This window comes from Stenotrophomonas sp. YJH_SMC_10 (genome assembly GCF_059371555.1).
Window position 1 is genome coordinate 112,966 of the sequence record NZ_JCAFUS010000003.1, and the last position, 56,261, is coordinate 169,226.

Below are 56,261 nucleotides of genomic sequence, written 5' to 3' on the forward strand. Positions count from 1 at the left end.
CACCACGCGGTCGCCTGGCCTATAGTTGCGGCGGCGGTTCGCCGGTGTGGCGGGCCAACTTCAGCGCGGGGCTGTTGCATGTCTCATCCGATCATTCGTGTAGCCATTGCAGACGACCACCCGGTCATCCGCATGGGAATCGAGGCCGCAATCGATGCGGTTCCCACGCTGCAGTGCATTGGAACGGCGTCCGACTCCTCGGAGCTGGTGGCGCTGCTGGACAGTACCGCATGTGATGTCGTGGTGACCGACTACGCCATGCCGGGCGGCACGCACGGCGACGGGCTCGCCCTGCTGGATACACTCCGCGAACGCTACCCCGACCTGCGTGTGATCGTGATGACGGGCATGGACCAGCCGGTGGTCATCCAGTCACTTTATCAGCGCGGCATCACCCATATCCTCAGCAAGGCCGATGACACCAGCCATGTTCCGGCGGCCATCGCTGCGGCCTGGGCCAACCGGCGCTACCTCTCGCCGTCGATCGCGCAGATCTTGCCACACCATGCCGCAGCGTCAAGGAAGACAGCGCTCTCGCCACGGGAACGTGAAGTGCTGACGCTGTTCGTGTCGGGGCTTGGCATCAACGAAATCGCCGAGCGCCTGGACAGGCGCAAGCAGACCATCAGCACGCAGAAGCGGATCGGGATGGCCAAGCTGGGCATCGACAAGGAAGCCGATCTCTTCAAGTTCGCGACGGAACTCGGCCTGCGTTCAAACGGCCCCGACCCGGACTGATCGGCGTTCGCTCACGAGCCGTCCGGCAGGCCCTCCCGATAGCTGTCGATGAGCGCGGACAGGGACGCGAGCAGCGCCTGCAGTTCGGCTTCATCCACCTTGTCGTGCTCGCGCAGGTGGTGCTCCACGGCCCCGAAGCGCTCGCCGAGCGAACGTTCCCCCATCATCAACAGCACGCCCTTCAGGGAATGGACCTTGTCCAGCAGCGCGGCCTGCTGCCCTTCCCGCAGCGCGGCGGCAAGGACGTCAAGATCACGCGCGCCGCTTTCGACGAACAGGGCCCGAAGTTTCAGCGGCAGCCCCTGCCCCGCGGCCGGCGCGGGTGCCTTGTGGTTGCTGGCAGGAACGTAACGGTCCAACGCCGCTGACAGCCGTTCCAGATCCAGGGGCTTGAGCAACAGCCCATCGATGCCCGCCTGCCGGCAGCGCTCCCGCTCGCTGGCCAGCGCGGTTGCGGTGATCGCCAGGATCGGCACCTTTTCCCCGCGTGCACGCAGCGTCTGGGCCAGCTCGTAACCGTCCATCACCGGCATGTTGATGTCGGTCAGCACGACGTCCCAGCTGTCCGACGGCCACAGGCTCAGTGCGGCCTGGCCATCCTCGGCGGTGCCCACATGCCAGCCGAGCTCTTCCAGCTGCTGCTGGATCAGCTCGCGGTTCACCGGATTGTCCTCCACCAGCAGCACCCTTCCCCGTCCCGCCGGCGGCCGCGCCTGCGCGGCGACCGGCGATGGCGCGTCCGCTCCCATCGCATCCTGCAACAACGCGCGCAGCAGCGCCGGGCTGGAATAGCTGGTGACGTGCACGCCATCAGGACGGCGTTCGGGGGCCAGGGGGCCGCTCGGGTACGCGCGCACCAGTCGGGCGTGGAGGCTGCACAGCGCCTGCTCATCCTCCTCCGGCCATGCGCGGCGCTCGCCGAAAATCAGCAGCGTTGTCGTTGCGGCATCGGTGGGCAGCGCGGCCGGACGATCAAGGACGGTCAACCCTGCGCCCCAGCGCTGCAGGACCTGCCCGATTTCCTGCCGCCACTCCGGCGCTGCGGAAAGCAGCGTCACCGTGGTGCCCGACAGCGGCTGGTCACCGCCATGCGGCGCATCGACGGGGTGAACCGGCACCTCCAGGGTGAACACGGTGCCGACGCCCAGCGTACTTTCGGCCTGGATGCTGCCGCCCAGCAGATGCGCAAGTTGCCTGCACAGCGCCAACCCCAGCCCGCTGCCACCGTAGCGTCGGGACACGCTGGCATCGCCCTGCTCGAAGGGACGGAACAGATGCGCAAGCTGCTCGTCGGACATGCCGATGCCGGAGTCCACGACCCGCAGCCGCAGCACGCTCTGGTTCGGTTGCAGGCAGTTCCCGAGCCCGGCGTGCAGCGTGATGCGCCCGGACTCGGTGAACTTCACCGCGTTGCTCAGCAGGTTGTTGATGATCTGCCGGATGCGATGCGCATCTGCCCGGTAGGCATCCTCAAGCTCGGCGTCGATCATGTAGAACAGCTTCACGCCCTTCTTGTGCGCCTCGGGCGCATACAGCAGCGTGGCCTGCTCGATCAGTTCACGAACGTTGAAGTGCGCCGGGTCGATATCCAACTGCCCGGCCTCGATCTTCGAGAAGTCGAGCACATCACTGATGATCGCCATCAGGGAGTCCGCCGACAGCCGGATGCGCTGCAGGCGTTCCTGCTGCGCAGGCTGCAACGGTGAGCGTGCCAGTAGTTCCAGATGGCCGAGGATGCCGTTGAGCGGCGTGCGGATTTCGTGACTCATGGTGGCGACGAAGGCGCTCTTCGCCCGGTTGGCCGCCTCCGCAGCGGCGCGGGCATCCTCGGAATCGCGACGGGCGCGCTCCAGGGTCTGCTGCAGTTCCATCTGCGCCGTGACATCACGCAGCGCGCAGACCCACACGGTCTGGTCGCGATAGCGTGCGATGGCCAACGCCACCTGAAGCTGGATCGGCGCTGCACCCGCGTCGTGCAGCGTCCAGTTGAACTCCTTGCGCGCTCCGGGCAAGGCATGCGCCTGCTGTACCAGCGCGGCATAGAGCGCCGGGGTCGTCGAATCGCCCGCCAGCTGCGTCGCCAGTTCGCGTGCGACCTGGTTCTGCAGAAGGGGAGCACCATCATCGCAGCTGAGCAGTGCCAAGCCCACCGGCGCCGTGCCGATGATGGTCTGGCTGAGCGCTTCGCTTTCGTAGACGCGCGATGCCTCGGCCAGGGCCGGCGCCATGACCTTGCGCTCCACCCGCCAGAGCAGCAGCCAGAGTGCTGCGATGATCGACAGTGCCGTCAGCAGCCGCGCAACGATGGCCATCCCCTGGTCGCGCCACAGCGCGCTCCAGTCGTAAAGACGCGTGAAGCGCCAGTCCGTCCCTGACAACCCCCCGCTTACCGCAAACAGATGCTGGAACGACAGCCGTGTCACGTTGCGTGTGTCCTGCTGCGCCAGCAGCGGGCCAAGCGCATTGGCCTCCCGGCTGAGGGGGCCCTTTGCCAGCACGACTTCACCGGTGGGCCCGGTCAGCAGATAGCTGCCGGCGGCGGTCGCTTCCAGGCGCGAGCCGATGCTGCTGATCGGCTCGAAGGTGACCCGCCGGAAATAGGGCGTGGTGCCCTCGGCGAGGGTGAGAATACCCACCAGCGAGGGCCGGCCATCCAGCGGGTTCCGCCCGAACAGCGAGGCCAGGCGATGGCCCTTGGCGGCGCTTTCCATCGGACCGGGATCTGGAGATTGCAGCGGCGCGTGGCGCTCGATGCCCTTCAACAGCGCGAACGCCTGTGCCCGCGAATCTGCGCGCAGCCCCCGCAGCAGCTGCGCCTCGTCAACCACGCCGGGCAGTGCCATCAGCCGCGCCTGCGGGTCATAGCCATACACCATGGCCGGGCTGTTCCCCTGCATCGAACTGATCGCCGCAGTCGTGTACAGCGAGTACTGATAGATCATGCCCAGATAGGCTTCCAGCTCAGGCTGTGGCATCGGCCGCTCGGGATCGCCCAGCACCAGCCACGGCACCGATGCCGGACCTTCTGCCCGGACCACCGTTCGCATGCCCTGCGACAGGTAGTTGGCCACCATCGGCCGACCCAGGCGCCGCAGTTCTTCCCGCTGCCCGCTCCACATCACGTCGTTGGCGTTCACGCTTCCTGCATACGCACGGTCACGTTGCACCAGGAAATAATCGATCGCGCCGCGGGCCTCGAAGAACTTCTGGCGCTCGCGGTCATGGAATTCGCCTACGCCGGCAAAGATGCTCACCGCTGTGGTCAACAGCACCAGCAGCGTGATCAGCCCCCCTCCCCCCAGCAGCAGCCGGCGCTGTGAACGGTGGAGTGCCTGCAACGGGGCGGAAGGCAAGTCAGGCGAGGCCGGAGGCATGGCATTCCCGCGCACGGGCAAGGGGGTGGCCATGAATCTAGTGCATGCCCCTTTCCACCGCCAGTGTCGGCACGCCCCGCTGTGAGGAAACCAGCAGGGCCTGCAGCAGGCCATCACTGGAATAGCAGGACACGCGCCACGCATTTCCCCGCACCTGCGGCTTCAGCGGACCGTCGGCAGACACCAGGATCACCCGCCGCCGTCCCGCCCGCGACGCCACTTCCGTCCGCGCGGGACTTCTCTCGAATGCAACGAGCGGAACGTGCGCTTCCCAGTGTTCAGCGGGCCAAGCGTCGGCCTCGCTCACGATGATCACGGTGGCGCCCCAGCGTTCAAGCCGGCGCCGCAGCTCGTCCCGCCACCCGCTGGCCGAGGAACTCAGGAGCACCGAGCGGTCAGCCAAGGGCAGCGTCCCGGCAGCCGGAACCGCCTGGACCGGTATGCAGAAGGTGAAGACACTGCCGACGCCGGGCGTGCTGCTGGCATGGATGGTGCCCCCCATGCAGCTGCTCAGTTCACGGCACAGTGAAAGCCCCAGCCCAGACCCGCCGAAACGGGTGATGATGCTGGCGTCCGCCTGCACATAGGGCTGGAAGAGCCTTGCCATCTGCGTCTCCGTCATGCCGATGCCGGAGTCGATGACCTGCAGCTGCAGCTGGGAACCGTCCGTATCGGGCACCCAGTCAGCCCTCAGTTCGACACGACCGGACGGGGTGAACTTCACTGCATTGCTGACCAGGTTGCGCAGGACCTGCTCGATGCGTGCCTGTGGCCCGACCAGCCTGGCCGGCACTGCATCATCGACCATGACGTCCAGTACCAAGCCCTTTGCTTCGGCCAATGGCGAGAAGAGCAGCGCGACCCGCTCCAGCAGCGTCACCGGTTCGAAGGTCTCCGCAACCAGGTCCAGGTGCCCGGATTCCGCGCGGGAGAAATCCAGCACGTCGTTGATGATCTGCAGCAGCGAGTCCGCGGCCTGGGTAATCCGCCGAAGCCGTGCCTGCTGGTTGTCGTCCAGCGCAGAGCGGCCGAGCAACTCCAGGTGACCCAGGATGCCATGCAACGGCGTGCGGATCTCGTGGCTCATGGCCGCCAGGAAGCGGCTCTTTGCGCGGCTGGCGGCCTCGGCCGACTCGCGCGCCTGCTTCTGCTGCTGCTCCAGTTCGATCCGCGCACTCAGGTCGCGCACGGCGCACAGCAGTACCATGCGCCCTTGATAGCTGGCACTGGTCGCCCCCACCAGCAGCACGACAGGCGCCTGGCCGTGGGGATCCGCCACCGACACCTCGAACTCGGCGATGGTGGTATCAGGCAGCAACAGGATCGCCGAGGCCTGGTCGACCATCCGGGCGTAGAGCATGGCGCCGCGTCGCTCGGCGGCGGCGGCGAGCTGACGCATCATGTCGTTCTGCACCACCGGGTCACCGCTGTGGCGATCAAGCAGGCACAGGCCCACCGGTGACAGCTGGATCAACGCGCGGCTGAGCTGTTCGCCCTGGTAAACGCGCGCGGCGCGTGCCAGCGCGGGCCCGAAGGCGCGCCAATGCAGCCAGGCCAGCAGCGTCCAAAGACCCAGCAACAGGCCGAACGCCAACGACGCGGCGGCGATGTACAGGCGTTGCCCATCGGCAATGACATCGGCGATGCAGTACGTGCTGACCAGCGCCCAGTCGGCTTCCTCGATACGGACCACCTGGAAGAAACGCAGCCCTTGGCGGAAGGTGGCCAGCGTGCGCCCCTTGTGCTCCGCGTCCAGAAGATGCCGGGTCACCTCGCCCAGATCCAGCGCTTTGGGGCTGCCGGTGCCCGCCACCACGCGGCCGTCGCCGGTCAGCACGAACGACACGCCACCGTCGGCGATGCGCATTGCCCGGGACAGCGGTGCCGTTGATTCCAGCGTGACGAACGTACCGATCATCGTGGCACCGTCACGCGCCACCAGGGCACTGGCGATCGCCGGAGCCCCCGAAACCGGATGGCGCACCAGTTCCATCCGGGTGGCGTGCGTGCCATACGCCTCCGCGCCGTCGACGCCGGTGCGGGACAGCGCCGCGAGCCGACCGATGAGCTGCGCACGGTCCTTTTCTCCCGTGGCCGACAGCAGATGCTGTTCGCTCATACCCTCGCCGAGTACCAGAAGCTGGCCGCGCGGATCAAGAAAGAAGCTCGACTCCGATTCGCTGGACCGGCCGCCGGCGCCGCCCAGCCGGCGGATGATCGACAGCGAGTGCGCCAGCATGAGATAGCGATCCAGGCGATCAACGGGCCAGGCATCGGTGCCGGCACCCAGCACCGTCTGCGGCACGCTCTCGGTGCCGGCGGTCATGACGGCCCGCTGTCCGGCACGGAGATAGTTGGCACGGTCCACTTCCAACGTCCGCGCATCATTGTCCGGGCGATGCCGCCAGGCGTACTCGGCCATGCTCAACAACCGAAGGTGGGCCGCATCCGACGCCGCCAGGTGGGCCTCGACGATGGCACGGCTGCGCTGCAGCGCTTCCGACCGCCGCGCCGCAAAGCCATCTGCGTGGAACAGCGCCAGCGCGATCAGCCCGGCAACGATGGCGATGCTGAGCAGGCAGCCGCCGCCCAGCAGCACGCCGCGCTGGTACTTGCGGAGCGCAGCGAGGTCGCAATCGTCGGTAGCATCAGGCGAGGCGTCCTGGCGCAGGTGTGCGGAGCGGAAGAAACGGAACATTGTCGCTGTGGATGCGCCCGCCAAGGAACATGCGGGCCATCCCGGAGGAAGTGAAAGGGAGCGGCCACCCTATCGGCCCCTGGCAGACAGCCACATAGGACGCGGCTGACTTTCTGCCGCGCTGTGGCGCAACGCGGCCGCACGGCTGGCGTGGGTACGTGGACGTTCGCGTCACGCGTCGGATCCCTGGCGGAATGGGCGTCGTCCGATGGGCTGCTGCAACACGCTGGTTGACGATAGGTGTTCGACCCTCTTTGTTCCCAGGCATCTCCATGGCAGATCTTTCCCGACACACCCTCATCTACACCGAGTACGGCCACTGGAATGTCATGCGCGGCCGTCAGCTGCTTGGCGGCCGTACCTGCCTCGCAGAGGCGCTGGCCCTTCTGGACTACTTCCACCGGCTGCAACGGGCCGAAGCGCTGCATTCACCCGCGCAGCCGGGAGCGGATCGATGAGTGCCGTGCCAACGCTGCTGGTGAGTGTCCTGGCATCCGCCCACCATGGCTGGAGCCGGTGGCGCAACCGCATGCTTGCCGCCGTCGACCACGATGCCGTCATCGCCAACGTGAGTGACGGTGGCGGGCTCAGCCCGCGCTTCACGTTCATGGCAGTGATGTCCTGCGGTATTGCCATCCTGGGGCTGCTTCAGTCCTCCGGGGCCGTCGTGATCGGTGCGATGCTGATCTCGCCGCTGATGGGCCCCATCGTGCAGCTGGGTTTTTCGCTGTGCGTGGTCGATTTCCGGATGATGGGCCGTGCACTGCTTGCGCTGCTTGTGGGCATAGCGCTGGCGCTGCTGACCGCTATCTGCATCGTATGGCTGTCGCCGCTACGCGAGGCGACCAGTGAGATCCTTGCACGCACGCAACCCACCCTGTTCGACCTGCTGGTGGCGCTGCTGTCAGGGCTGGCCGGCGGCTACGCAGTGATTACCCGGAAGGGAGAGGCCATTGTGGGCGTTGCAATTGCGACCGCCCTGATGCCGCCGTTGGCAGTGGTCGCGTTTGGGCTGGCGACGGGCGACATGCGCGTGGCTGGGGGCGCGATGTTCCTTTTCATGACCAACCTGCTGGCGATTGCCCTGAGCGTGACACTGATTGCCAAGTGGTACGGGTTCGGGATGGAGAACTCACCTCGCCACACCGCCTGGCAAGCGGGGGTGATCGCCACCACGTTCATTCTGCTGGCGCTGCCGCTGGGACTGGCCCTGCGCGAGATCGGGCAGCAGACCTGGGCCGCAAACCAGGCCCGCGCCGTGGTTACCCGGTACCTGGGCGATCGCCGTGCGTCGATTGAACACATGTCCGTGGTGCGTGCCGAGCATCGCTATGTCATCGACGTGGTGGCGCTGGTCCCGGCCTATATCAACAATGCCCAGGGCAATCTGGCAGGTCGGCTGTCCGCGCGGCTGGCGGCCCCGGTATCCCTGCGCGTCAGGCAGACCCTGGAGGCCAACGAGGACGGACTGCGCAACCGGGCCGATATCGATGGCCTGCGGCTCAACGTTGCCAGCCTGTCTGCCGAGACCCGGGCGCTGCGTGTCGAGATGGATGAGATCGTGGCGGAACGCTCACGCGTGCTGCGTGAGGAAAGCGCTGCAGAGGAGCAGGGCGATGGATCGCACAGCGCGGACAGCCTCCGCTAGCGAGGCGCCGCTGCGCGCAGCAGCCCGGTCCTGCGCCTGAAACGCGAGGGGACGGCCCCGGGTGCCGTCCCCCACCCGCGTGATCAGTTGTACGTCATGGTTACCGTGATCGGTCGGCTGACCGTACCGGCCGATACCGTTGCGCGGCTCTGCACGAAGCGTGCGCGGAATGCGTGCGTCGCCGCAGCCGTGGCCATCTGGGCCGTTCCGCCAGGGGCGACGCGGGCCCCGCTGCTGGTGTACTGCAGCTCGACGCCGATGCCAGGCACACCCTGGAACAGCTGGGCATTGCTGGTGTCGGCGGTGCCATCGAAACGCAGGGCAACCCGGGTCACCAGCGGGTCACACTGGCTGACCACAACATTCACCGGCTGGAACGGCGAGGTATACGCGCCGGTGAACAGTGTTGCCTGATAGCTGCCCAGATTGACGTCGGCCACGGCGATGCGGCAGACGCCCGGCAGAATGGTGCCGGTGAGGTTGAACGTGGTGGTCGTCTGCGCGGCCGCGTGGCCTGCAGCGAGCAGCGAGGCCAGCGCCAGCAGGATGGGAGGCAGGCGGAGGGCGACAGTGCACATCGGCTGCAGCCTCAGTTGTAGGTGAGCGAAACGGTGATGGGACGCGTCACGCGGCCCGCGCCCACCGTTGCAGCGGACTGCCGGAAGCGCGCACGGTACGGATACACGCCGGCGGCGGTGGTGTACTGGGTACGGCCACCCGGTGCAATCGGCACGTTCACGGCACCGACCACGCGCACCAGTTCGATGCCTACGCCGGGAACCCCCTGGAACAGCGACGCGTTGCTGCTGTCGGCCGCACCGGTGAAGGTCATGGCGACCCGCAGCACCTGCGCGTCGCAGTCGCTGACGGTGCCACTGAAGTCCACATAGGCCGTGGCATAGCTGCCGGTGAACAATGACGCCTGATGGGACCCCAGATCCACATCGGGGAACGCGACCTTGCAGACGCCTGGCAGGATTTCACCGGACATGGTGAAGGCCTGGCTGTCCTGCGCGTGCACCGTGTCAGCGCAAAGCAGCAGGCTCAGGGAGAGAAGCGGACGGAACATGGGAGACCTCAGTTGTAGGTGACCTGGACAGTGATGGGGGTACGGATCGCACCGGCGGTGACATTGCCGGTGCGGACGAGTAATGCGCCGAGATCGAGCTGGCCTGCCGAACCGCCGCTGGTGGGCCAGTCAAACGCGGGTTGGTTGGGTGCATACAGCGTGCCGGTGGCACTCTGCAGTCGGATGGCCAATCCCCGCACACCGCCGGTGGCCGGGATGGCGAAGTAGCTGGCATTGCTGCTGTCGGCGGTGCCGACGAAGCGGACGTGCAGCGTTCGCAGGTCGTCGCTGCAGTTCTTGCGCTCCAGCACGAAGGCCACGGCGGGTGACTGCGTGCTGGTGGCGAAGTACGTTGCCTGGAACGTGCCCAGATCGACGTCCTGCACGCTCAGCTGGCAGGTCCCGGCCAGGAACCTGCCGGTGAAGCGGACGGTGAGGTCCGCCGCCGCCACCGGCAGGGCGGCCCCGCACAGCAGCGCCAGCAGCAGCCATCGTGCGTGCATGTCAGTAGTACTCCAGGGTAATGGTGGCGGCCCCGTTCGCCTGTCCCGATGACGCGGCAGCGGCGTAGCGGGTATAGCGCGCACGCAGCATCAGCGTGTAGGACGCGTTGTTGGTTTCGCTCAGCGCCAACCCGGAATCACGCATGCTGCCAAAGCCCACCGACTCGTCGGCCGCGGTCCCGATCTGGATGCCGATGCCGGTCGCCGTGGTACTCACGCCGTCGCTCTGCAGCGTCATCACCGAGCGCGCGCTATCCGCCACGGCCGTGACCGGATCCACGCGGAAGCGGAGGGTGTTGTCGACGCGCCCATTGGCCGTCTGTACCGTTCCCGTGGTGAGGTTGCCGCGGTAGCGGCCGTAGAACGCCGGGCAATTGCTGAGCGTTACCGGGATGTTGACCCATCGTGTCCCGCTGCCGACGGTGGGAATCTCCGTCACGCGGTGATCGCCAAGATTCACCGAAATGTCTGCAGCGGTGCAGGTGCGGGCAACAATGGACAGCGAGCCCTGCACCCAGCCGTTCCAGAGCTGGAGTGCGCTGTTGGCGCCGGTCATGCGGTATTCGAAGCGCGGCAGGTTCGCGCCAGTGATCGTGCCGGCCGTTATCGGTCCGGTCTTGATCAGGCTGACGTCGAAGGATTGAACAAGGTCGATCAGCGTGCCCGTGGTCACCTCCGCGGAAACCAGCATCGGAAACGGGTTGCCGCTGAACCAGACCGCCACGCCGACGCCGGGAAGATTCGTGTTGTATACGGTTCCGTAGCGCCCGTGTACGTAGCCCGAAGGCCCGTACGGAAGCGCGGTGTACTGGCGGATGCGATCGGCCCTGCCCGGTGTGCAGTAGATCTGGTTGGTGGGCCCGGCGTAATAGGTGGCCCGGTAGATTTCGGTGCCGACCGGCACATCCGGACCGACAGTGATGCTGCCACTGAGGTTGGCGATGTTGGTGAGTGTGGTGGTGCCGGCGTTGAAGCGGCAGTTCTGCGCAAGCGCAGGCGCTGCGGCCATCAACAGGACAAGCGCGATCAATCGCGCGACCAGAGGCATGCGAATCACGGTGCGTTCTCCTGGAAGGTGGTGGTAACCCGGCGCGCGGGCGGCGCGTCACCGTTGGCATGGACGACGGGGGATCGGCATTGCGCGCTGAGCACGGCGTACTGGCCGCTGACAGGGCCGTCGGGAATCTGCACGTCCACCACGCAATGGTGGTCGGCGCCCTCGCCCCATTGCACCTGCACCGGCCCGGACGACTGAAGGCCACTGAGCAGCAGGCGGCTGCCCTGCCCCACCACGCCGACCGTGGCGCCGCTGGCATCGGTGGCCTCCGCGCCGAACGGTAGCGGGCGCCCGTCTTCGGTCTGCGTGTCGACCATCAGCCCACGGCTGGCGCGCGTACTGAAATCGAGCTTCACCAGCGCGCCGGCACGCGGCGCCACCGCGCGTGCGGTTTCCTGCAGCTCCACGCTGTAGCCGGCCCCCTTGGGGTCGAGCGAAATCGTGTTCAGCTGGTACGGCGTCAGGTACGGGACCACCGCAAACCCACGCCTGTCCACGCGGGATCCGCCGCTGTTCTCCACCCGCATTCCCGCCGCGCCGGGCGCGTGCACCAGCGCGACCGTGTCGCCCAGCGGCGGCGACAGGGTCAGCCCACCCGCGTGGAGCACCAGCCCGCCCGACGCGCCAAGGCCCATCTGGGTATAGCCAGGCCCCCGGCTGAGATTGGCCGCCACCTGGCCGCGGCCGCCGCGATAGCCGCCGTTGACATCCAGGGCGTTGCCACCGCCGATACGCGCCAGTGACACGCCGTAATTGACTCGGTCGTCGCGGGCCCACAGCCCGCTGGCTGACAGCTGCGTGGAGGGATCGGCATTGTCGCTGCGGGTCTGGGTGGCATTGAGCTGTGGCGCACGGGGCGTGCGCCCCAAGGGCACCGACAGCATGAGCATCAGGCGATTGTCAGCCCGCCCCATCTGTGGACGCGGCGCCGCATCCGCGCCGGGAATGCGATCCTGCAGGAAGCCCGGCATGAAATCGATCGAATCGCGCGTGCGCTGGAAGTTCAGGCTGTAGCTCAGCGACTTCCACTGGTTGCTGTAGCCCACGCTCAGGTCAAGCTGGCGGCCAGCCGTGTTCCAGAAGTCGCGCCGCGTCCCGATGACGAACAGCTGGCCTCCGCGCTCCCCCAGGCGCTGGTTGACGCTCAGGTCCATGCGGTTGCGCTGGCGCGCCACCGCGTCGATGCCAAGATCACGTGCCTGTGCGTCACGCAGGCTGGCCCAGTCGCGCACGCTCACGTAGCCACGCGTTGCATAGCGGTAGGCCGCGATGGCAAACGAGGTGCCGGTGCTGGCGATGCTTCGATTGTAGGCCAGGCGAAAGCTGCTGCCGGACAGCTCAGGCAGGCCGCGTACACGGGCCTGTGACAACGACGCATCCATTGCCAGCGCACCGAATCGTGTATTGACCGCACTGCCGGCCAGCACCGAGTGGTAGTTGTCGCCCACCACCGCGCCGCCGTAGGCGCTGACCACATTGGACAGGCCGCGCTGGTACTGCAGCTGCAGGACGTCCGGCGCATCGAGCAGCGAGGCCTCGGCAACACGACCGGCCGCTACCGACCACCGTGACTGGCCCGGACGCAGCAGTTGCGGCACCGCCGAATACGGCAGCGTGAACCGCCGTGAGCGGCCGTCGGCTTCGACGACTTCCACGTCGAGATCGCCGGCATACCCGGTCGGGAACAGGTCGTTGATCTCGAACGGTCCAGGTGCAACGCTGGTTTCCAGCAGGACGTTGCCACGCTGGCGCACGATCACCCGGGCGTTGGTCTCGGCGATGCCACGCACTACCGGTGCGAAACCGCGCTGTGACTGCGGCAGCATGCGGTCGTCGCTGCCCAGGCGGGCGCCACGCAGGCGCACGCTCTCGAACAGGTCGCCCGCAGTGGACGTGTCGCCGACCATCAGCTGCGCCTTCCACGGCACGATGTCGTGCATCAGGTAGGCGGCCGCTGACCGGTAGCGCTGCGGCTGGCTGCCACCGCGCGTCATCGCGCCCTGGTGCACCAGCTGCCAGCCCGCCACGCGGCCCGAGGCGTTCAGGCCAAGGAACCCGGAGTAGGTCGGGGCAGCGCCATTGCTGTAGCGATAGACGTTGGCGTTGTAGCCCAGCGACAGCGCCGCCACGCCGGCATCCCACTCACTGGGGTCGACATGGCCGCGCGCTTCGCTGCGCAGGTACAGCTGCGGCACCTGCAGATCCAGGGTCTGGCTGCCTGCATCGAAGGACGCCGTGGCACCGGGCACGCGCTCGCCCAGGTCACCACAGAAGGGTTCGTCCGGCCAGGCCAGGGCCGGCTGCCGGGCTTGGTCGGCGTGCAGGCGCTCCGGCGCGATGCCGTAGCGCTTCAGCGCGGCCGGGTCCAGGCACAGCCGCGAGACGCCGTCCACCTCGCGGTAGACAATGTCCGCACGCGCTTGCCACTGGCCGTTCAGACGCACGTCCCCCCGGTAGGTACCGGGCGCAACGTAGTCTTCCTGCGAGAACCGCTGCAGGTCCAGGCGCGAGGACGCCCCCACCGGCAGGAACGCGGCGTCGAACTCGACATCGTCCGGGCTTTCGTTGCCGGCGCTCGCGACGGCCGGGGCAAACAGGATGGCGGCCACCACACCCGGCAGGCGGGCGCGCTGGAACCGGCGGGCGCCGGCAGCCGGCGCCCGGGAACGGGCGTTCATGATGGATTCTCCGGCGGTGCGGTGCGGTGGCGGTGCGCGGCTCAGGGCTGCAACACGGCCTCGGTGGGAACCAGCGCGCCGAAGTCATTGATGACCGTAACGGCAGCCTTCAGCTGGCCCGACGGGCGCGCGCGCAGATCCTTCAGCGGGAACTCGGCCTGTGAGAACGGCGCGACCATGCCGCCGCCCTGCCCGCCCTGTTCCTGGCCGCCGACATCGAGGCTGACGTTGGCAAAGTTGACGTGGAACGGGGTCGGATTGTCGGCACGCAGAACCAGGCCGTCCTTACCGGTGCGCAGGGTCCAGCGCAGCTTCTGGTAAGCCAGCACCGGCTCCCCTGCCAGGTTCGACGGCCGGTAGAACACCTTGATGCGGGTGCGGAAGGCGAACTGCAGGATGTTGGCGCTGGCAGTGCCATTCTTCGGGGGAATTTCCAGCATGTTCAGCCAGTACAGCGTTTCCCGGTCGGCCGGCAGGCCCGCGCCGGTGAACATGATGCGGGTGGTCTGCTGCTTCTTCGGGTCCAGGCGGAACACCGGTGGCGCGACCACGAAGGGGGCTTTGGCGGTATCCGGCGTGGACTGGTCATCGCCATCATCCAGCCAGACCTGGACCAGCGTCGCGCGCTCGCCTTCATTGATGAACTTGAGCGTGACTTCCTTGTCCTGCGCGGGATAGACCACGCGGGTACCGCCGATCACGACCGACGCATGGGCCGCCGGCGAAGCCAGCGCGACGAGCGACAGCAATGCAGCAGCGATGATGCGATGGAGGGCGTTCATGGGTCACCTCGGAACGGGAAAGGAAGGAGGCCGCCAGCGCCCGCCGGCGACCTCCCGCGATCAGTTGTAGACAACCTTGTAGTTGACGTACGACTGCACGAAGCCCGGGGCCGCAGCGCCACCGTTGGCGACGTACTGGCTGGCCATGTCGATCGTGGCGGTGTTGTTGGTGATGGTCACCGGATCGGTCTTGAACGACGGATCGCGCAGGTCGACCACGGCGTTCTTGTACTTCACCTGGATCTGGGTGTTGGCTGCCGGCGCGTTGGCTTCCTGGTTGCGCAGGTTGCCGTTGCTGGCGTCGACCTGGCCGGCAGCCGGGTCGAAGTACAGCTCGGCGACCTTGCCATCCAGGCACGTGCCCTGGCCGGGGCCACCGATGATCAGCTGGAACGGGTGTTCACCGGCAACGTCGCCGGCTGCTGCCAGCTGGTTGGCCTGCACCGCGCTCATCGGAACGGTGACGTTGGTGGTGCCGATGGCGCCGGCGCCACCGGAAATGGTGCAGGTCAGGTCGGTGACTTCGCCGGTGAACTCGATGGTGCCCGAGCCATAGGACTGGGCGCTGGCGGCCGAAGCGGCCAGCAGCAGGCTTGCAGCGGAAGCGATCGGAATGAGCTTCATGATGGTGGTGTTCTTCTTCACAGATGTGATCCGCACGCGGGCGGCAAGAAACCACCGCCGCCGAAGCGGCGGTGGCCGGGGACGGATCGGACACTTGGGGAGAAGGTCCTGTCCGGCCAGCCGGTGCACGGCTGGCGGAGAGAATCCTATGTAAGGCCCCCGGAGCGCTCTATCGGACCGGGCCTAGATTTGCCTGGCGTGCGCCTTCAGCGCCGCCCGGTGCGCGCGGCGTGCCTGGAACGGCCAACGACCGCCCCAGGCGCGCACGAAGAGACTCAGTCCGCCCCGCCCCGTGCGTTGCGCCGCAGCGATTGCGGGGGCTGGCCGAAGGCGCGCAGGAAGGCACGTCGCATGCGTTCGGTATCACCGAAGCCCGTTTCAGTCGCGACTTCATCCATCGTGTAACGGCTTTGCTCGATCAGCACACGCGCGGCCTCCACGCGCAGGCCCTCCACTGCCTTGGCGGGGGATTGCCCGGTTTCCTCGCGGAACGCGCGACTGAACTGGCGGGTGCTCAGATGCGCGGCCTGCGCCAGCTCTTCAACGGACAAGGTGGCGCGCAGGTTGCCGCGCGCGAAAGCCAGCGCGTTCTGGATGCGATCGGACCGCGCATCCAGTTCCAGCAGCACCGAATGCTGGGACTGCCCGCCTCCGCGCCGGTGGTAGATCACCAGCTTCCGGGCCACCGCCCTGCACAGATCCGCACCGAAGTCCTGCTCGATCATGCCAAGCGCCAGGTCCAGCCCCGCACTCATGCCGGCGGAGGTCCAGATCGGGCCATCGGTGATGAAGATGCGATCTTCCTGCACCTGCGCGGCGGGAAAGCGCTGCCTGAGCGTACGTGCGTGGAACCAGTGCGTGGTGGCGCGGCGCCCGTCCAGCAACCCCGCTTCGCCGAGAAGGAATGCGCCGGTGCACACCGACGCGGTCCGGCGCGTGCGGGCGGCCGCGTGGCGGATCGAATCAATCAGCGTGCCGCTGGACGGGGCTGGCTCCAGCAGGCCGGCCACGATCATGGTATCCAGCGGCTGCTGCGCAAGCGGCGCTGTCTGCATGGCCATGCCCAGCGAGCTGGGCACCAGCCCGCCCTGCTCGGACAGCATGTGCAGATCGTAAAGGCGCGCACCTTCGGTGGCATTGGCCAGTTCGAAGGCGGACGCCGCGGCGATCGCCATGGTCTGGAATCCGGCCGGCAGGACACATCCAACACTGAGCATGGCGGGTTTTCCGGCGTGACCTGAAACGAGGTATATACGACATTTACGCCCTGCACAAGCCAGCCTAGAGTCTGCCCTGACCCCGGCGACCCCCGCCGGTTTGGACCGACTCCTGTGAACGACCCTACCCATCACGGCACCGCCCTCATCACTGGCGCATCGTCCGGCATCGGGGCGATCTATGCCGATCGCCTGGCCCACGCCGGCCATGACCTGATCCTGGTCGCGCGACGCGGCGACCGCCTGCGCCAACTGGCCGAAGCGCTGGCCGGCAGTACCGGCCGCACGGTGGACATCGTCGCCGCGGACCTGACCACCTCCGACGGGCGTGCCGAGGTTGAAAAGGTCATTCAAGGCCGAGCGGACATCCAGGTGCTGGTCAACAATGCCGGCATCGGCGCTACGGCGCCCCTGCTGCAGTCGGACATCGGCGAAATGGAGCGCATGATCACGCTCAACGTGAACGCCGCGATGCGCCTGGCCTACGCCGCAGCGCCGGTGTTTGTGGCCCGTGGCCGGGGCACGATCATCAACATCGCCTCCATCGTCGCGCTGGCACCGGAGCTGCTCAACGGGGTCTACGCGGGAAGCAAGGCGTTCCTGCTGGCGTTCTCGCAGTCGCTCCACCATGAACTGGCCGACAAGGGCGTGCGTGTCCAGGTTGTCCTGCCGGGTGCCACCGCAACGGACTTCTGGCACCTTTCCGGCCTACCGGTGGAGCACCTGCCACAGGGCATCGTGATGAGCGCCGAAGCGATGGTGGACGCGTCGCTGGCCGGTCTGGCACAGGGTGAAGTCGTGACCATTCCCGCGCTTCCGGACATCGCTGAGTGGGACGCCTTCGAGCACGCACGCAAGGCGATGGCACCGGGCCTTTCGCGCGCGCAGCCGGCGCAGCGCTATCTGGGCGGGGCCTGATCGGCGAACGCGTTGCAGCCGCCCGGCGTGGCGCAGTGCGCTGGCCGGGCATGGCGTCGCTACAGCGCCAGTTCCCTGGCGAGGAACGGCGCTGTCCTGCTGCCCTTGGCGCGGGCCACCTGGCGTGGCGTACCCTTCGCCACGATGGCGCCGCCCGCGCCGCCTGCGCCCGGGCCGACGTCAATCACCCAGTCGGCCTGTGCCACGGAACGCATGTCGTGCTCGATCATCACCACGGTGTTTCCCGCGTCCACCAGCCGCTGCAACTGCACCAGCAGCCTGTCTGCGTCCAACGCATGCAGGCCGGTGGTGGGTTCGTCCAGCACATAGAGCGTGCGACCGCGTTGGCTGCGCTGCAGCTCGGTCGCCAGCTTGATGCGCTGCGCCTCGCCCCCTGAAAGCTCCGTGGCCGGCTGGCCGAGCCGGAGATAGCCCAGGCCGATCTCCTGCAGCAGCTGCAGCGGCCGGGCGATGGCGTCTTCACCGGCGAAAAATGCCTGTGCCTGGTCGACCGTCATCTGCAGGACCTCGGCGATGTTGCGGCCGTTCCAGAGCACCTTCAGCGTGGCCTCGTTGTAGCGGGCACCATGGCAGGCCGGGCACGGCGCATAGACGCTGGGCATGAACAGCAGTTCGACACTGACGAATCCCTCGCCTTCGCAGGTCTCGCACCGGCCCTTGGCCACGTTGAACGAGAAGCGGCCGGCGTCGAAGCGGCGACGTCGCGCGTCCGGGGTCGCGGCGAACAGCTTGCGCACGTGATCGAACAGGCCCGTGTAGGTGGCCAGGTTGGACCGGGGCGTGCGACCGATCGGTTTCTGGTCCACCTGCACCACGCGCTGGATGGCGTCCACATCGCCGGCCAGCTGGCCCCGGGTAGCCTCGATCACCGTGGGTCCCTCGGCCGGCGCGCTGTCGGCGCTGTCGTCCACCGGCTCGTGCCCCAGGTGCAGCAGCATCAGCTCAGGCAGGGCCTGCGCCATCAGGCTGGACTTGCCCGAGCCGGAAATGCCGGTCACCGCGGTCAGCACTCCCAGCGGCACCTGCGCGTCCACGCCCTGCAGGTTGTGGCGGTGGATGCCTTTGAGCTCCAGCCAGCTGCCGGCGCTACGTTGCCGGCTGGCAGGCGCAGGCACCTGGTCGAACAGGTACTGCGCGGTGCGCGATGCCTCGATGCCGCGCAGGCCGTCGGGCTTGCCACTGTAGAGAACCCGCCCGCCGTGCTCGCCCGCCTGCGGCCCCACGTCCACCAGCCACTGTGCACGCCGCATCAGTTCCAGATCGTGTTCAACGACGAACACCGAGTTGCCTCCATCGCGCAGGCGGTCCAGCGCGTCGTACAGCGCCTGGCTGTCGGCAGGATGCAGGCCGGCTGAGGGCTCATCGAGCACGTACAGCACGCCGAACAGCAGGGAACTGAGCTGCGTGGCCAGCCGCAGGCGCTGCAGCTCGCCGGCCGACAGCGTGGGCGTGGCGCGGTCCAGCGAGAGGTAGCCCAGGCCCAGGTCGCGCAGCTGCCGCACACGCGCCATGACGCCGCCGGCCAACCGCTGTGCCGCCAGGCGCTTTTCTTCGGACAGGGCCGAGGTCAACCGTACGTCGGGGGCGCCTTCGTGGGTCGCGTGGCCGCGTGCTGCCCGCTTCGCGCGATCGCGGGGCGTCGCACTCCTGCGCGTGCGTGCGCCGTGGCCGTGTGTACTGAAGTCACCCTGCGCAATGGGCTCGAGCAGCCCGGCCAGTTGATCCAGCGGCAGCCGCATGAACTCACCGATGTCCAGACCGGCAAAGGTGACCGAAAGCGCTTCGGGCTTCAGGCGCTTGCCCTGGCAGGCGGGGCACAGCTTGCCTTCCATGTAGCGCGATACACGCTTGCGCATCAGCGCGCTCTGGGTAGTGGCGAAGGTGTGCAGCACGTAGCGGCGGGCGCCGGTGTAGGTGCCCATGTAGCTGGGCTCCAGCTTGCGCTTGAGTGCAGCACGCGTCTCGGCAGGCGTGAAACCGGCATAGACGGGCACGGTCGGCGTGTCCTCGGTGAACAGGATCCACTCCCGGTCCTTCTTCGGCAGCTTCTTCCACGGCACGTCGATGTCGTAGCCCAGGGTAACCAGGATGTCGCGCAGGTTCTGGCCATGCCAGGCTGGCGGCCAGGAGGCGATGGCGCGCTCGCGGATGCTCAGCGACGGGTCCGGCACCATCAGCGCTTCGGTCACTTCGTAGACGTGGCCCAGCCCATGGCAGGTGCTGCAGGCCCCCTGCGGCGTATTGGGCGAGAAGTCCTCGGCGTACAGCATGGGCTGATGGGCCGGGTACGCGCCTGCACGCGAATACATCATGCGTACCAGGCTGGACAGCGTGGTCACGCTGCCCACCGATGAACGTGCGTTGCTGGCACCACGCTGCTGCTGCAGGGCCACCGCCGGCGGCAGGCCGTCGATGGCATCCACGTCGGGCACGCCCGCCTGGTCGATCAGGCGGCGCGCATACGGTGCGACGGATTCAAAGTAGCGACGCTGGGCCTCGGCGAAGATCGTGCCGAACGCCAACGATGACTTGCCGGACCCGGACACCCCGGAGAACACCACCAGGGCGTTGCGCGGAATGGAAACATCGACATGCTTCAGGTTGTGCTCGCGCGCGCCGCGGACCTCGATGCAGCCGCTGGCCGCGGCCGCACATGACGATTCGCCAAAGGGGGTGTGGGACATCTTCGTGATCCTGCTGGCAGTGAGCGGCACGCGCAACGGCGCACCGAGGCCCCATTGTCGCCGCGACGGGGTGAACGGAGCGAGGATCCTTCACTCCCGTTCTGCTCGGCAGCAGCGCGTCGCGGATCCCCGACCCCGCACTGCGCCTGATTGTTAACGCCTGTTGGCTGAAGGGTTGACACCACGTTGCCGCGTCGTTGATGGGGCCGCTCACGGCCCGGTTCCTATGCTTGGCGCGCCACTTCCACAGTGGCGCTCAACCTGGAGATGCATCATGCAACGCGATCAGAAAGACCTGCCCCACCCGGACCCGGAAGCACAGCGCACCGATCGGGTCAGCCCGCTTCAGGCCAAGCTGCATAACCACCGCAATCATGAAGAGGCGTTGCATGAGACGTTCCCCGCCAGTGACCCGATCTCGCCCTTCGTCGCAGCCCCGACGCCCGAAGAGCAGGCCACGCGCCTGGGCGAGCGGGTCAAACTGCCAGACCGCCGGACGGATGAGGAGGCCGGCGGAGGTGAGCAGTGATCCGGCGCGGCTTTGCACGCGTCGCGGCGGCAACGGCGCGCTTGTCCGGCAGTCTTGGGGCGTTCGTCGCGGCACTGGGGGTGATCATCGCCTGGGCCGCCAGCGGGCCGGCCTTCCACTTCAATGACACCTGGCAGCTGGTGGTCAACACGGGCACCACCATCGTGACGTTCCTGATGGTGTTCCTGATCCAGCACACGCAGAACGCTGACACCGCTGCACTGCACATCAAACTGGATGAGCTGATCCGGGTCAGCAAGGATGCCAACCAGGAGCTGCTGAACCTGGAATCGATGGAGCCGGCCCATCTTGAAGAGATACGCCAGCGCTACGAGGCACTGGCGAAGACCGCTGCAGACATCAAGTCCAAGAAGGAGCGCTGCATGCCCTGCGAAGCGGATGCAGCCGCCGAAGCCTGAGGCGACCGCTGCGGCGGCGTCGGCCTACAGCGATGCCGGTGTGAGGCCCTGCCTGGTCGCTAACGTGGCTGCACGGAGGATCAGGCAGTGAGCACGCACCTGGAAATCGACCTGATGATCGCGCAACTGGAGGAAATGCTGCCCACCTGGGCAGCGTTCTATCCCGAGCCGCAGTTCATCCTCATGCTCGCCGAGGCACTGGACTACATTGCAGCCAGCGCGGACCCGGATGCCCGCCTGTATTGCGTGATGCGCACCGGGCACCTCGATGCGTGCAGCGGCGAGATTCCCTGGGCAGCGCGCTATGGCGGGCGCTAGACCGCACCTCAGGCCGCGATGGCGTAGGGCTCGACCAACCTGGCCAGGACATCCATCGCCGTCTCAACCACCCCGTCGTCGTCGCCATGCTGCACAAATCCCAGCCAGTCTGCACAGGCCAGGCGCTTCAACTCCGCCGGTTGTGTCGGCAGCCAGCGCATCGGCCAGAATGGCAGACGCCGGTTACCGACCCTGCCGCGCTGCAACTCGATCAGCCCTGTATGGCTGGTAGCGCCAAGCACCCGCGAGTACGCCACGCGCAAGCCGTCCTCGGGCCCCTCCATGTACTGCAGGAAGCGGCTGCCATCGAACAGCAGGACCCCGGTGACGCCGGCGTTCCGGTTGAAGCGGGCGGCATCGTCGACCAGATCGTCCAGTTTGCCGCTGCGCAGGCCCAACGGGTCACCGGCCACGGCTGGGCCCGCTTCACTTACGTATGCGACTGCCCTGATAGGCATCGGCTGCTCCGGTAGCGAATCCCCCAGATTCCGTATTGCAAGCATAGGCCAACCACGCCGACGATAGGTTCCGGCCCTGTGTATTCTGCGAATCAGCTGGGTTCGGGCTGACAGACGGTACGCAGCACGGGCCTGGCCTACGGGTCTGCCTGGGCCCATCGGGCGAGATTCTGCTTCACTTCCGCGATGCCGGCCCAAGGATCCTTGCGTCGCCGCCTGAGCTTTGCGGGCACGTCCTTGATCGTGAACGCATCGGCGCGCTGGAGTTTCGACAGATCGCCCCAGGCGATCGGCAGCGCCACCGGCGCGCCCGGCCGGGCGCGCAACGAATAGGACGCGACCGCCGTTGCACCGCGCCCATTGCGCAGATAGTCGACGAAGATCCGCTTGTTGCGCAGGCTCTTGGTGGCGGTTGCCAGGAACCGCTGCGGTTCGGACTGTGCCAATGCATCGGCGAAACCCTTCGCAAAACGCTTGGTGAGGTCCCAATCGCACCCTGGGTTGAGCGGCACGACCACGTGCAGGCCCTTGCCGCCGGAGACGCGCAGGAACGATTCCAGCTCCAGCTGCGCCAGCAGTTCTCGGATGTCGGTTGCCGCTTTCTTGACTTCGGCAAAGGGCACATCCGGCCCGGGATCCAGATCGAACACGACCCGGTCGGCTCTGTCGGGCGCCTCGGCGTGGCTGCCCCAGGGGTGGAACTCCAACGCGTTGAACTGCACCAGTTCAAGCAGGCTGGCTGCGTCCCGCACCACCAGGTAATGGGCGTTGATGCCGCTTTCCTCCTTCAGCCTTACCGAATCGACCAGCGCCAGCCCGGCCGTATGGTGTTTCTGGAAGAAGCAGGGTTTTGCGGTGCCACTGGGGCATCGGATGATCGACAGCGGACGATCAATCACTTCGGGCAGCAGGTGCTCCATCACTGCCGCGTAGTAATCCCATACATCCTGCTTGGTGTAACCGTCGCCGGGAAACAGGATCTTGCCGGGAGAAGACAGCCCGGGTGGCGCGCGGTCGGCTGCCGGCGCCCTTTCCACCTGGCGCCTCCGCCGCGAGGGCGCATGCGACCGCCCTGCGGCCGGGACCGTTCCGGCGCGGTCGGAATCGGCGAGGTCGGCGACGTCCTTGTCCGTCCGCACCGCCTTCAGCGACGCCTGGCGCAACAGCTGCTGCCCACCGATCCCGCGGTAGAAGACCTCGACCACGAAACGCGGTTCGAACCAGGTCGCGGCGCGCAGGTCGGTGTCCTGCGTGGGCACATGCGCGGTCGGCCTGCGGCCGCCGCCGCCCTTGATGCGCTTGCTGATGTCGCCAATCAGTTCATCCGAGAACCCGGACCCGACGCGACCGGCGTAGAGCCAGCCATGCGTTGCGTCCGGCCGGGCCAGCAGCAGCGAACCAAAGCCGGTGCGGCTGCCTTTCGGTGCGGTGTAGCCCACCACCGCGAACTCGTCGCTGGCCAGCTGCTTCGTCTTGCGCCAGTCCTCGCTGCGGCCGCTGTGGTAGCTGCGATCGCCGCGCTTGGAAATGATGCCCTCGAAGTGCTGCTCACCGGCCAGGCGGTAGGCCTCCTCACCCTCTCCCTGCACATGCGAACTGAAGGCCAGGGGGCTGCTCTGCCCCTCAAGCAGCGATTGCAGCAAGGCCTTGCGTTCCAGCAGGGGCGCATCGGCGACGTCCACGCCATCAAGATGCAGCAGATCGAACAGCGCATACGTCAGGACGCCCTGCCTCTCGCCGGAAAGCGTCGCCTGGAGCAGGTTGAAGTCCTCCTTGGTGCCGGCGCCGGCGATCAGCTCGCCGTCCAGCGCCGCCGAGGTCAGGCCCAGGGCCGCGACTGCGTCACGTATCTCGGGAAGCTTGTCGGTCCATTCCAGCGCGTTCCGTGACCACAGCTGCACGTTGCCCTCGACGACAGTGGCAAGAATCCGGTATCCGTCCCATTTGATCTCGTGGACCCACTGCTCGCCCTGGGGCGGCGCCTCTCCCAGCCTGGCCAACTGCGGTTCGAACGGCCCGGATGGCGCCGCTGCCCTCCCTGCCCTGCTGAGCGCAAGGGCCTTCTTCGACCAGTTCTTTCGCCGGGTGCGTGTGGCAGGCACCGCCGTCAGCCGCTTCTTCGCGGCCTTGCCGGCCCCGGCGCGCTTCAGATCCTCCGGTGGCGGCGCAGCGACATCGGCCAGCAGGTCGTCTGCCTCAAGGTCGCTGGCGAAGGCATCGTCCTCCTTGAACAGCAGCCACTGCGGCTGGCGCGCGGGCTTTCCCGACCGAACCAGATGCCAGCCGCCTTTCAGCTTGGTACCGAACAGTTCGAAGCGAAGATGGCCCTTGGCCAGTTGGGCTTCCGGATCGCCCTGCGTGGCCCATACACCATGGTCAAACTGGGCGACATGGCCGCCGCCGTACTGGCCCTTGGGAATGTCACCCTCGAACGCCGCGTAGTCCACCGGGTGGTCTTCCACTTCCACCGCCATGCGCTTGACCTTCGGGTCGTAACTGGGGCCCTTCGGCACGGCCCAGCTCTTCAGCGCATCGCCAACCTGCAGGCGGAAGTCATAGTGCCTGCGGCTGGCATGATGCAGCTGCACCACGAAAATGGCGCGCTGGCCTTTCGGCAGCGTCTTGCCCGGCTCGGGCTCCTGGGTCTGGTCAAAACGACGCTTGCGGCGATACTCGACCAGCGACATGGCCAGCTCCGCGCTATTTGCCCAGGTGCTTGCGGACGGCAACCGCCGTGGGCCCGACCGCCGCGACGGCCGCGCGAAGCTCTTCGGCGGACACGCCCAGCGTCGTGGTCCAGTACCGCAGTTCGTAATCCTCATTGACGTTGATGCGGTCCCGGTCCGGGCTGCCGGCGTTGTTCTTGTCATCGCTCATTGGGAGTCTCCAGCGTGATCGGGGGTGGACTGACCGTACCGGCCATTCCATGCGCACGGAGCGATGCCACTGTGAAGCCATGGCGAAGGCCGCCGGCACGGCGCCGCACCCCTGCGCGAAAGACGCCGCTTCGTGAAGGCAGCGCGCAGGATCCGCGGGGGCGTTCACATGCCGCCTTCACTCCTTCCCCGCCTGCTCGCAACCGGGCAGACCCTACGCTGGCCACTCCACTCACTGCGGAGCCCAGCATGGCTATCAAGACGGCGGAAGACCTGTTCATCCACGAGCTCTCGGACATCTACAGCGCCGAGAAGCAGCTGACCAAGGCGCTTCCGCGCCTGGCCCGTGCGGCCGAGAATCCGGATCTGGCGGCAGCGTTCGAAACGCACCTGGAGGAGACCCAGGGGCAGATCGAACGCATCGACCAGGTGGTCGAGGTGCTCGGCATCCGCCTGAAGCGCATCAAGTGCGCGGCGATGGAAGGCCTGGTCGAGGAAGGCAAGGAGGTGATCGACAGCATCGACAAGGGGCCGGTGCGCGACGCTGCCCTGATCGGTGGCGCGCAGAAGGTCGAGCATTACGAAATTGCCTCCTACGGCACCATCGCCGCGCTGGCCAAGCAGCTGGGCTACAAGGATGCCCTGCCGTTGCTGCTGGAGACGCTAGAGGAAGAAAAGGCGACCGACGAGAAGCTGACCCTGCTGGCCAAGGGCGGCGGCAATGCCAAGGCCGCGCAGGCCGCCTGAGTCGCATCGCACGCCCCGCGGCTGCCACGGAAGGCTGCCTCAGGGTGGGTAGAGCACCTGGTCGTTTGGACAGAAGAACGTGCGCCGCCGCGTTGTACCCATGTACAGCTTGCTGATCGGGCCACCACAGAGCGGGCACACCTTGCGCGTGTGCACCTGCCAGTGCTTCTTCAACTCGAAGCGCCGTTTCCACTCCAGGAAGTCGAAGCTGTAGGCACGGGCCTGGGTGATCAGGGCGGTGAGCCTGCGCGGTGGCAGGTCGCCCAGTCGCGTGGCCGGATGCACGCCAATGCGGAACAGCACCTCATTCTTGATGATGTTGCCGACGCCGGCGAAGATCGTCTGGTCCAGAAGCGCATCACAGACCAGGGTGTCCGGCAGTGCCTTCAGCTTGCGCCGGGCCAGTCTTGGATCCCAGGCGTCGTTCATCACATCCGCCCGCCAGTCGTAGACGTCGTCCAACGGCTCGTCGATCAGCCGCACCGAACACGCATAGAAATTCAGTTCGCCGTTGTCGAATGCCAGCGACACCCGTGCAGGGGTCGGCTTCCGTTCGTCGATGCGCCAGCTGCCGAACATCATCAGATGGATGCGCAGCGTGACCTGGCTGAACTCCAGCAGGAAGTGCTTGCCCCAGCTGCGAACCGCCTTGACCCTGCGTCCCTGCAGCGGGGACAGGTCGATGCGGCTGTTGCCGGAGACGCCGCGCACGACGTGACCCTTGAAGTGGCTGGCGGCCTCGCGCAGCAGGACAATGGAGGGGCCCTCAGGCATTCGCGTTCTCCTGCAGCAGTGCCTGCAGGTGCAGGGCGTTGCCGGTGGCGTGGCCCAGCGCGGTGTTGTCCAGTACGCACCAGGCACGGCGCTGTGCGGCGGCTTCGCGATGCAGGTGCTGGGCCAGCCCCGCCAGCGCCTGTTCGCTGTAGGCGCTGCGATAGATCTGCGGCTGCCCGTGCCAGCGCCAGTAGCTCCACGTGCGATCACCGCCCGGGACCGCTGCTGCGGGTACCCGGGCCGGGTCAGCCGCGACCCGTGCGATGCCATGGTCGCTCAGCAGCGCATCGACGTCCGCAGTGAACCAACTGGGATGGCGCGGTTCGCAGGCGACATCAACCGAGGTGCGTGCGCGCAGTCCGTGCAGGAATTCGGTCACGGTTGCCGGCTCATACGCCAGGCTGGGCGGCAGCTGGAGCAGCAGCGGGCCCAGCCTGTCCCCCAGCGCCATCACGCCATCGAGGAACAGCGCCAGCGGCTGCATCGTGTCGCGCAGCCGGCGTTCATGGCTGATCACGCGTGGCAGTTTCACCGCGAAGCGGAAACCCGCGGGCACGCTGGCCGCCCAACGGGCGTAGGTCGCCGCCTGGTGCGGGCGGTAGAACGAGGAATTGATCTCGACCATCGGCAGGCGGGTGGCATAGCGCTGCAGCACGCTGTCGCCTGCGCCGAACGCCGCCTGCGCCGCCCGCGACAGCGACCAGCCTGCGCAGCCGATGCGTACCTGTCCTGGCGTGCCCGGGGCGTCGGCTGCGCTCATCGTGCCACCGGTCCGTCCGGTTCCAGCAAGCGGCCATCGCCGGCACCTGCCGGCGCCTGCGCCACCGATTGCAATCGATCAAGCGCACTGGTGCCAGGCGCGAGCGCGGAGGCGCTGCGCACGAAGCCGGTCCAGTCGGAAATCGCGATCTTCCCCAGCGCCAGCTCATCCACGCGCACGCTGTGCATGCGCCAGTGCGGGAACTGCCGCCGCCCCACCCTGCCCCGGTTGAGTTCGACCAGTCCGTTGTGGCTGCTGGCCGCCAGGATGCGGGTGTACGCCGCGCCGACACCGGCCTCCGGGCCTTCGAGGTATTGCAGGAAGCGCGTGCCGTCGAACAGGAGGACACCGGTCACATCAACCGACTCGTTGAACAGCATCGCGTCCGTGACAAGCTGCTGCAGCCGCTCTGCAGTCAGGTTTCGGGTGGCTTCACTTACATAGGCAATGGCACGAAGAGGCATGACAGCACCGGGTTGTTGCAGATGGCTCTACCTTAGCGAGGCCGATCAAACGCGTGGTGACACTGGCGTGGAGGCGGCGTTGAACCTGGACGTGCCAACGCCGCGCTGCGTTGACACCCGGCAACGGCACCACGGCCGGCATGCCGTGTCGCCCGCTGATGGATGTCCTTTCGTGGAGAACGCATGAGGAAGCACGCGCCTGTGCATGACACGACGTTGGCGGTGGTGCCACCGCCGTCTAGCGGCGGATCTGGAAGATGGTCGCTGCCGCCAATCGGGCGGCTCACTCCAAGGAGACTTTCCATGGCCAACCAGAACCAGAACCAGGGCAGCAGCAACCGCGGCTTCGCTTCGATGGACGAAGACAAGCAGCGCGAGATCGCCGCCAAGGGCGGCCGCGCCGCGCATGAATCGGGCAACGCCCATGAATTCAGCTCTGAAGAAGCGCGCGAAGCCGGTCGCAAGGGCGGCGAAGCGGTGAGCCAGGATCGCCAGCACATGGCCGACATCGGCCGCGAAGGCGGCCAGAACAGCCATGGCGGCGGCAACCAGGGCGGCAACCAGGGGGGGCGGCAGCAACAGCAGGAACGTGGCGGCAACAACAACCGCGGTGGCCAGCAGCGTTGATCGAGACTGACCGGTTGCACCCCAAGTGGGCGGACAGCGTGTCCGCCCACTTTTTTTGCGATGCGCGGGGCGGACGCCCGCCCCGGCCTGTTCTGCGTCAAGGCTCCCGTGGCGGCAGGTCGAGCGCGCCGGCGCCCGGCCCGGCGCCCAGTTCGGCACCGGTTGTCGGCCGTGCTTCGGGATCGGAAAGCGTTCGCAGGGTCATGGCCTGCACCGCCGCCTGCTCGCGTGGGTCCAGGCCCACCGTGGCGCTGCCGTCACCGCCGTCCACAGCGGCCTGTGCCTCGCGGTCGCTGACCCGCTCCCATAGCTCGCCGCTGTTCCAGCTGCCCAGCAGGTCATCAGCGCCGTCGCCCTGCGACATGTCCATGTACAGGTCGGTAAAGGCGGGGTCACCCGGCTGCTTGCCCGGTGGGAAGTTGGGCTGGATGCTGTGCAATGCCTTTTCGAAGGACTTCTGGTGGGCGATTTCGCGCGTCATCAGGAAGCGCAGTGCGTCCTTGATGCCCGGATCATCGGTCACCGTGATCAGGCGTTCGTAGACCAGCTTGGCGCGGGCTTCGGCGGCGATGTTCGAGCGCAGGTCAGCGGTGGGCTCCCCGATCGAATCGACGTAGGCCGCCGTCCAGGGAACACCGCTCGAATTGACCAGTGCCGGGCCGCCCCCGTACAGCAGCTGCTCGGTATGGCTGGTGCTGTTCTGGCCCAGCAGGCGCATGTCCTCGGCTTCGGCAAGCCCTTCGGACTGGATGGCCTTCGGGCCGCGGTTGAGCATGGCGATGATGGTACCGATGATCTCCAGGTGGCTGATCTCTTCGGTGGCAATGTCCATCAGCAGGTCCTTGCGTCCGGGATCGCATTCGCCCAGCCCCTGGGTGAAGTAGCGCATCGCGGCGGCCAGTTCACCTTGTGGGCCGCCGAACTGTTCCAGCATCAGGCTGGCAAGCTGCGGGTTGGATTCGCGCACGCGCACGGTGTACATCAGTTTCTTGTGGTGGAAGAACATGGGACTGTCTCCTGTGTCTGGCAGGCGGGATCGGGATCAACGCTTGGCTTGGGCGCCGGGCGTTTCGTCACGGTTGAGGAAGGCGCCGACCAGGCTGTCCTGGTGGTCTTCCAGCCAACGTGCCATGGCGATCTCTTCCTGCAGGATCTGGCCGCACACGGCCGCGATATCCGGCGCGGCGGCCCGCTCGGCCGCGATCACCAGCGCCCGGTAGGTGGCGATCTCGGTGTTCTCGAAGCCAAAGGAGATGCCGACGCTCTTGACGACTTCGTCTTCCATCAGGGTATTGCCGGCGGCGTGGATCGCTGCGGTCATGCTCGCGAACAGCCCCTTGGCGGTGGGCACGCTGCCGCCAAGTGCTTCAATGCACTCGCGCAGGGAGGCGGCCTGCCGCTGCGTCTCCTGCACGTGCTGGCCGATACGTGCGGCAAGATGGGGATAGTTCTGGATGCGCGAAGCCATGGCCTTCATCATGGTCTCCGCCTCCTGCTCCATGGCGTAGGCGTCCTGCAGCCATTTCAGCAGGCGCTCGCTGCGGACGGTGTTCTGGTCTGCCATCACGGTCTCCGGTAGTGGGGCGACATGCCTCCGGAGACCATGGTGGCGAGGCCGCAATCACTGCCTCGTCGGCCGGCGTGAGCCGCCGGGCGTGCGCGCTGCACCTGGCGCTGATGCCGTCATAACATCCGCCGGTGCGTGGCAACGCCTGCGGCGCACTCAGGCGGGCATCGCGCCGGACACTACTGCACTGCCGCCGTCGCGACGGGGGCTTGCTGCGGGTGCGCGCCCGCCTGCGGACGCCTTCAACGCCTGGATCACCCGATGCTGCGCACGGTGCGCGCCACCTTCCACGCCCACGACGTAGACAAAGCGCCCATCGAACTTGGCCTGGGCACCCTCCAGCACGTCATCCTCCTGCAGGGCGCGCTTGAGCGACTTCATCCATGCCCGTTCGGGGATGCGATCCAGCTCCACGACGATCGCAGCGCCGCCGCAATCCAGGGACATGCATTCCACGCGCAATGCGCAGGGGGCGGTGGCATCGGTTGCAGATCGGGGCATGGTGGTGGCTCCAGTGCTGGGGGACGGCGGCAGTATCCATGCCCGCCGCCAACGCGCTGTCAAAAAACGCGCAGCGCCTTCCACGCCGCATCGACGGCACCGGGCGACCTGCGCAAGGCGGCTTCGCACCGGGCTGACACGGCCCACGCGCGCCGTTGATGCACTACAGCACACACTGCAGTTCCCACGGCAACACAGGCATGCGCGCATGCAATCGGAAATGAACCAGCGCAGGTGCAACCTGCTGCTGGTTGAAGACCAGCTCGACCTTGCTGCACTGATGGAACAGGCGCTGGAAGACGGCGGCGGCCGGGTGACCCACGCCTACAGCGTGTTCGATGCGCTGGGGCTGCTTGATACGCAACAGTTCGATGGCGCGGTGCTGGATGTGGAGCTTCGCGATGGCGTGGTGTTCCCGGTTGCCGATCGGCTGGCGGAACTCGGCATCCCCTACCTGTTCGTGTCTGCGGTCTATGACCAGCTGGTACCGCTGCGCCACCGCCGCGCAACGTTCGTGGCCAAACCCTTCCACATCGACCGGTTGCAGGAAGCCGTCCAGCAGGTGGTGGGTGACGCCTGCGCGCCCCCGACCACGCATTGAGCGGCCAACGCCGCGGTCACGCCAGGTGTGGAGCTACCACCTGGCCCAGCTGACGCAGCGCCCCGCCACGGGAGAGCCCGCTCCAATTGCCGCGGGCGACGCTGCGGATGTCGGCGGGGTCGGTCCAGAGCAGCCGCATCGACCAGTACGGAAAGAACCGGCCGGACACCCTGCCCCGGCCCAGCTCAAGCAGTTCGCAATGGCTGCGCGCACCGAGGATGCGGCTGTACACCACGTTGATGCCGTCTTCCGGTCCCTCGATGTACTGGAGGAAGCGGTGCCCATCGTAAAGAAGCACTCCCGTCACGCCTGCTTCAAGGTTGAAGCGGGCAGCGGCCCTGCTGAGGTCGTCCACATGGTCCATGGAAAGCCCCGGTATCGCCTCACTTGCGTAGGCGATTGCGCGGAGGGGCACGTTGATTCCTTCTGGCGCAGGAAATGTCCTGCGCCTGCAGGATGCCGGGCGCGCTGTAGGTGGGCATGAGGCGATTCACAACCCGGCTCGCTCCACCCTCTCCCCGGCCGCACGCCGCAGTAACACCCCGCTGGATTCAGGCGGCCTTCGCGTAGGGTTCGACGATCAGCAGCAGCTTGTCCATCGCCGTCGCGTCGGACTGTTCCGATGCTGCGCGCTGGATGAAGCTGGTCCAGTCAGCGCCCGCGATCACGCGAAGTTGGTCCGCGGTAACGGAGAGGCAGCGCATTGGCCAGAACGGCAGCCGCCGCTGGCCGACGCGGCCACGCGCAAGTTCGATCAGGTGGGTATGGCTGCTGGCACCGGTGACGCGGGAATAGGCCACATCCAGCCCGTCGGCAGGGCCCTCCATGTACTGCAGGAAGCGCTGCCCGTCGAACAGCAGCACGCCGGTCACGCCTGCGCCCCGATTGAAGCGGGCGGCATCCTCCATCAGGGTGTGCAGGCTCTCCGGCGTGAATCCGTCGACGGCCTCGCTGACGTAGACGATCGCTCTGTTCGGCATGGCGGCACTCCTGCTCTCTCAGCCCTTAACTGTAGGGCCCGCGGCGTCGCGGGGCCGTAAAGGACAGGCGTGCAGGCCTCACGCTATCCCCAATTCAGCACCGTGTTGACCAGCTCTTCATGCGCGTGCAGGGTTCCGCGTGGCACGTCGGCACGCGCCCCCTCGATCCCGGACAGGTAGGTCGCGAATCCTCCGGTGGCGCGCCCCACGAGGCGCGCGCTGGTCATGACCACGGGCGCACCGGCCCAGCGGACGTCGGCGCCCAGGCACTGCAGCCGGTTGACCAGCGCGACATCTTCACCGCAGCGCAGGGCCGCAAAGCCCCCCGCGGCACGATAGGCGCGGGCAGAGACACCGAGGTTCGCGCCGTGGATGCGCCCGTGATCGTCGCCCCAAGGCTGCCCTTTCCGGAACGCGCGACGCAGGCGCCTGCCGTCCCGGGAAGTGCTCGCGATGTCCACCAGTCCGCAGAAGGCGTCGCAGCGGCCCTCCAGCTGGGCGACCAGCCATTCCGGAGGCACCTCGCTGTCGGCATCGGTACTGGCCAGCCAGCGCGCTCCCTGTTGCAGCAACTGGGCCGCAGCCGCTGCCCTGGCAACACCGACGCAGCGTGCCTGCAGCCGCACTGTATCGACCCGCTGCTGCCGGCAGATGGACGCGGTCGCATCGGAGCAATCGTCCAGCGCAACCACCACCTGCACCGCCTCGCCGCGCAGCCCGGGATGCAGCGCCGCCCTTCGGATCGATTGCAGGCACCGCGCCATGCTGGCCGCCTCGTTGTGTGCCGGCACCAGGACACCGATCACCGCAGTCCCTCGTTGCGGGCCAGCGACAGCGCGCCGCGCGTCCAACCCTGTAGCACGAAGTCCGCGTCACGATAGTGGAAGGCCTCCTGCAGCCCCTCGCCCAGGCACCGATGCACGACTTCGGTGCGGCTCGCGCGTCCGGGGAAGGACGGCAGCCAATGGCAGGCCACCAGCAGCCCGTCATCGCGCAGTGCCTGGCCGATGCCTGCACGCAGCGCCTGCAGTGCGCCTGTGCCGAGGTAATAGCCCATCTCCCCGCAGACGATCAGGTCGAAGCGACCCGGCGGCCATTGCTCGGGGTGGCTGGCGCAGTGGACCTGGACATGCGGCAGGTGGGCCAGGTTGCGGCGGGCGCGGAAGGCCGCACGCGGGCTGATGTCGGTGGCCAGCAGCCGCTCGCAGCGGCCCGCCAGGGCCTCGGTCAGCACCCCGTTTGAGCACCCCAGCTCCCAGCCCCGATGGAACTGGCGCTGGCTCAGGCTGGCCAGCAGCAGCGCTCGCTTGCGCTCCTCATACCATCGGCTGCGGTAGCCGAAGGGGTCCTCCTGCTCATGCAGTTCGTCGAAGTACGGTTGCGCGCTCATGCCAGGAAAACCTCGTGGTTCCGGAAGAATCGGGTCAATACATGGGCTGGCAGCACCGGTGGGCTGTGCAGCCCCGGCACTGCGCCAGTCTGGGTGCGGAAGTGGGCGATCGCGTTGCGCTTGGCGGCCACGACGTCGGTGATGTCGAGCAGTTCGGGCGCCTCCCAGGCCATGTGCGCACAGGCCGGGTCCAGCCAGTGCCAGCCCCACACCGGATACTCCAGGCGCCGGCAGCCCACCGTACGCGCGGCCCGGCAGGCAGCACGGCCTGCCGCTTCGTGGTCGGGGTGCCCATCGAAGCGCCAGGGTGCCAGTACCAGGTCGCGCGGCTGCAGGTACTGTTGCAGCCAGTCCTCCAGGCCCTGTTCGTGCGCACTGACCGCGCCGTCGGCAATGCCAAGGTGGAACGCGGAGCTGGCCTGGATGCCGAGCTCGCCCAGCGCTGCGGCAAGCTCGGCGCGCCGTGCCGAGCGCAGGCGCTCCGGCGTCCACCAGCGCTCGTGTGGATAGCACGCCTCGCCATCGGTTACCGCGACGACGCGGACCTGCATGCCCTGGCCCGCGGCGTGGCCAAGCAGGCCGCCGCAGCCAAGGATCTCGTCGTCGGGATGGGGTGCGACCACCACCACCCGCTCATGGCCGGCCAGCAGTGTGGCCGCCGAAGTGGCCGGATGCTGCCACAGCCACTGGCAGCGCAACCAGGCCTGCTCCTGTGTGCCGGTCCCCTGCAGGGGCGTGCTGGCTACAGCGCCCATGTTGCCTCCTCGGTGGCGCGCTGCTCACCCAGCCATTCCCAGTCGCGGTCGGCATGGCTCTGCCGCATGAATACCGTCAGGTCGGCCCAGCGACGGGCATGCGCCTGCTCCAGGCACATCGGCGCCGGCCCCAGCGCCCGACCTGCCAGATCGAGCACGCGCGTCGCCGCGCGCTCGACCACGCAGCGCACGCGCACCACGTCCTCCCTATGCGCTGATCCCGGCGCCGCATCGATGCGCGCCGCCAGTTCGCGCAGCAGCGCCGTGGCCGGGCCCAGGACCAGGTCCACTTCGCCCAGCAACCGCGCGCGGTGGCCCCTGCTGCAGGCCGGCCGCATGCGCTCGGCCAGGGCGACGGCCGCACCAAGCCAGACCGCGGCGATGCCCGCGCCGCCGTGCCAGAAACCGGGGCGCTGCAGGTAGTCGTCGCGCGTGCCGACGAGCGCCATCTGCGCACCGTCGAACCGCACCGTGGTGGACGGAATGCCGGCCATGCCGACGGCCGGCCACGGCTCGCCCTCCAGCGTGTTCCACTGCCCGGCCGACACCTGGCACAGCCATACGCCCTGCGCATTGCGGACCGTTACCAGCGCCGCGTCCACCCAGGCGCTTCCGGAGCACCACGGCTTGTCGCCGCGCAGCCTGCCCTCGCTGTCAATGCGGAGCGTGTTGGCCGGCCCCTCGGCTGCCCATACCGCCAGCAGCTTGCCCTCTGCTGCGGAAGGCGCCTTCAGTTCGGCGAGGATCGCCTGCGCGTCATGGTGCGCTTCCAGCACTTTGGCCAGGCAGAGGTCCTCTGCCCCCCAGGCGGCCAGCGCCTGCCAGCGCTGCAGTGTGCGGCCGCTTCCCGGCAACGGCAGTTCGGGCTGCTGGACCAGCACCTGGCGGGCGCGGTTGGCCAGCGGCGTAGGCGATGACACATCCTGCATGAAGGGATCTGCAGTGGGGACAGGCCATGACCGTAGGCGGCAGGCGGTCACATCACTGTCTTGGAGGTGTGGCCGGCGCATGAATACTCTGCGCGACGATCCTCACGCACCCGCCTGCCGACGGTCTCGCCATGCGCGGATGCAGCGCAGCAGCTCCCATAGCCACGGCAGGACCACCAGGCCGAGCGCCGGCACTACGAGCAGCGCCGCCACCTCGGGCGCCGCAGGTTGCGCACGGAATGCCCACTGCGGCTGCGCGTGCCAGCCGACCCAGACCAGCAGAATCCACGGCGCGGCATCCAGCACGCTGTGCACATGCTGCTCGGCCGGGCTGATCCGTCGCCGCCGGTCAGCGCTGGCCGTATCCAGGTAGCCGGCGATCGCGTGGGCCATTACCAGCACGGCCAGCAGGGCGGCAAGTGACCAGGTGTTGGCCAGCAGCAGCCAGGCCAGTACGCCAGTGCCAATCAGCACGAGCTGGACCCCGTGCAGCACGCTCTCGCGCAGCCCCGAGGTATGTGGCAGGTCGGTGCGCCGGTGGAAATGGAAGTCCAGCGCACCGGCCGCCAGCCACAGTGCGTAGACGCCGGCCATGATGATCGCGCTCATCGCCCCGGGCTCAGGGCGTCAACACGATCTTGCGGCAGTCGTCATCCTTCGCATCGAACAGGGCATAGCCCTGCGCTGCATCGGCAAGGCGCATCCGGTGCGAGATGATGTCACCCGGGTCCAGCTTTCCTTCCATGATCGCGTCAAGCAGCTCGGGCATCAGGCCCTGCACATGGGTCTGTCCCATCTTGAACGTGAGCCCCTTGTCGAACGCATCACCCAGCAGGAACCCGTGGATGAAACCGGCATAGACCCCCGGAATGCTGACCACGCCGCCGCGACGTACTGCCGCGATGCACTGCCGGATCGCAACGCCGCTGCTCCCTTCCAGCTTCACAGCGGTCAACGCTGACTCCAGCGCACTGCCCTCGGCCTCGAAGCCCACCGCCTCGATGCAGGCATCCACGCCCCGGCCGCTGGTCTGGGCAAGGATGTAGTCGGCCGGATCCTCGATTTCCCTGAAGTCGATCGGCGTCACCCCGTAGGCACGCCGCGCGTAGTCCAGGCGGTAATGCAGGTGATCGACCATGAAAATGGTCTCGGCGCCCAGCAGGCGGCAGCAGGCGGCACTCATCAACCCGACCGGCCCTGCGCCGAAGATCGCCACGGTCGAGCCTGCCTTGACGCCCGCGTTCAGTGCGGCCTGGTAGCCGGTGGGCAGGATGTCGGACAGGAACAGTACCTGCTCGTCGGCCACGCCGTCCGGAATGCGCAACGGGCCCACGTTGGCCTTCGGTACGCGGACGAATTCCGCCTGGCCGCCGGCCACGCCCCCGTACAGGTGGCTGTAACCGAACAGTGCCGCCGGGGGCAGTATGCCCTTCTGGTTCAGCGCCGCGCCCTTGCCCGGATTGGTGGTTTCGCACGCAGCATACTCGGCCAGCCGACAGTGGAAGCACTCACCACAGGCGATCACGAACGGGATCACCACCCGATCGCCCGGCTTCACCTGGGTCACGCCGCTGCCGACCTCTTCCACGACGCCCATGAATTCGTGGCCGAGGACATCGCCGTCGTGCAGATCGGGAATCTTGCCCCGGTAGAGGTGCAGGTCCGACCCACAGATCGCGGTGGCGGTCACCCGCAGGATCAGGTCATCTTCGGCGGCCAGTACCGGGTCGGGCACAGTCTCGACGCGCACATCCTTGCGGCCGTGGTAGGTCAATGCCTGCATCGTGCTGCTCCAAGAGGTCGGGCGTCCAGCATCGCAATGCCTCCATCCCGTGACAGTGACATCCGGGTGTGCACGGTGTTCATTGCGCAGCGTCGTCGCGTTAACCCGGCCTGCGGCAGGCTTCAGGTTCCCGCCGCAGGAGCTGCACATGAACGACAAACTGCCTTTCAATCCAACCACAGACGTGGACGATCAGTCGAAGGCGCATACGCCGGACAAGCGGCGCAATGACCACGCCAGGTGGAAGGACCACGACATGCCTGACGATGGCCATGGCCCCAAGGCGGTGCCGGAAGACTACGAGCGGCCCGATCCCGATCCCACCGGGCGGCGTTGAGTCCGTCTCACGCACTGGATGCGCAGGATTCACGGATGCTTGTCCGCGACCCGAGCACGCTCCATGACATGCCTTCCGGAGTGACCTGAACGAGGTGCTGCATGTGGAAACGCAATGGTCTGTCGCTGGTACTGCTTGCGCTCACTGCAGTGTTCATCATCGGGCAGGCGGTAGCGGGGCACCACGTGCACAACCAGGAGCTGGTCGAGCACGGCCGCGCACCGCTTGATCTCTGGCACTACCTGGCCACGGGTCATTTCGTCAGCGCCACGTTCGAGAACTGGGAAAGCGAATTCCTGCAGATGGGGATGTACGTGCTGCTTACGGTCAGCCTGCGCCAGCGAGGCTCGGCCGAGTCGCGGCCGTTCGATCCGGCGCAGGAACACAGCCGCGTCGAGCCAGGTTCCATGCCATGGCCGGTCAGGCGCGGTGGCGTGTGGAAGGTTCTCTACGGCCACTCGCTGGCCATTGCGTTCGGGCTGCTGTTCCTGCTCAGTTTTACGCTGCATGCACTGGGGAGCTGGCGGGCCGAACAAGCCGAACAGCAGTTGCAGGGCCTGCCCGGGCCCGGCTTCCTCGAACACCTGGCCAGCAGCACGTTCTGGTTCGAATCCATGCAGAACTGGCAGAGTGAGTTCCTGGCCGTGTTGTCCCTGGTGGTGCTGACGATCTTCCTGCGCCAGAAGGATTCACCGCAGTCCAAGGCAGTCGAGGCGCCGCATGCGCAGACCGGAGATTGAGCCATGCAGACGCACCCAGCGACCGCGTTGCTGATCATCGACATGTTCAGTCGTTTTGATTTTCCCGGGGCAGCGCAGCTGGTCCCCAGCGCGGAGAAGGCGGCCAGGCAGATCCGGCGCCTGCGCGATCGCTTCGACGCACGGCAGTGGCCGGTGATCTATGCCAACGACAACTTTTCGGAGTGGAAGCAGGATTTCCGCCAGCAGGTGGCGCAGTGCGTGCAGGATGGCGGCCCGGCCGCCCGGATTGCCACGATGCTGTCTCCCACTGCCGACCATTATTTCGTGCTCAAGCCCAAGCACTCTGCCTTCCTGGCCAGCCCCTTGCCGATCCTGCTGGCCAAACTGGGCGTGCGCCGCCTCTGGCTCAGCGGGATGACGGCGGACTCCTGTGTCCTGGCCACCGCCTTGGATGCCAACGCCAGGGAATTCGAGGTGCGGGTGGCGCCAGAGGCCGTTGCCGGGCTGCCTGCCGCGAAACGGCGTGCCATGGCCCTGCTCGCCAATTCCGGTGCGGCGCAGGTGGAGCGCTTCAGGATGCCTGCGCGCGGCTGACAGCTGCGCCGGGCACGGCCGGCCGGACGCTGCACCGGCTCACTTCCCTGCCGGGCCGCACGGGAAGGCCTGCTCCAGCGCTTCCACCACCAGCACCGACGCATCCTCATGCAGACGGCGCTGCGGCAGCTGCCGGAGGTGCGTGGCAACGCGATCCACCAGTTCGTGCGGCAGGATCTGGCCCTGTCCACACCAGTGCCCACGACTGGCATCGGCGACACCCTGGATATACGCGCTGGCGCGGGCGCTGGACTGGGAGCGGCACTGCTCGCCGGCGCAGAATCCGTCCGCCGCGTTTCCCTGCAACAGCGACACCAGCTCGCTTCCAGTGACGAACCACGTACGTGCCTGCGGGGCCGCGGCCGCCGATGCGCTGCCTGCCCACAGGCAGGCAAGACCCAGTGCCCACATCGGGAAGAGGCGACGCGGCGGCGCGGTGGAGCGCCCGCTGTTGGCAGGATTCATGGTGGCCGGTCTGCTGCTGGAGGTCACAGAAGTATGTACCAGACCCTGCAGGACCCCGCCATATCCGTCCGTGCGCCCGGCTCAAGCGCCGTCGACCGACCACGCCAGTTCGAACGTCAACGCCAGCCGCTGCCCCGGCTCCAGCCGATGCGGCGCCAGGGTGAACCCATCCGGCGGGCCACTCTGCGGCTCGACACAGGTTGCGTGTGACGCGCCGTCGTAGACCACCCAATGGTCGTGGTCTGACCGCAGCCGCAGTCGTTGGCCACCACGCAGCAGCGTGATGCAACTGTCTGCGATGAAGCAGTCGTCCCATGGGCCGTGGGCAGGAGACACACAGGGCAGCGTGGCGATGCCCTCCCCGTCCCGCGGGTACATCGCGCGGGGCGAGAACAGCAGCCGCTCTGGCTTGAGAAACCAGGGGTGCCAGCCCAGCACCGCCGGCATCGCGCGCTCGCCTGCCTGGACCGAAAGACGCAGCTGCAGGCGGTGAGGCTGCAGGGCGACCTCCTGCGTTGCAACGCCGCCAAACGGCCAGTACCTGTCGCACGGCAGCGCCAGCGACAGCGTGGCCGTGGCCGCCTCCATGCGCTCGACCTGCCAGGGCCGCGTGAAGCCCACGCCATGGATGGCATGCCCGCCGAAATTGAGCGGCAGCGCGTGCGGCGCGCCATCGAAGCGGAACTTTCCCCGGCGGATGCGCCCGGCCCACGGCACCATCGGGTAGCAGCCCCACGCGATTGCGGCCGGACCCGCCTGCTGCGGATCCACCAGCCACTCCATGCCGCGGTAGCGCAGGTGCGCCACGCGCCCGCCTTCTCCTGTCGCCAGCGCGACCTCCAGGTCGCCACACCTCAGCCAGTGCAGCTCACCGGCCGGCAGCGCGGCGAGCGCATCGTCCACCGCCGGCACGCGCTCACGCACCATAGGGATCGATCGTGCGGATGCTGCCGTCCGGCTCCATGTGCAGCGGCGTGCACTTGGCCGAGCGCAGGTGGGTGACGCCGCCCGACAGCAGTGCATCGTGATAGAACAGGTACCACTGCCCTTCGAACTGGCAGATGGAGTGGTGCGTGGTCCAGCCCACGACGGGCGTGAGGATCACGCCGCCATAGGTGAACGGCCCGTAGGGACTGTCGCCCACCGCATAGCACAGCAGGTGCGTGTTGCCGGTGGAATACGAGAGGTAGTACCGGCCCTGGTACTTGTGCAGCCAGGGCCCCTCGAAGAAGCGTCGCGCGTGATCATCCGCGCGCAGTGGCTGGCCATGCTCATCCAGGATCTGTACCTCTCGCGTGGCTTCGGCCAGCTCGGTCATGCCCGCGTCCAGCCGGCCCACGCGCGGGCCCAGGGCCGGTGCGCTGCCCTCGGGCTCCTGGTGGGCGTCGTCGTACTGGTTGTCACGATACCTCTGCAACTGCCCGCCCCAGATGCCGCCGAAGTACAGGTAGTGGCTGCCGTCGTCGTCCTCGAACACGGCCGGGTCGATCGAGTAGGCCCCCTTCATCGGCTCTGCGCGGGCAACGAACGGGCCCTCGGGACGCTCACCGATGGCCACGCCGATGCGGAAGCGACCGCAGGCATCCTTGGCCGGGAAGTAAAGGTAGTAGCGGCCGTCGCGACAGGCGGCATCAGGCGCCCACATCTGCTTGCGGGCCCAGGCCACGTCGCGTACGTGCAGCACGCAGCCGCAATCGACGGCGGCGCTGTCGGGCGTATCCATCCGCAGCACATGGTAATCCTGCATGCCGAAATGGCCGCCCTCATCGTCGAACGGCTGCCCGCCGTCGATGTCATGCGACGGATAGATGTACACGCGCCCCTCGAATACATGTGCCGAGGGATCGGCGGTGTAGATGTGGGTCACCAGCGGTTGCGAAATGGCATGCGTGGCGAGCTGCGCCAGACGGGCTTCACGGGCCCGGCCGTCTTCACCGGCAGAGAGGTCGATCATGGTCGTCATCTTGGAGTTAAGCGTCGGCGGAGCGGCGACGCAGCAGGAGATCCTGTTCGATGCGGGTTTCGGCACGCTTGTCGATCTCGTAGGCGAACAGCAGCGCCACCGCGAGCAGGAAGGGAATGGCGCAGTAGACGCTGACGGTCAGCCGTATGCCTTCCACCACCGCCTCGGGCTGCTGTGCCAGGCCCGCCTGGTAGCCGTAGTGGGCAAGAATGGCGGCCACCAGTGCACCGCCCACGCTGAGGCCGATCTTCAGGCCGCACAGCATCGCCGAGAAGATGATCGCAGTGGCGCGGCGGTGGTTCTTCCACTCGGAGTAATCCGCTACGTCCGCGATCATCGCCCACAGCAGCGGGATGGTGATGCCGTAGCAGAAGCCATGCAGCATGAAGGCGCCGAAGGCCACGGAGACCGCAGTGGGTGGGAAGAAGTAGAAGGCGAGCAGGAACAACGTCGAGACGAACAGCGCGCCGCCAAAGACATCGCGCTTTCCGAAGCGGTCGGCGAGCCGTCGCGACAGGCCGATGCCCAGGATCATGCAGAGGATGCCGCAGGCGTTGAACAGGCTGAAAGCCGAGGTGGCGGCATCCGTGGGCCAGGTGAATGCCGCAAAGCCGGCACGGGCCAGGCCGGCGTTCAAGCCGCCGATCAGCCCATTGAATCCCGAATCCTGCAGGAATGCGGCCAGTGCCGCTTCACTCATGTAGTACTGGAAGTAATAGATGTAGCTGCCGCCTTTCAGCGCCAGGTTGATGAACACCAGCACGGTCAGCGCGAGCATCACCTGCCACGGCCGGTTGTGCAGCAGGTCGGACAGGTCCTGCAGTACGCCGCCACTCTGCTCGCGGGTCGGCACGATGCGTTCACGGGTGGTGGCGAAGGTGATCAGGAAGAACAGCGTGCCGATGATGGCGAACGCGGTCATCACCTGTTCGAAGCCGCGCACCCGGTCGCCGTCCCCCAGGATCAGCACCAGTGGCATCAACAGCACCTGGATGATGAACTGCGCGATCATCACGGCCACGAACCGGTACGCCGAGAGGCTGTTGCGCTGGGCCATGCTGCCGGTCAGTACACCGCTCAACGCGGAGTACGGCAGGTTGTTCGCGGCGTAGACGCAGACCAGCAGCGCGTAGGTGGTCAGCGCGTAGACCACCTTCCCACGTTCGCCCAGGTCCGGTGTACTGAACGCCAGCAGTGACAGCACGCCGAACGGAATGGCCGTCCACAGGATCCACGGGCGGAAGCGCCCCCAGCGCGTGGACGTGCGGTCGGCCGCGATGCCGATCAACGGGGTGAACACGAATGCGCCAAGCAGGCCGACCACGAAGATGATCGTTGCCGCCGTAGCAGCCGGCAGGCGATAGACGTCGGTGTAGAAGAACGCCAGATAGGTAATCAGGGTCTGGAAGATCAGGTTGGCCGCGAGATCGCCCAGGCTGTAGCCGAGCTTTTCGCGTACCGATAGCGCGTGTTCAGTGCTTGCCATGCAGCGGACGTCCTGGAAAAGGGATCTGAACGGATGGGAGTGGCCGGCGGTGACGATCAGTCATGCGTGGGCACCACCGTGAACCTGCCCTGCGCACGCACATCCGCACTGGACGCCCCGACCCTGACCTCGTAGGCACCCGGCCGCACCACGTACGCGGCGCGGGCGTCGTCATAGTGGCGCAGCGCCTGCGGCGCCTCCAGGTTGAATGCCACCGTGCGGCGTTCGCCCGGAGCCAGGTGGACACGCTGGAAGCCGCGCAGCTCCTGCACGGCGTCGGCCGTGCTGCCGCGCTCGCGTCGTACATACAGCTGCACCACCTCGTCACCGGCGCGGCTGCCGGCGTTCGCCACGTCCACCTGCACGCGCAGGTGGCCGTCGGCGCGGATCGCATCCGCATCCAGGCGGAGGCCTCCGTACTCGAACCGCGTGTACGACAGCCCGTGGCCGAACGGATACAGCGGGGTACCGCGGAAGTAGCGGTAGGTGCGGCCCTCCATGGCGTAGTCGTCGAACGCCGGCATTACTTCGCCTGCCTTGTAGAAGGTGACCGGCAAGCGACCCGCCGGATTGATGTCGCCGAACAGCGCCTGGCCGACGGCAGTGCCGCCGCGCTGGCCCGGGTACCAGCTCATCAGGATCGCCGGCAGGTGTGCCTGCGCCCAGTCCACGGCGATGGCCGAACCGCCGGTGAGCACCATCACCACCGGCTTGCCGGTACCGTGCAGGGCCTCCAGCAGGGTGCGCTGGGGCGCAGGCAGCCGCAGATCGGTGCGGTCACCGCCGGCAAAGCCGGGATAGTTGACGGTCATCTCCTCGCCTTCGACATCGCCGGTAAGGCCACCGACGAACACCACCATGTCGGCATCGCGTGCGGCATCGAGCGCTTCATCGAACGGCGCCTTGGCGCCGGGCATGCGCCAGCCCAGGCGCACGCCGGCATCGCGCTGGTCGTCGTAGTACTCCAGCTTCAGCTCATAGGCCCGCCCGGCCTGCAGGTCGACTTCAATGCCTTCCGCATGCAGCCGGTCATTGTTTACCCAGTGATCGATCACGCGCTTGCCGTCCAGATACAGCCGGTAGCCATCGTCGCCGGCCACTTCCAGACGATAGCGGCCGGACACCGGCGGCAGCAGCTGGCCGCTCCAGCGGATGCTGAAGCGGTCGTTCGGGATCCCCTGCCCCGGTGCCGCTTCGCCGCGCGCCAGCAGGTTGTCGGTCGGCGAGCCGAGGTCCCAACGGAAGCCGATCTGCGCGTCGGTACGCACCAGGGCTGGAGTGCCGGACAGGTCTGGCGTGCGGAAGTACTCGCCGCGCAGGCCACGCTCGGGCGAGTCCGCCGATGGCCGCAGGAAGGTTGGCTCGATCAGCGGCGTGGCACCGGGATCGTCGCGCCCTTCCACCAGGTCCACGCCGCGGGCATAGCGCACCTCGACGCCCCTGGCCGCCTCGCGTATGCCCTGCAGGATCGTGACCGGCGCCGCCGGTGTGCCGAAGTAGTTGCCGAGCAGTGCCATGGTGTCGTCGGCGGTGGGTCCGACCACGGCAATGCGCTTGAGGTCGCGCGACAGCGGCAGGATGCCGTCGTTCTTCAGCAGCACCAGCGACGCCTGCGCGGCCTTGAGAGCCAGCGCATCATGGGCCGGGGCCTGGTTCACCGACGCCGGAATGCGCGCCCAGCGCACCCGCTCCGGCGGATCGAACATGCCCAAGCGCATCCGTGCGGTGAACAGGCGTGTCACCGCATCGTCGATCTCCGCTTCGCTGATCAGCCCCTGGCGCACTGCGGCAGGCAGCGTGGCGTACTCCTGGCCACATTCCAGCTCGGTGCCGTTCCTGACCGCCAGCGCCGCGGCGGCTTCGCGCGTGGCGACGATACGGTGGTGCTTCCAGATGTCGACGATGGCCCAGCAGTCCGAGACCACGTAGCCCTTGAAGCCCCAGTCGCGCCGCAGCACATCACGCAGCAGGAAGCGGCTGGCACTGGCGGACTCGCCGTACACGCGGTTGTAGGCGCCCATGACCGCATCCACGTCGCCTTCCTTGACCAGCGCTTCGAACGCCGGCAGGTAGGTGTCGTAGAGGTCACGACGGCTCGGGCGTGCGTCGAAGTGATGGCGGTCGGCTTCCGGGCCGCTGTGCACCGCCAGATGCTTGGCGGTGGCGTCCAGCTTGCGGTAGACCGGGTCGTCGCCCTGCAGGCCGCGCACGAAGGCCACGCCCATGCGGGCGGTGAGGTAGGGATCCTCGCCATAGGTTTCCTGGCCGCGGCCCCAGCGCGGGTCACGGAAGATGTTGACGTTCGGCGACCAGAAGGTCAGCCCCTGGTAACGCCCGTGCGCGCCTTCGCGGAGGAACTGGTGGTGCTTCGCGCGGGCCTCGTCGCTGATGGTCGTGGCCACTTGCCCCATCAACGGCACGTCGAAGGTCGCGGCCAGGCCGATCGCCTGCGGAAACACCGTGGCCTGCCCTGCCCGTGCCACGCCGTGCAATCCCTCGTTCCACCAGTCGTAGGCGGGCACTCCCAGGCGTTCGATCGCCGGCGCAGCGTTCTGCATCTGCGCGGCCTTCTCTTCCAGCGTCATCTGCGCGACGAGTGCGGCGGCCCGTTGCTCGAAGCTGGCCGAAGGATCCAGCCAGGGCTGCGGCGATGCCGCCGACGCGACGGTCGCCATGCATGCCAGGACGGCCAGGAGCGGCAGGCCGTGCAACCTGCTGCGACGGGCGGCGATGGACAGTGACGGCAACTTCATTTGCTCCTCCCGGTGCGCTCATCGCGCGCAAAGGGACCCAGCAGTGCGCCTACGAAGCCGCCTGCCCGGTCCGTACTCAGAACGGTGCCATCCACCTTGCCTGCGAGCAGCTGCCAGCCCTGCCCGTCGCCAGTGTCGAACGAGAACGTGTAGTCACCCTCGTTGCCGGCAATCTTCAGCCGCAACGCCTCCGGTGCCCGCACTTCGCGGGTGGCCAGTGTGCGCGTACTGCCACCGCCGTCACGGACTTCCAGGAACAGCGCAAGCCGCTCGTCCGGCAGGCTGCGAACGCCCAGGAAATACCAGTACGCCTCGCTCTGGAACGCGGCCAGGCCGGCCGCCACGCCAGGCCCGGGGCGGCTCATCGCGGTGCTCGCCTCGAACTGCAGGTGCTGCTGGCGTCGGCCAAGGAACGCCGGATTGCGCAGCGTGTCCAGGTCCTCGGCAAGCGGGTGCACGGCCAGCATTCCCGGACGCGTGGCCAGGTCGGCCCAGGCATGCTTGGGCACCCGCACGCGCAGCCACTGCCGATCAAGCGTCGGGCCATCAAAGTTGTCGCGCTCGACGAAGTTGCCGGTCGAGGGGGCCTGGGATGCCTCGCCCTGCATCCACGACGGCGCCTTGGCCACGTAGGGGATGGCCTGGTCGGTCGGCAGGATCCGTGGCCAGCCGTCCTGCCAGCGCACCGGCAGCAGATAGGTCTCGCGCCCGGTGTTGTAGTGGCGCTTCTGATAGTTGCGGCTGGCCAGGAACACCGCCCACCACGAACCATCCGGGCCTTCGACCAGGTCGGCATGGCCGGCATTGGTGATCGGCAGCGGTCGGTCGTCGGGCAGCTCGCGCTGGGTCAGGATCGGATTGCCCGCGTAGGGGACATACGGGCCCCACACGGTGCGGCTGCGCAGCACCACCTGCGAGTGCTGCGGCCCGGTGCCGCCTTCGGCATCGGACAGGTAATACCAGCCCTGGCGCTTGTAGATGTGGGGGCCTTCGATCCAGATCGGGTTCTTGGCTGGCTCCACGCCCGCATCGACCAGCACCCGTCGCGGCCCCACCGGCTGGAAGGCGGCCAGATCGATCTGCTGCATCCAGATCGCGCGGTGGCCGTCGTAGCGGGGTGTGCCGGGCGGTGCGTCGTTGTTGATCAGGTACACCTTGCCGTCGTCATCGAAGAACAGTGATGGATCGATGCCGTCGATGCCGGGCAGCCAGTGCGGGTCCGACCATGGCCCGGCCGGGTCGCGCGCGGTGGCAATGAAGTTGCCGCCACTGTCGGTGGCCGTGGTCACCACGTAGAAGACCCCATCGTGGTACTCGATGGTGGGGGCGAAGATGCCGCGGGAGACGCTCAACCCGTCGAAGTCCAGCTGCGTCGGCCGCTCGATCACATTGCCGATCTGCTTCCAGTGCACCAGGTCGGCACTCTCGAACACCGGAATGCCCGGGAAGTACGTGAAGCTGGAATTGACCAGGTAGAACCGGCCGTTCGCGCTCACGATGCTGGGATCGGCATGGAAGCCGGCCAGCACTGGATTGCGGTAGTGGCCGGCCGGCAGCGGCGTGTCGAACGCCGCGTCGTGGCCGCGATATTCGAACCAGTCGAAGTACACCGGCGGTGCGTCCGCCGGCGCGCTGGCCGGGCTGGTTGCGGCCGACAGCAGGAGTGCCGCCGCCAGCAGGGGGCGCACCAGTGACCTCAGGCCGGCCCTGTCGCGGGCCGGAGGGGACTGCTTGGACAACGTCATCATCGTCGCGTCTCGGCTTCGGCAATGGGAAGTTCAAAGGGGCCTGCCGGCGCCCCGCTGCGGTCGCGCAGCGTGCACACCGGGCCATCGGCCCAGCAGTAGCGGACATGCGTTGCACGCCTCGACAGCGGGCCGCGCAGCAGCACCCGGTGCCCCTCCAGTGCAGCGTCGCCGTACTCGCAGTGGCGGGTATCGCGCTCCGACCCGCAGAATTCAAAGCCGATCGGACCCACCGCGCCGGTCGCGGTGAGTGCGCCGTCGACGTCCTCGAACGCAATGGCCACGCCCGCGGGCGTCCGCACCGCGGTGACCGCCCGCGGACCTGAAGGCGCCACGTCCTGCTCGCCGTACACGACGTGGCGCGCCACGCGCGCCAGGCGGCGCCCGAGTTCCTGCTTGTTCGGTGGATGGATGTCGTAGGCATCGCCGATGTCGATGGCGATGGCGAGCCCGCTCTGCGCATCTTCGGCCGCGACCCGCCGCTGCGCCTCGCGCACCTGTGCCCAGCCGCTGTCGGCCGGCGCAACCGGTGGCTGGCCATAACCGGCCAGCTGCACCAGCAACAGGGGCAGGCGTGCGCCGAACTGCCGCCGCCAGTCGTCGCGCAGCGCACGCAGGCGCAGCGCATACGTCGCGCCCTCGCCGGTGTTCGATTCCCCTTGATACCAGAGCATGCCGCGCAGCCCGACGCCGCCGAGCGGCGCGATCATCCCGTTGTACAGCGTCGACAGCCCGGTGGCGGCCTGCCAGGGGGCAAATGGCGGCGCCTGTCGGCCCGGCGCCACCCGGTACTTCCACGGCGCCTGCAGTACCACCCGCTCACCGTTGTCGAGCAGCAGGCCGTGTGCCGTCGCGGGGCCCGCCAGGCCACCTTCGCCGTAGGTGTCGAGCACGTTGACCGCAACGCTGTTCAAGCCTGTCTTCAACAGGCCGCGGGGCAACGGGTAGCGCCTCTCGCCGGCGCCGTACTGGCTGCCCACGGCAACGCCGTTCACCCAGGTCACGTCCGCCTCGTCGGCCGATCCCAGCTCCAGGGTCGCACCGCGTGCAGCCTGTCCAGCGCTCAGCACCACCTGCGTTCGATACCAGACCATGCCGTTGTAGTCGGCAAGCGCGGGCACGTTCCACCGCTCCCACGCCCCCAACGCCGCCGGTGCGCGCGACCATCCGCGGTCATCGGTGTCCGCGCGCCAGGGCGCGTCGCCGGGCGGCGCGCCCTCACGCGTGGCCCACCAGTGCTGCCAGTAGCGGCCCCAGGCTGCGCGTGCCGCCAGCGGATCACGCGCGGACCGCGCGAGGATATCAAGGGACTCGTCCATGCCGCCCTGCCCTCGAAGTGCATCGGCACGGGTCCAGGCCTCGATCCGCGAGCCGCCCCACGCCGCCTGGATCAGCCCCATCGGCACGTCGACCGTGCGCTGCAGCTCGCGGGCGAAGTAGAAGCAGGCTGCCGAGAAGTCGCGGACCGCATCGGGCGTTGCCGGCGACCATGCGACACGACCATTGAAATGCGCCTGCGCCTGCACGGCCGCGGCGTGCGGCACAGTGAACAGCCGGATGCGTGGGATCGTGGCCGCGGCGATCTCGCTGGCTGCGTTGAGCGAGCGCCACACCGGAAGTTCCATGTTCGACTGGCCCGCGCACAACCAGACGTCGCCGACCAGCACATCGCGCACTGACTCACGCCGGGGCCCGGCGGCGGCCTCCAGGGTGTATGGCCCGCCTGCGCCGGTGGCAGGCAGCGTCGCCTGCCAGCGGCCCGTGGCGTCGGCGTGGGTGGTCACCGCCTGGCCGGCGAAGGTCACCGACACCACCTCCCCGGCCCGGGCCTGGCCCCAGACGGCGATCGGCTGGTCACGCTGCAGGACCGCGTGGTCCTGGAACAGCGGGTCCAGCAACCCTGCCGTTTCAGCGGCCGCGGCCGGCACGGCAGGCCACGCCAGCACCATCATCGCCGCCGCACGCGCGGCCCATCCGATCCGGCTCATCGCCCATCCCCGGGTGCGAAAGGAAACTGCAACGCCTGGTAGTACGCCAACGGATGCGGCGGTGGCCGTTCGCCGGCTGGCAGCGGCCGTCCGCTGAGTGACTGGAAGTACGCCACGCTGGCATCACGCCACCATTGCGCTTCGTCGCGCTGGATCTGCAGGAACGCAGCAACGTGCCGATGCCGCTGCGGATCGATCCGGTCGCGCAGGCCTGCCCAGGTCGCCTGCATCGACTGCACCTGGCGCACGCCGCGCGAATAGCGCCCGACCAGTTCGTCCCAGAGCGTCCTGCCCGAGCGCATGCGGTGATCCCACGGCACATGATGGAACCACAGCAGCAGCGGCTCGGGCACCCGCGCCGGGTCGCCATAGACCTCGGCCACCTGCGGCGCATACTGGCCCACCGCGTTGCTTCCGCGGGCGCTGCGGTCGAAACCAATGCCGTCGCGGCCTGCGCGGTGGTAGTACACCGACGTCCAGTCCGCGCGCGGGCCCCCGTCCACCCAGGGGCCAGGGCCGTAGTGATGGCCGCGCGCCATCAGGTGATGCAGGCCCAGCGGCGTCATGTAATCCACCGCCGCCTCGCGCGAGTCCATCATCATCCGCACGATCGGGCCGGTCACCTGCGGGTCGGGCGAGAAGGTCAGCGCGGCCCAGTCCTCGGCGATGCCGCGCGCGGACTGCCGTGGATCCCAGGCCAGTCGCCCGAACGCATACCAGTTGGCCTGGTCGAAATGCGAGCCGCTCCAGGTGCGCTCCACGCCGATGTTGGCGACGCCGGCGATGCCGCTCAGCGCATGGCCCTCCAGCGAGCCATCAACCACGCGGGCGACCGTGGAGCCTTCGCCGCGGGCATGGGTATCGGCCTGCAGCACTTCCTGGTAGAGCGTTCCCAGATACACCAGGTGTGTCGCGAAGCCCAGGTACTCCTTGGTGATCTGCAGTTCCAGCATCAGCGGCGTGCGTGGCATGGCGCCGAACAGCGGATGGAACGGCTCGCGCGGCTGGAAGTCGATGGGGCCGTTCTTCACCTGCAGGATCACGTTCGGGCGGAAGGCACCGTCGAGCCCGACGAATTCGCTGTAGGCCTGCTTGGCGCGATCATCGGGCACTTCGTGCGAGTACACGAAGGCCCGCCACATCACCACGCCGTTGTACGGCGCCAGTGCGTCGGCCAGCAGGTTGGCACCGTCGGCGTGGGAACGACCGTAGTCCTGCGGGCCGGGTTGCCCCTCCGAGTTTGCCTTGACCAGGAAGCCACCGAAATCCGGAATGAGCGCATGGATCTCATCGACCTTGTCGCGCCACCAGCGCTGTACACCCGGATCGAATGGATCGGCGGTCGCCAGCCCGCCCAACTCGATGGGCGCACTGAAACGCGCGCTCAGGTACACCCGGATGCCGTAGGGACGGAACAGGTCGGCCAATGCGGCCGCCTTGGCCAGATAGGCCGGCGACAGGCTGAGGGCGCTGGCATTGACGTTGTTCAGGACGGTGCCGTTGATGCCGAGCGAGGCGTTGGCCCGCGCGTAATCGGTGTAGCGCGGATCCTGCCAGTGCGGCAGGGTCTGCCAGTCCCACAGCGAGCTGCCCGCATAGCCGCGCTCGACGTAGCGATCCAGGTTGTCCCAATGGTCGAGTACACGCAGGGCGACCCGTGGCGACTCACGCACCTCCAGCCCCAGCAGCGACGTGCCACGCTGCAGCAGGCGCAGCAGATGGAACGTGCCATACAACACGCCGACGTCCCCGCGCGCCGCCACCAGCAGCACATCGCGTCCGTCGATCTGGACCCGCCGGATCAGGAACCCGTCGTCGCCCAGCGTGGCGATCTCCTTGCCAAACCCGGCGACCAGGGCCGAGGACTGCGGCGTACCCAGCACCAGGGCATGGCCGGCGCTGATCGCCGTCCGCATCGGCGGCGCCGATCCCAGCAAGCCTGGCAGGCTGCGCGCCAGCTCATCGCGGGTGGCACGCTGGACCGGCGTGCGGTCCGGCGCAACCACCTCCGACAGTTGCAGCCGGTACTCGGCGGCGACCGCCGGGGCAACCGGCACGTAACGCATCCACAACGCGTAGCCGTCCTCCGCGTGCACGCCGCCGGCGCACGCCAGCAGCGCCAGGAGGGCGCACAGCCGCTTGCCGACAGCGCGGAACAACGGCGTTAACATGCGCCTTTGTAGACTACGGCCGGGCCCGCGACGGTTCATCATCGTCCCGCGCACCGGCGCGGCAGCGCCACCAAGACCAAAGGGATCGTGCATTGGACAAGCCGAAGAAGTCGGTTCGCCGCAGAACCGCAGGCGTGACCATCGACGAGGTCGCGGCCCTTGCCGGCGTTTCGCCGATGACCGTGTCGCGGGTGATCAACCAGGGCAAGGTGCGTGACGTCACCCGCGAGCGCGTGCTGCGCGCCGTGCGCGAGCTGGGCTATACGCCCAATCTTGCCGCCAGCTCGCTGGCCGCCGCGCAGCACACGCGCATTGCCCTGATCTATACCAACCCCAGCGGCGCCTACCTGCGCGAGCTGCTGGTGGGGCTGCTGCGTGTCGCGTCCAGTTCCGCGCTCCAGCTGGTCATCGACTACTGGGACAACCTGGATGCCGAGTCCGAGCGCAGGGCGGCGCGTGCGCTTGCCGGGCGCGTCGACGGGGTGATCCTGCCGCCGCCCCTGTGCGAATCGCAGGCCGCGGTAAGCGAACTGGTCAAGGCAGGCATTCCGGTGGTGGCCATCGCATCGGGTCGCCTGAGCGACGCCCTGTCCTGTGTCCGCATCGACGATTTCAGCGCCGGCAGGGAAATGACCGAGCACCTGCTCCGCCAGGGGCACACCCGTATCGGATTCATCCGCGGACGCACTGACCTGAGCGCGAGTGCGCTGCGCTACGACGGCTTCGTCACGGCGCTGCGCGAGGCGGGGCTGGCGGTGGAACCCGGCCTGGTCCAGCACGGCGACTATACCTACCGGTCCGGCCTGGCCGCGGCTGAAAAACTGCTCTCCCAGCGCCGGCCGCCGACGGCGATCTTCGCCAGCAACGACGACATGGGCGCCGCCGCCATTTCGGTGGCGCATCGGCGCGGACTGGACGTCCCGCGCGACCTGTCGGTGGTCGGCTTCGATGACACCTCGGCCGCAACCACCGTGTGGCCGGAACTGACCACGATCCACCAGCCGATCGCCTTCATGGCCAACGCGGCGATCGACATCCTGCTGCGCACCATCCGCCGTCCCAGTGGCGACACGCCCGTGCTGCGCGACCACGTGGTGCCGCACCGGTTGATCGCACGTGATTCGGTCGCCGCGCCGCCCAAGCCCCGATAGCGCTCGCGCCTGGCTCACGCGCGCGGCCTCGCGGTGCATGTACCGGCAGCGATGGCTGCGGTGCGGACGATCATCGCGCATCGCAGCGCACCGTGACCTGCGCCTCGTTCAATGCCCCCAGGGCGACGCGGGACACCGAGAGCGTCATGGCGCCGGCCGTGGCCAGCGCCCAGGGCCGGTCGAGCGCATCCAGCTTCGCACCGGCCGCGGCCAGGCATTTCAGCGGAACACCTACCCGCGTCCACTGGCCCGCCGGCATGGCGGCCAAGGTGGGCGCGATGGCGATCCGCGCCGAACAGCCGGCACCACAGCCTACCGACAGCCATGCCTGGCCACGCGGTGCCGCATCAACGCGCAACGTGGTCAACAGCATCAGGTCACCGTTGGCCTCGCGCTGCAGGTCCAGTGGCGTGTGCGACTGCAGCGCGACGACAGCCTCGCCGTTGCCCGACCACGCCAGCCGCCGCCCGTCTTCCTGGGCCAGGTGATCCACGCCGGTGATCTTCAACCGGTCGCCGGGCAAGGCACCCGGCACGCGGGTCACGTTCAACCCCTGCCCTGCCGCATCCTCGATCCGCAGCGCCATGCCGGGGCCCGCGTCACCGCGCGCGAAGAACACGCCGGACGCGCCTTCGTTGCCGGTGAGGCCCGACGCCTCGGGCAGCACGGGCAGGTCGCCCTTGTCGGCATAGGTCAGGCCGAAGCCGAATGCGAACAACGGGTCGTAGTCCTTCTGGCCCACGTTGTTGGCGTACTGCGTGGCGGTACGCGGCCAGCTGAAACTGAGCCTGCCCTTGAAATCGTGCTGCACGCGGCCATCGGCCCCGCGCAGCAGCACATCGGCGATGCCGCCGCCTTCCGAGCCCGGCAGCCAGGCGGCCACGAAGGCATCGACGGCGTTGATTTCCCGGTTCACCCACAGCGGCCGCCCGCTCAGGAAGACCGCAACGACCGGGATGCCCTCGGCCTTGAGCCGCCTGAGCAGCGCCAGGTCCGTCTCGTCGCCCGGTTTGTAGGCCAAGGTGGGCCGGTCCCCCTGGAACTCGGCATAGGGGTCTTCGCCAAACACCACCACGGCCACGTCGGGCTTCACCGCGTAGCGGCCGTCAACGGCAAGCACGGCCTCACCGCCGGCCGCCGTGGCCTGCCGCGCGATGCCCTCGTAGATCGAGTCCGCGTTGGGAAAGTCCTTGCGGGTGGTACCGGTGCCCTGCCAGTTGAGCGTCCAGCCGCCGGCCTGCTTGCCGACATCGTCGGCGCCGTCGCCGGCCACCAGGATCCGCTGCTTCGGCGACAGCGGCAGCAGGCCGTTCTGGTTCTTCAGCAGCACCAGCGATTCGCGTACCGCCTGGCGGGCCACCGCGCGATGCTCGGGCGCGCCGATCAGTGCGAACTGGCCGCCAACGGCCCGCGACGACGGCCGGCCCGCTTCGAACAGGCCGAGCCGGAACTTGACGCGCAGGATGCGGCGCACCGCGTCATCCAGGCGCTGCGATGAAATCCGCCCGTCCTTCGCCGCTGCCAGCGTGGTCTCGTAGAAGCCCTTCCAGCTGTCCGACGCCATCGCCATGTCCAGGCCAGCGTTGATGGTGGCCGGGCAGTCCGTGGTGGTGCAGCCTTTGACCTGGCCATGGCCGTTCCAGTCACCGACCACGAAGCCACCGAACTGCATGCGCCCCTTGAGCACGTCGGTGAGGTAATGCCGGTGCCCGTGCATCTTTTCACCGTTGACGCTGTTGAAGGAGGCCATGGCCGTCTGCGCGCCGGCGGCGATCGCCGGGGGATATCCGGCCGCGTGGATGCGCACCAGGTCGGGCTCGCTGATGCGCGTGTCGCCCTGGTCCTTGCCGCCGGTGGTGCCACCATCGCCGAGGAAGTGCTTCACCGACGCGATCACATGACGGCCATCGAGAAACTCGGGCGTCCCTACCCTGCCCTGCAATCCCTCCACCATGGCGCCCGCGTAGCTGGCCACCACCTCGGGCGATTCCGAGTAGCCCTCGTAGGTGCGGCCCCAGCGATCATCCTGGGGTACCGCAACGGTCGGCGCGAACGTCCACTCCATGCCGGTGACGCGGGTCTCCAGGGCGGTGATGCCACCGATCTGCCGCAGCAGCTCCGGATTGCGCGTGGCACCCAGCCCGATGTTGTGCGGGAACAACGTGGCGCCAATGATGTTGCTCTGCCCATGCACGGCGTCGATGCCGAACAGCACTGGAATGGCTTTGCCGCCGTTGGAGGTATCCATGGACGCGTCATAGAACGCATCGGCCAGCGCCAGCCATTCGGCCGGTGACGCGTCGTAGCGGCCACCCGGGTCGGAATTGCCACCGGCCAGGATCGAACCGAGGCGGTAGCGCCGCACGTCATCGGGAGTGAGGCTGGCGATGTCGCCCTGCACGAGCTGGCCGACCTTTTCCTCCACCGTCATGCCGGCCATCAGGTCGGTGATCCGCTTCTCCAGGGCAGGATCCTCGGCCAGTGGCCAGGTGACCTGCGGCCACGGGTCGCTGCCGGTTGCCGCTGTGGCGGCGGGCCGGTCCTGGCCGTGGCAGCCCAGCAATGCCAGCGCCAGCACGGCGACCAGGGCGCCGGTGCGGGATACGGAGGTCTGCAATGCCATGGTGCTCATCCTTCCATCTGCTCCAGTTCCTTGCCCTTGGTCTCGTGCACATGCCGGACCACGAAGCTCACCGAGATGATCGCCGCCACCAGGTAGATGCCGTAGGTGGCCGCCAGCCCGGCCGCAGCCAGCAGCATCGGGAACGTCACCGTCACCACGAAGTTGGACGTCCATTGCGCCGCGCCGGCGACCGCCAGGGCCGAACCGCGGATCTGGTTCGGGAACATCTCGCCCAGCATCACCCACATCACCGGCCCCCAGGACAGGTTGAAGAACACGACGTAGGCATTGGCCGCCACCAGTGCCAGCGTGCCCATGCGACCGGGCAGCTGCAGGTGCCCGTCGGCCAGCGAACCGCTGGCAAAGGCCACCACCACCAGTGCCAGTGACAGCGACATCCCGGCCGAGCCGAACCACAGCAACGGCTTGCGGCCGATCCGGTCGATCAGCAGCACCGTGACCACGCAGGCACCGATGCTCAGCGCGCCGGACAGCACGTTGATCAGCAGTGCGTCGTTCTCGGAGAACCCGACCGCCTGCCACAGCACGGCGCCGTAATAGAACACCACGTTGATGCCGACCAGCTGCTGGAAGCAGGCCAGGCCGACGCCGACCCACACGATCGGGCGGATCCGCCCGGTCGCCCGGCTCTTCAGGTCGGACAGGCGCGGGCGATGGTGGTCGTTGGACAGCGAGGCATCGATCTCTTCGAGCGTGGCGCGGGCCTTGTCGCTGCCGAGCAGCCGGGTGAGCACGCGCAGCGCGTCGTCCTTGCGCCGCTTCACCACCAGGTAGCGCGGGCTCTCAGGAATGGTCAGCAACAGCAGCAGGAACACCAGCGACGGCGCGGCCTGCATCCAGAACATCCAGCGCCAGGCGGCCTGCCCGGCCCACAGCGGCTCGGTTGACGCGCCCGCTGCGGCCGCCAGCAGGTAGTTGGACAGGAAGGCAGCGGTGAGCCCGGTGATGATGGCGATCTGCTGCACCGTGGCCAGGCGGCCGCGATAGCGGGCCGGAGCGACCTCGGCAATGTAGGCCGGCGAGATCACGCTCGCCGCGCCGACCGCGAATCCGCCCACCACCCGCGCCGCAATGAACCAGCCCGACGAGACCGCCGCCCCGGCACCGAGTGCCGACAGCAGGAACATCACCGCCGACAGGATCAGCACGTTGCGGCGGCCGAGGCGGTCGGCCAGGCGGCCGGCACTGAACGCGCCCACCGCACAGCCCAGCAGCATCGACGCGATCTCGAACCCCTGCATCCATTCACCGGACCGGAACGCCTGGTGCAGGCCATCCTGGGTGCCATTGATCACACCACTGTCGAAGCCGAACAGAAAACCGCCAATCGTCGCTACCACGCTGATCAGTACGATCAGCCGGGTGTTCTCCCCGCTGCCTGCTGCCTGGTTCATCCCCGTCCCCTTGAGTGCACCGTTGCCGCCGTTGGCCTGCCTGCCACGCTCAGCGCAGCAGGTACTGGTTGAGCAGGTTTTCGTAACGCTCCTGCTTGCCGCTGGCCTGGCGCGGTTCGCCGAGGCGGGCGGCCAGGCCCGCCAGGTCCGGCAGGCTGAGCGTGCCGCGCTCGAACTCCTGGCCGGCGCCGCTGTCAAAACTCGCGTAGCGCTCCTTGCGCCATTGCTCCCACGGCGACTCGGTCAGCAGTGCATGGGCGACCTCCAGCCCGCGTGCGAAGGCGTCCATGCCGCCGATATGGGCAATGAACAGATCCTCCAGGTCGGTCGACTCGCGGCGCACCTTGGCATCGAAGTTCAACCCGCCCTCCAGCCCACCC

At 67.9% G+C, this 56,261-nt stretch carries 53 protein-coding genes (1 of these 53 running past the window's edge); 14 read left to right on the plus strand and 39 right to left on the minus strand.

Going from position 1 to position 56,261, the window contains the following annotated elements:
* Positions 1-78 precede the first annotated feature (78 nt).
* On the plus strand, positions 79-738 hold the full coding sequence (locus AC5P9C_RS06155; RefSeq protein ID WP_326421107.1) for a response regulator transcription factor: 660 nt from the start codon (positions 79-81) through the stop codon (positions 736-738).
* A gap of 11 nt (positions 739-749) precedes the next feature.
* Here the strand turns inward: AC5P9C_RS06155 and AC5P9C_RS06160 are convergent, their stop codons facing one another.
* Both AC5P9C_RS06160 and AC5P9C_RS06165 read right to left on the minus strand, forming a co-directional pair.
* Positions 750-4,091, minus strand: coding sequence for a hybrid sensor histidine kinase/response regulator (locus AC5P9C_RS06160; RefSeq protein ID WP_343543089.1), 3,342 nt, complete (start codon positions 4,089-4,091; stop codon positions 750-752).
* A gap of 58 nt (positions 4,092-4,149) precedes the next feature.
* Positions 4,150-6,810, minus strand: coding sequence for an ATP-binding protein (locus AC5P9C_RS06165; RefSeq protein ID WP_414614987.1), 2,661 nt, complete (start codon positions 6,808-6,810; stop codon positions 4,150-4,152).
* Positions 6,811-7,082: 272 nt separating this feature from the next.
* On the opposite strand from AC5P9C_RS06165, the gene AC5P9C_RS06170 reads away from it, so the two are divergent.
* Together AC5P9C_RS06170 and AC5P9C_RS06175 are read left to right on the plus strand one after the other, a co-directional pair.
* Entirely contained in the window at positions 7,083-7,268 is a 186-nt protein-coding gene (locus AC5P9C_RS06170) for a hypothetical protein (RefSeq protein WP_172412152.1), read from the plus strand.
* The gene (locus AC5P9C_RS06175) at positions 7,265-8,458 is read left to right on the plus strand and encodes a DUF389 domain-containing protein (protein ID WP_313286974.1); all 1,194 of its coding nucleotides are present in this window, start codon (positions 7,265-7,267) and stop codon (positions 8,456-8,458) included. The genes AC5P9C_RS06170 and AC5P9C_RS06175 overlap by 4 nt, the downstream gene beginning before the upstream one ends.
* An 83-nt stretch (positions 8,459-8,541) precedes the next feature.
* Here the strand turns inward: AC5P9C_RS06175 and AC5P9C_RS06180 are convergent, their stop codons facing one another.
* From AC5P9C_RS06180 to AC5P9C_RS06215, 8 genes are all read right to left on the minus strand, one after another.
* The gene (locus AC5P9C_RS06180; protein WP_088476128.1) at positions 8,542-9,036 is read right to left on the minus strand and encodes a fimbrial protein; all 495 of its coding nucleotides are present in this window, start codon (positions 9,034-9,036) and stop codon (positions 8,542-8,544) included.
* Positions 9,037-9,047: 11 nt separating this feature from the next.
* A complete protein-coding gene (locus AC5P9C_RS06185) occupies positions 9,048-9,527 on the minus strand; it encodes a fimbrial protein (RefSeq protein WP_343540465.1) in 480 nt (159 codons plus the stop codon).
* Positions 9,528-9,535: 8 nt separating this feature from the next.
* Positions 9,536-10,030, minus strand: a complete 495-nt coding sequence (locus tag AC5P9C_RS06190) for a fimbrial protein (protein WP_197638668.1) — start codon at positions 10,028-10,030, stop codon at positions 9,536-9,538.
* 1 nt (position 10,031) lies between these two features.
* On the minus strand, positions 10,032-11,078 hold the full coding sequence (locus AC5P9C_RS06195; RefSeq protein WP_343540472.1) for a fimbrial protein: 1,047 nt from the start codon (positions 11,076-11,078) through the stop codon (positions 10,032-10,034).
* Positions 11,079-11,083: 5 nt separating this feature from the next.
* Complete coding sequence (locus tag AC5P9C_RS06200; protein WP_343540462.1) at positions 11,084-13,765, minus strand: fimbria/pilus outer membrane usher protein; 2,682 nt, start codon at positions 13,763-13,765, stop codon at positions 11,084-11,086.
* 41 nt (positions 13,766-13,806) lie between these two features.
* Positions 13,807-14,547 (minus strand): fimbrial biogenesis chaperone, encoded by a 741-nt coding sequence (locus tag AC5P9C_RS06205; protein ID WP_343540460.1) that lies wholly within the window; start codon positions 14,545-14,547, stop codon positions 13,807-13,809.
* A 60-nt stretch (positions 14,548-14,607) separates the two neighbouring features.
* A complete protein-coding gene (locus AC5P9C_RS06210; RefSeq protein WP_088476134.1) occupies positions 14,608-15,192 on the minus strand; it encodes a fimbrial protein in 585 nt (194 codons plus the stop codon).
* A 254-nt stretch (positions 15,193-15,446) separates the two neighbouring features.
* The gene (locus tag AC5P9C_RS06215) at positions 15,447-16,346 is read right to left on the minus strand and encodes a GlxA family transcriptional regulator (RefSeq protein WP_343540457.1); all 900 of its coding nucleotides are present in this window, start codon (positions 16,344-16,346) and stop codon (positions 15,447-15,449) included.
* Between the two features lie 156 nt (positions 16,347-16,502).
* Between AC5P9C_RS06215 and AC5P9C_RS06220 the strand changes: the two genes are divergently transcribed.
* Positions 16,503-17,306 carry an SDR family NAD(P)-dependent oxidoreductase gene (locus AC5P9C_RS06220; RefSeq protein WP_343540455.1) on the plus strand — a complete coding sequence of 268 codons (804 nt, stop codon included), beginning with the start codon at positions 16,503-16,505 and terminating at the stop codon, positions 17,304-17,306.
* A gap of 59 nt (positions 17,307-17,365) precedes the next feature.
* On the opposite strand, the gene AC5P9C_RS06225 is transcribed toward AC5P9C_RS06220, so the two are convergent.
* Complete coding sequence (locus AC5P9C_RS06225) at positions 17,366-20,011, minus strand: excinuclease ABC subunit UvrA (RefSeq protein WP_329853015.1); 2,646 nt, start codon at positions 20,009-20,011, stop codon at positions 17,366-17,368.
* A gap of 274 nt (positions 20,012-20,285) precedes the next feature.
* On the opposite strand from AC5P9C_RS06225, the gene AC5P9C_RS06230 reads away from it, so the two are divergent.
* The 3 genes from AC5P9C_RS06230 (at position 20,286) to AC5P9C_RS06240 (ending at position 21,277) form a co-directional block, all read left to right on the plus strand.
* Complete coding sequence (locus AC5P9C_RS06230; protein ID WP_343540451.1) at positions 20,286-20,540, plus strand: hypothetical protein; 255 nt, start codon at positions 20,286-20,288, stop codon at positions 20,538-20,540.
* Positions 20,537-20,959 carry a low affinity iron permease family protein gene (locus tag AC5P9C_RS06235; protein ID WP_049469411.1) on the plus strand — a complete coding sequence of 141 codons (423 nt, stop codon included), beginning with the start codon at positions 20,537-20,539 and terminating at the stop codon, positions 20,957-20,959. Before AC5P9C_RS06230 ends, AC5P9C_RS06235 begins: the two co-directional genes overlap by 4 nt.
* 87 nt (positions 20,960-21,046) lie before the next feature.
* Positions 21,047-21,277: a hypothetical protein gene (locus AC5P9C_RS06240; protein WP_064238556.1), complete on the plus strand. Its 231-nt coding sequence runs from the start codon at positions 21,047-21,049 to the stop codon at positions 21,275-21,277.
* An 8-nt stretch (positions 21,278-21,285) separates the two neighbouring features.
* On the opposite strand, the gene AC5P9C_RS06245 is transcribed toward AC5P9C_RS06240, so the two are convergent.
* The 3 genes from AC5P9C_RS06245 to AC5P9C_RS06255 all read right to left on the minus strand — a co-directional run bounded on the left by AC5P9C_RS06245 (position 21,286) and on the right by AC5P9C_RS06255 (position 24,612).
* Positions 21,286-21,735, minus strand: a complete 450-nt coding sequence (locus AC5P9C_RS06245; RefSeq protein ID WP_343540450.1) for a BLUF domain-containing protein — start codon at positions 21,733-21,735, stop codon at positions 21,286-21,288.
* Between the two features lie 137 nt (positions 21,736-21,872).
* A complete protein-coding gene (gene ligD, locus AC5P9C_RS06250) occupies positions 21,873-24,422 on the minus strand; it encodes a DNA ligase D (RefSeq protein WP_343540448.1) in 2,550 nt (849 codons plus the stop codon).
* A 13-nt stretch (positions 24,423-24,435) separates the two neighbouring features.
* Entirely contained in the window at positions 24,436-24,612 is a 177-nt protein-coding gene (locus tag AC5P9C_RS06255; RefSeq protein WP_064485350.1) for a DUF3606 domain-containing protein, read from the minus strand.
* A gap of 248 nt (positions 24,613-24,860) precedes the next feature.
* Between AC5P9C_RS06255 and AC5P9C_RS06260 the strand changes: the two genes are divergently transcribed.
* A complete protein-coding gene (locus AC5P9C_RS06260) occupies positions 24,861-25,358 on the plus strand; it encodes a YciE/YciF ferroxidase family protein (protein ID WP_005416567.1) in 498 nt (165 codons plus the stop codon).
* Positions 25,359-25,397: 39 nt separating this feature from the next.
* On the opposite strand, the gene AC5P9C_RS06265 is transcribed toward AC5P9C_RS06260, so the two are convergent.
* Genes AC5P9C_RS06265 through AC5P9C_RS06275 form a run of 3 tightly spaced genes read right to left on the minus strand, consistent with a single transcriptional unit; the run spans position 25,398 to position 27,356 of the window.
* Positions 25,398-26,132: a DNA-formamidopyrimidine glycosylase family protein gene (locus tag AC5P9C_RS06265; protein WP_103282330.1), complete on the minus strand. Its 735-nt coding sequence runs from the start codon at positions 26,130-26,132 to the stop codon at positions 25,398-25,400.
* The gene (locus AC5P9C_RS06270) at positions 26,125-26,892 is read right to left on the minus strand and encodes a DUF72 domain-containing protein (RefSeq protein WP_074725141.1); all 768 of its coding nucleotides are present in this window, start codon (positions 26,890-26,892) and stop codon (positions 26,125-26,127) included. The genes AC5P9C_RS06265 and AC5P9C_RS06270 overlap by 8 nt, the downstream gene beginning before the upstream one ends.
* Positions 26,889-27,356, minus strand: a complete 468-nt coding sequence (locus tag AC5P9C_RS06275; RefSeq protein ID WP_049469393.1) for a BLUF domain-containing protein — start codon at positions 27,354-27,356, stop codon at positions 26,889-26,891. The genes AC5P9C_RS06270 and AC5P9C_RS06275 overlap by 4 nt, the downstream gene beginning before the upstream one ends.
* Before the next feature lie 303 nt (positions 27,357-27,659).
* On the opposite strand from AC5P9C_RS06275, the gene AC5P9C_RS06280 reads away from it, so the two are divergent.
* Positions 27,660-27,983: a KGG domain-containing protein gene (locus AC5P9C_RS06280; RefSeq protein ID WP_046430680.1), complete on the plus strand. Its 324-nt coding sequence runs from the start codon at positions 27,660-27,662 to the stop codon at positions 27,981-27,983.
* A gap of 97 nt (positions 27,984-28,080) precedes the next feature.
* Here the strand turns inward: AC5P9C_RS06280 and AC5P9C_RS06285 are convergent, their stop codons facing one another.
* From AC5P9C_RS06285 to AC5P9C_RS06295, 3 genes are all read right to left on the minus strand, one after another.
* Entirely contained in the window at positions 28,081-28,989 is a 909-nt protein-coding gene (locus tag AC5P9C_RS06285; RefSeq protein WP_049469390.1) for a manganese catalase family protein, read from the minus strand.
* A 36-nt stretch (positions 28,990-29,025) separates the two neighbouring features.
* Complete coding sequence (locus tag AC5P9C_RS06290) at positions 29,026-29,547, minus strand: ferritin-like domain-containing protein (protein WP_103282328.1); 522 nt, start codon at positions 29,545-29,547, stop codon at positions 29,026-29,028.
* 159 nt (positions 29,548-29,706) lie between these two features.
* Positions 29,707-30,051 carry a hypothetical protein gene (locus AC5P9C_RS06295; RefSeq protein WP_229301862.1) on the minus strand — a complete coding sequence of 115 codons (345 nt, stop codon included), beginning with the start codon at positions 30,049-30,051 and terminating at the stop codon, positions 29,707-29,709.
* A gap of 208 nt (positions 30,052-30,259) precedes the next feature.
* Between AC5P9C_RS06295 and AC5P9C_RS06300 the strand changes: the two genes are divergently transcribed.
* Positions 30,260-30,652 carry a response regulator gene (locus tag AC5P9C_RS06300; protein WP_074725144.1) on the plus strand — a complete coding sequence of 131 codons (393 nt, stop codon included), beginning with the start codon at positions 30,260-30,262 and terminating at the stop codon, positions 30,650-30,652.
* Positions 30,653-30,668: 16 nt separating this feature from the next.
* Here the strand turns inward: AC5P9C_RS06300 and AC5P9C_RS06305 are convergent, their stop codons facing one another.
* The 8 genes from AC5P9C_RS06305 to AC5P9C_RS06340 all read right to left on the minus strand — a co-directional run bounded on the left by AC5P9C_RS06305 (position 30,669) and on the right by AC5P9C_RS06340 (position 36,489).
* On the minus strand, positions 30,669-31,067 hold the full coding sequence (locus AC5P9C_RS06305; protein ID WP_082591240.1) for a BLUF domain-containing protein: 399 nt from the start codon (positions 31,065-31,067) through the stop codon (positions 30,669-30,671).
* 136 nt (positions 31,068-31,203) lie between these two features.
* Positions 31,204-31,632: a BLUF domain-containing protein gene (locus tag AC5P9C_RS06310; RefSeq protein WP_343540436.1), complete on the minus strand. Its 429-nt coding sequence runs from the start codon at positions 31,630-31,632 to the stop codon at positions 31,204-31,206.
* A gap of 83 nt (positions 31,633-31,715) precedes the next feature.
* Entirely contained in the window at positions 31,716-32,438 is a 723-nt protein-coding gene (locus tag AC5P9C_RS06315; RefSeq protein WP_343540434.1) for a glycosyltransferase family 2 protein, read from the minus strand.
* Complete coding sequence (locus AC5P9C_RS06320; RefSeq protein WP_057494795.1) at positions 32,435-33,022, minus strand: class I SAM-dependent DNA methyltransferase; 588 nt, start codon at positions 33,020-33,022, stop codon at positions 32,435-32,437. The genes AC5P9C_RS06315 and AC5P9C_RS06320 overlap by 4 nt, the downstream gene beginning before the upstream one ends.
* The gene (locus AC5P9C_RS06325; protein ID WP_262231783.1) at positions 33,019-33,777 is read right to left on the minus strand and encodes a PIG-L deacetylase family protein; all 759 of its coding nucleotides are present in this window, start codon (positions 33,775-33,777) and stop codon (positions 33,019-33,021) included. The genes AC5P9C_RS06320 and AC5P9C_RS06325 overlap by 4 nt, the downstream gene beginning before the upstream one ends.
* The gene (locus AC5P9C_RS06330; protein ID WP_057494797.1) at positions 33,765-34,706 is read right to left on the minus strand and encodes an acyl-CoA dehydrogenase middle domain-containing protein; all 942 of its coding nucleotides are present in this window, start codon (positions 34,704-34,706) and stop codon (positions 33,765-33,767) included. The genes AC5P9C_RS06325 and AC5P9C_RS06330 overlap by 13 nt, the downstream gene beginning before the upstream one ends.
* Positions 34,707-34,808: 102 nt before the next feature.
* A complete protein-coding gene (locus AC5P9C_RS06335) occupies positions 34,809-35,315 on the minus strand; it encodes a hypothetical protein (RefSeq protein ID WP_343540432.1) in 507 nt (168 codons plus the stop codon).
* 10 nt (positions 35,316-35,325) lie between these two features.
* Entirely contained in the window at positions 35,326-36,489 is a 1,164-nt protein-coding gene (locus AC5P9C_RS06340) for a zinc-dependent alcohol dehydrogenase (RefSeq protein WP_343540430.1), read from the minus strand.
* Positions 36,490-36,637: 148 nt separating this feature from the next.
* On the opposite strand from AC5P9C_RS06340, the gene AC5P9C_RS06345 reads away from it, so the two are divergent.
* From AC5P9C_RS06345 to AC5P9C_RS06355, 3 genes are all read left to right on the plus strand, one after another.
* Positions 36,638-36,826: a hypothetical protein gene (locus AC5P9C_RS06345; protein WP_343540428.1), complete on the plus strand. Its 189-nt coding sequence runs from the start codon at positions 36,638-36,640 to the stop codon at positions 36,824-36,826.
* Positions 36,827-36,927: 101 nt separating this feature from the next.
* Complete coding sequence (locus tag AC5P9C_RS06350; RefSeq protein ID WP_343540426.1) at positions 36,928-37,566, plus strand: DUF6766 family protein; 639 nt, start codon at positions 36,928-36,930, stop codon at positions 37,564-37,566.
* Between the two features lie 3 nt (positions 37,567-37,569).
* On the plus strand, positions 37,570-38,121 hold the full coding sequence (locus AC5P9C_RS06355) for a cysteine hydrolase family protein (protein WP_343540424.1): 552 nt from the start codon (positions 37,570-37,572) through the stop codon (positions 38,119-38,121).
* A 39-nt stretch (positions 38,122-38,160) separates the two neighbouring features.
* Here AC5P9C_RS06355 and AC5P9C_RS06360 read toward each other — a convergent pair whose 3' ends face one another.
* From AC5P9C_RS06360 to AC5P9C_RS06395, 8 genes are all read right to left on the minus strand, one after another.
* The gene (locus tag AC5P9C_RS06360; protein WP_240908298.1) at positions 38,161-38,586 is read right to left on the minus strand and encodes a Rap1a/Tai family immunity protein; all 426 of its coding nucleotides are present in this window, start codon (positions 38,584-38,586) and stop codon (positions 38,161-38,163) included.
* Positions 38,587-38,667: 81 nt separating this feature from the next.
* Positions 38,668-39,513, minus strand: coding sequence for an aldose epimerase family protein (locus AC5P9C_RS06365; protein WP_343543380.1), 846 nt, complete (start codon positions 39,511-39,513; stop codon positions 38,668-38,670).
* Positions 39,503-40,540 (minus strand): glycoside hydrolase family 43 protein, encoded by a 1,038-nt coding sequence (locus AC5P9C_RS06370; protein ID WP_343543379.1) that lies wholly within the window; start codon positions 40,538-40,540, stop codon positions 39,503-39,505. Before AC5P9C_RS06370 ends, AC5P9C_RS06365 begins: the two co-directional genes overlap by 11 nt.
* 16 nt (positions 40,541-40,556) lie before the next feature.
* Positions 40,557-42,035: an MFS transporter gene (locus AC5P9C_RS06375; protein ID WP_343543378.1), complete on the minus strand. Its 1,479-nt coding sequence runs from the start codon at positions 42,033-42,035 to the stop codon at positions 40,557-40,559.
* Between the two features lie 56 nt (positions 42,036-42,091).
* Positions 42,092-44,710 (minus strand): glycoside hydrolase family 3 protein, encoded by a 2,619-nt coding sequence (locus tag AC5P9C_RS06380; protein WP_414615002.1) that lies wholly within the window; start codon positions 44,708-44,710, stop codon positions 42,092-42,094.
* Positions 44,711-44,784: 74 nt separating this feature from the next.
* Positions 44,785-46,479 carry a glycoside hydrolase family 43 protein gene (locus AC5P9C_RS06385; protein ID WP_343541767.1) on the minus strand — a complete coding sequence of 565 codons (1,695 nt, stop codon included), beginning with the start codon at positions 46,477-46,479 and terminating at the stop codon, positions 44,785-44,787.
* 53 nt (positions 46,480-46,532) lie between these two features.
* Complete coding sequence (locus AC5P9C_RS06390) at positions 46,533-48,521, minus strand: sialate O-acetylesterase (protein WP_343541763.1); 1,989 nt, start codon at positions 48,519-48,521, stop codon at positions 46,533-46,535.
* Positions 48,518-50,692, minus strand: a complete 2,175-nt coding sequence (locus AC5P9C_RS06395) for an alpha-glucuronidase family glycosyl hydrolase (protein WP_343541761.1) — start codon at positions 50,690-50,692, stop codon at positions 48,518-48,520. Before AC5P9C_RS06395 ends, AC5P9C_RS06390 begins: the two co-directional genes overlap by 4 nt.
* Positions 50,693-50,784: 92 nt before the next feature.
* Between AC5P9C_RS06395 and AC5P9C_RS06400 the strand changes: the two genes are divergently transcribed.
* Entirely contained in the window at positions 50,785-51,843 is a 1,059-nt protein-coding gene (locus AC5P9C_RS06400; RefSeq protein WP_197638688.1) for a substrate-binding domain-containing protein, read from the plus strand.
* Between the two features lie 70 nt (positions 51,844-51,913).
* On the opposite strand, the gene AC5P9C_RS06405 is transcribed toward AC5P9C_RS06400, so the two are convergent.
* The 3 genes in view from AC5P9C_RS06405 to xylA are tightly spaced (at most 49 nt apart) and all read right to left on the minus strand, a layout consistent with a single transcriptional unit that may run on beyond the window.
* On the minus strand, positions 51,914-54,475 hold the full coding sequence (locus tag AC5P9C_RS06405) for a glycoside hydrolase family 3 N-terminal domain-containing protein (RefSeq protein ID WP_343541759.1): 2,562 nt from the start codon (positions 54,473-54,475) through the stop codon (positions 51,914-51,916).
* Entirely contained in the window at positions 54,472-55,881 is a 1,410-nt protein-coding gene (locus AC5P9C_RS06410; protein WP_343541765.1) for a sugar porter family MFS transporter, read from the minus strand. Before AC5P9C_RS06410 ends, AC5P9C_RS06405 begins: the two co-directional genes overlap by 4 nt.
* Before the next feature lie 49 nt (positions 55,882-55,930).
* A protein-coding gene (gene xylA / locus AC5P9C_RS06415) for a xylose isomerase (RefSeq protein WP_049467275.1) crosses the window boundary here: on the minus strand, positions 55,931-56,261 show its 3' portion. The gene runs 1,004 nt beyond the window's last position; only the last 331 of its 1,335 coding nucleotides appear in the window; its start codon lies off the right edge, out of view; the stop codon is at positions 55,931-55,933.

Bases quoted from the DNA above. Each gene is read 5' to 3' on its own strand.
- AC5P9C_RS06155 (WP_326421107.1), top strand. From the start codon at position 79: ATGTCTCATCCGATCATTCGTGTAGCCATTGCAGACGACCACCCGGTC.
- AC5P9C_RS06165 (WP_414614987.1), bottom strand. From the start codon at position 6,810: ATGTTCCGTTTCTTCCGCTCCGCACACCTGCGCCAGGACGCCTCGCCT.
- AC5P9C_RS06170 (WP_172412152.1), top strand. From the start codon at position 7,083: ATGGCAGATCTTTCCCGACACACCCTCATCTACACCGAGTACGGCCAC.
- AC5P9C_RS06175 (WP_313286974.1), top strand. From the start codon at position 7,265: ATGAGTGCCGTGCCAACGCTGCTGGTGAGTGTCCTGGCATCCGCCCAC.
- AC5P9C_RS06180 (WP_088476128.1), bottom strand. From the start codon at position 9,036: ATGTGCACTGTCGCCCTCCGCCTGCCTCCCATCCTGCTGGCGCTGGCC.
- AC5P9C_RS06185 (WP_343540465.1), bottom strand. From the start codon at position 9,527: ATGTTCCGTCCGCTTCTCTCCCTGAGCCTGCTGCTTTGCGCTGACACG.
- AC5P9C_RS06190 (WP_197638668.1), bottom strand. From the start codon at position 10,030: ATGCACGCACGATGGCTGCTGCTGGCGCTGCTGTGCGGGGCCGCCCTG.
- AC5P9C_RS06195 (WP_343540472.1), bottom strand. From the start codon at position 11,078: ATGCCTCTGGTCGCGCGATTGATCGCGCTTGTCCTGTTGATGGCCGCA.
- AC5P9C_RS06200 (WP_343540462.1), bottom strand. From the start codon at position 13,765: ATGAACGCCCGTTCCCGGGCGCCGGCTGCCGGCGCCCGCCGGTTCCAG.
- AC5P9C_RS06205 (WP_343540460.1), bottom strand. From the start codon at position 14,547: ATGAACGCCCTCCATCGCATCATCGCTGCTGCATTGCTGTCGCTCGTC.
- AC5P9C_RS06215 (WP_343540457.1), bottom strand. From the start codon at position 16,346: ATGGCGATCGCCGCGGCGTCCGCCTTCGAACTGGCCAATGCCACCGAA.
- AC5P9C_RS06225 (WP_329853015.1), bottom strand. From the start codon at position 20,011: ATGTCCCACACCCCCTTTGGCGAATCGTCATGTGCGGCCGCGGCCAGC.
- AC5P9C_RS06230 (WP_343540451.1), top strand. From the start codon at position 20,286: ATGCAACGCGATCAGAAAGACCTGCCCCACCCGGACCCGGAAGCACAG.
- AC5P9C_RS06245 (WP_343540450.1), bottom strand. From the start codon at position 21,735: ATGCCTATCAGGGCAGTCGCATACGTAAGTGAAGCGGGCCCAGCCGTG.
- ligD (WP_343540448.1), bottom strand. From the start codon at position 24,422: ATGTCGCTGGTCGAGTATCGCCGCAAGCGTCGTTTTGACCAGACCCAG.
- AC5P9C_RS06255 (WP_064485350.1), bottom strand. From the start codon at position 24,612: ATGAGCGATGACAAGAACAACGCCGGCAGCCCGGACCGGGACCGCATC.
- AC5P9C_RS06260 (WP_005416567.1), top strand. From the start codon at position 24,861: ATGGCTATCAAGACGGCGGAAGACCTGTTCATCCACGAGCTCTCGGAC.
- AC5P9C_RS06265 (WP_103282330.1), bottom strand. From the start codon at position 26,132: ATGCCTGAGGGCCCCTCCATTGTCCTGCTGCGCGAGGCCGCCAGCCAC.
- AC5P9C_RS06270 (WP_074725141.1), bottom strand. From the start codon at position 26,892: ATGAGCGCAGCCGACGCCCCGGGCACGCCAGGACAGGTACGCATCGGC.
- AC5P9C_RS06275 (WP_049469393.1), bottom strand. From the start codon at position 27,356: ATGCCTCTTCGTGCCATTGCCTATGTAAGTGAAGCCACCCGAAACCTG.
- AC5P9C_RS06280 (WP_046430680.1), top strand. From the start codon at position 27,660: ATGGCCAACCAGAACCAGAACCAGGGCAGCAGCAACCGCGGCTTCGCT.
- AC5P9C_RS06285 (WP_049469390.1), bottom strand. From the start codon at position 28,989: ATGTTCTTCCACCACAAGAAACTGATGTACACCGTGCGCGTGCGCGAA.
- AC5P9C_RS06290 (WP_103282328.1), bottom strand. From the start codon at position 29,547: ATGGCAGACCAGAACACCGTCCGCAGCGAGCGCCTGCTGAAATGGCTG.
- AC5P9C_RS06295 (WP_229301862.1), bottom strand. From the start codon at position 30,051: ATGCCCCGATCTGCAACCGATGCCACCGCCCCCTGCGCATTGCGCGTG.
- AC5P9C_RS06300 (WP_074725144.1), top strand. From the start codon at position 30,260: ATGCAATCGGAAATGAACCAGCGCAGGTGCAACCTGCTGCTGGTTGAA.
- AC5P9C_RS06310 (WP_343540436.1), bottom strand. From the start codon at position 31,632: ATGCCGAACAGAGCGATCGTCTACGTCAGCGAGGCCGTCGACGGATTC.
- AC5P9C_RS06320 (WP_057494795.1), bottom strand. From the start codon at position 33,022: ATGAGCGCGCAACCGTACTTCGACGAACTGCATGAGCAGGAGGACCCC.
- AC5P9C_RS06325 (WP_262231783.1), bottom strand. From the start codon at position 33,777: ATGGGCGCTGTAGCCAGCACGCCCCTGCAGGGGACCGGCACACAGGAG.
- AC5P9C_RS06330 (WP_057494797.1), bottom strand. From the start codon at position 34,706: ATGCAGGATGTGTCATCGCCTACGCCGCTGGCCAACCGCGCCCGCCAG.
- AC5P9C_RS06335 (WP_343540432.1), bottom strand. From the start codon at position 35,315: ATGAGCGCGATCATCATGGCCGGCGTCTACGCACTGTGGCTGGCGGCC.
- AC5P9C_RS06340 (WP_343540430.1), bottom strand. From the start codon at position 36,489: ATGCAGGCATTGACCTACCACGGCCGCAAGGATGTGCGCGTCGAGACT.
- AC5P9C_RS06345 (WP_343540428.1), top strand. From the start codon at position 36,638: ATGAACGACAAACTGCCTTTCAATCCAACCACAGACGTGGACGATCAG.
- AC5P9C_RS06350 (WP_343540426.1), top strand. From the start codon at position 36,928: ATGTGGAAACGCAATGGTCTGTCGCTGGTACTGCTTGCGCTCACTGCA.
- AC5P9C_RS06355 (WP_343540424.1), top strand. From the start codon at position 37,570: ATGCAGACGCACCCAGCGACCGCGTTGCTGATCATCGACATGTTCAGT.
- AC5P9C_RS06360 (WP_240908298.1), bottom strand. From the start codon at position 38,586: ATGAATCCTGCCAACAGCGGGCGCTCCACCGCGCCGCCGCGTCGCCTC.
- AC5P9C_RS06365 (WP_343543380.1), bottom strand. From the start codon at position 39,513: ATGGTGCGTGAGCGCGTGCCGGCGGTGGACGATGCGCTCGCCGCGCTG.
- AC5P9C_RS06370 (WP_343543379.1), bottom strand. From the start codon at position 40,540: ATGATCGACCTCTCTGCCGGTGAAGACGGCCGGGCCCGTGAAGCCCGT.
- AC5P9C_RS06375 (WP_343543378.1), bottom strand. From the start codon at position 42,035: ATGGCAAGCACTGAACACGCGCTATCGGTACGCGAAAAGCTCGGCTAC.
- AC5P9C_RS06380 (WP_414615002.1), bottom strand. From the start codon at position 44,710: ATGGCGACCGTCGCGTCGGCGGCATCGCCGCAGCCCTGGCTGGATCCT.
- AC5P9C_RS06390 (WP_343541763.1), bottom strand. From the start codon at position 48,521: ATGAGCCGGATCGGATGGGCCGCGCGTGCGGCGGCGATGATGGTGCTG.
- AC5P9C_RS06395 (WP_343541761.1), bottom strand. From the start codon at position 50,692: ATGTTAACGCCGTTGTTCCGCGCTGTCGGCAAGCGGCTGTGCGCCCTC.
- AC5P9C_RS06405 (WP_343541759.1), bottom strand. From the start codon at position 54,475: ATGAGCACCATGGCATTGCAGACCTCCGTATCCCGCACCGGCGCCCTG.
- AC5P9C_RS06410 (WP_343541765.1), bottom strand. From the start codon at position 55,881: ATGAACCAGGCAGCAGGCAGCGGGGAGAACACCCGGCTGATCGTACTG.